The sequence below is a fragment of the Streptomyces sp. OZ13 genome (genome assembly GCF_052068155.1).
Classification (GTDB): Bacteria; Actinomycetota; Actinomycetes; order Streptomycetales; family Streptomycetaceae; genus Streptomyces.
Genome location: NZ_JBQHCZ010000013.1, coordinates 1 through 55,732 on the forward strand (window position 1 = coordinate 1; position 55,732 = coordinate 55,732).

Consider the following 55,732-nt stretch of genomic DNA (forward strand, 5'->3'; position numbering starts at 1 on the left):
CCACCTCAGCCTGCTCCAACTCGCCTGCAGCATCATCTGCTTGAGACGACTCCGAACCTCATTCTGAAACGATCAGTAAGACCCGCCAGGTCTCGCAGTGCATGGGTCAGTCGAGCGCAGAGCGCTTCCCATGTTTCTGCCTCCTCCACCGGTCCTGTGAGGAAGTGGAGCAGTATTGCCCTGATCCGCCCGCCGGCGGTGGCTGGAGACCGTTCCATCCTGTTCAGAGCAGGCAACGGAGTTGCCGCAGCCGGCAGGTACGGGCGGACCATTGCGCGAATGCCGTCCCACAGGTCTATTGCTGCCTCACGGCTTGCCCCCGGTGCCCAGCGAGCACGTGATGCCCACACCAGCTCGACAAGCGAACCATGCGTCCCGGACACCTTCTCGTCGGTGCCGAATCCTGGAACGTAGCAGGCCACGCTCTGCGGAAACCGCTTCGCCTCCCCTGGCCTCTTCCGAGCTCCCAGGACCCTTGGCGGACTGATGGTCAGCAGGTCCTCGGGGACCGTCTCCGCCGCGAGCCGCTCGAAGGCCGGCACGACCTCTGCTACGGACTGCTCGTCGAAGACGATCAGAGCCACCTTGCCATCCCGGCCGGCACCAACGATCGTCTGCCGCCGGTGGACGGTTAGTTCGCTGGCGAGTTCCGCTATTCGGCCGCCGAATCGACGGCTCACCGGCAGTTCACTGGCCATCGCCGCCGGGAACGACGCGGCACCGGCATCGTCCTTCGGATGCCCGGAGAAAATGCGCTGATTCACGTCACCAACCCGCTGCACCACCGTGCCGCCGGCTCCGAAGATCTTGTCGAGAAGGCGCTGCTGGAGTGCGTCGGTGTCCTGCATCTCGTCCAGGAACACGAACGGGAATCGCGACGAAATAGCTCGGGCGAGGTGCGGGGCACGGACCAAATGCCGCTCGGCGATGGCGTACATATCCTCAAACCGGAAGATCCCGGACCACGCCAAACGACGCTTGAGACGCGCGAACTCCTTGCCACTCGCAGATTCCGGTTTGAACGGCAGTCCGCGGTAGGAGACTACGTCCAGTTCACCCGCGTCACAGACGAAGCGGGCATCGGCCAGGAGACGCTCCCCGTCCCTCTGGTGCTTTCAACGTGGTCCGCAGATTCGGGTAGTCCCAGCCCTTCATGAGCGTGCGGTGAGCTGCTGCAGCGTAGGCCGCGTCGTCCACCACGACGATCCGGCCTCCTTGGCCTCTGATCGCGGGGGCGGCAAGGAAGGTATGGGTGAAGGACTGGATGGTGCCGATGAAGTGCGGGTAGCCGAGCAGCCTGCGGCCGGCCGTGGTAGCAGTGATCCGGTACTTGATCTCGTCCTTGGCCGTATTGGTGTGGGAGAGGACGCAGACCCCATGGGTGGTCGACGTCCAGCCTTGCGCGAGCAGCGCCAGCTTGAGGCCGATCAGGCTGGTCTTCCCGGAGCCTGGTGCTGCCTGGAGGTCCATGGTGTGAAGACTCTGAAGGAAGTCCCACTGTTCCGGGTACGGGAGCGTGATCCCCATCCCGGCTGCGACCGTCTCGGTCTTCTCCTTGGACAGCGTGTCCGGCGTCAGAGGCAGCTCCACAACTCACGCCCCACCACAGAGGTGGCTGAACGCATCACGCAGGTACAAGGGGAGGTCCGACCGGGCGAGGGACCCCGGAGTCAGCAGCTGTGCGGCGTACTGTGCCGAAATCGCCTTGCTGGCCTGCTTACCGGGCTTTCGTCGCAGCGGCCTGTAGATACGCATGGCCGCCTCGTCCAGGGAGGTCTCGTCCTTCCGCCACTCCGCGATCTCCTCGGCCGCACGAGCCTGGATGTCGACCAACTCGGGGCCGGTGGGCCATTTGTTCGTCGACGCCCCTGCGGAACATACGGCTTGGTGCATGACGGGGCCACGAAGCCGCTGCCAGGTCGTACTCGAGCGTCCATTGGTCGGACACGAACGTCCTCACCGGCCCGGCGTCCCCGCCCTTCAGTCGCGTTACGTGCGCCTCGACCTGCTGAGAAGTCATGGTTGAGACTGAGGGGAGTTGGCCTCGCATGTCCTCAGGGGTGTCTGGCGGAAGCAAGTCCCGGTCACGTATGCAGGCGACGGACACCGGAATCTGCTGGCCGTCACGCTTGAAGATGTGGCTGTAGCGGAAGAGGCCCGTGTGCCCCACGTTGACGATGCTGACGCCGTTCTCACTGAACGACCAACCCGCGGCAGCCGCAAGGGCCGGCAGGAGCAGCGCCTCGGCGTCTCCCTCCACCAGGGCCACAGACCGGGCGAAGAACAAGTTGGCCTTCGTCGCGTCGAGGAACTTGGGCAGGAAGGCGTAGTCGCTGGGGTCGAGCCCGGTCATGCCCGGTGCGAGGCTGAACGTGCGGCCAGCGGCGACAAGAGTGATCCACTCCACGGGAACGGCGGAGGCAAGGTGCGGGCTGTGTGTGGTGAGGATGACCTGAACCCGTGGGTCGGCGGCGCTCTCCCCACCGGCCGCCCGGTCGAGCAGGAGGTCCATCACCCGTGTCTGCAGCTGTGGGTGAAGGTGCGCTTCCGGCTCCTCGATCAGGAGGAGCGGCGCAACGTCGTTGTTGCCCAGCAACAGGAGCTCAGCAGCCATGAACAGGGCGTTGTTGTATCCCAGCCCCCGACGGGTCCATACCGACTCACCGGTCGAAAGCCTGAGCTCGAGACGTTCCAGGGCGCGGGAAAGGGTGGCGTCACCAGCGACGCCGATCTCACCTCGAAGCGTGTCGCTTCCGATAGAGAATTTCTCCAGGTACCCACTGTTGATGTCATCGAGCACGGCCATGACGGTGCTGTTGGAACGGATGTGATGCTCGGCGCGGCGCATGATGCCGACCAGAGTGATGGCCATCTCGTTGTCGACGTCGAAGTCGTTCGCGCCCTCAGCCTTCATCGTGGGGTAACCGGCGAGGATCTGTGAGAGACGTGAGCCCCGCCCCGCCCGCAGCTCCCCCTCGGCATCGCGCAGCGGCCGAAGGTACGTGGCTTTCAGATGCTCTCGTGCCGCACCGTCCAGAGTGGGTCCCTCACCATTCGGACCGGTCCGTGTCGTGACCGAAACCCGATGCGGGGGCAAGGGTTCCATCAGCTCGGCCTTGAAGGTGATGTACAGGGACGACGTTCCATTCGGTTCGGTGGTCAGATGCTCGAGGAAGATGCCCTGCTCCTCCGTCGAGAGCTCCTTGAAGCGGCACGTGATGGTGAACGTGTCCGCGCGCCCGCCAAGTCCGGCATGAAAGTCGTCCTTGGCAACACGGTAGAAATCCGCAGCTGTCGTCAGGAGGCACAGGCGTATGGCATCGACGACAGCCGTTTTCCCCGCGTCGTTCTCCCCCAACAGGACGGATACCCCAGGCGTCAGTTCTAGTTCGAGCGAATCTCCCGCGTCCTCGGACGACCTCCGAGCACCGAAAACGCGGAAGTTCTCAGCCGTTCAGCGTGGCCAGATACATCGCACCCCCACCGAAGGGCCGACGCCACAGGTGGGCGCAGGCGCATCCCCCCGCGCCACACTCCCCAGTTGTACGCGGCTGTCCGGGAAAGCCTACGACTTGGATCACCGATCTACGGGCGGCTTCCAGACACCACAGGAACAACATCGCCACGCATGCGGATCGCGATCGATGGCAAAGCGCCGGCCTGCCCGAGGGACCGTCCGCGCTACCGCGACTGCGATCATCCAGGAGCAGCCGCGACCCAGCCACGGCCCGCCGGTCCAGAATCCGATCTGCCGCAGATGCCGGACTTCAACGCAGCGTAGTCAGCACCAAGTCAGCACGGGAGCGGTGAGAAGGGGTGATGACGTGGGCTTTTAGTCAGCACGAAACCAGCACGGGAGTCAGCACGGCGCCTTCAAATCATGCCCGAATAGCGCAACTCGGACAGCGTCCTTCGTGGCTTCGTTGAGGCTCCGCCGAACACCCTGGTACCGGCTCCATGGTGGGCGCGCGCACTCCTACACCTGGAACTATGGTGTCCCACCACATACGCCACTGACCTGCGTGTTTCTACGGTGTGGCGACACGCAAACGTCCCCGCCAACTGTCCGGAAGTGGTGTACATGGCCGCCCCAGAAACCGCTCCACCAGCGCCGAGCTCGCTGAAGCGCATCGTCGCCGCCAGTCTCATCGGCACGACCATCGAGTGGTACGACTTCTTCCTCTACGGGTCCGCCGCCGCGCTGGTCTTCAACGAGCTGTTCTTCCCGGATGAGGACCCGCTGGTCGGAACCCTCCTCTCGTTCCTCACCTACGCCGTCGGCTTCGCCGCGCGTCCGCTCGGCGCGCTCGTCTTCGGACACTACGGCGACCGGCTCGGACGTAAGAAGCTGCTGGTGCTCAGCCTGCTCATGATGGGCGGTGCGACCTTCGCGATCGGACTCATGCCGACCCACGCGACGATCGGCTCCGCCGCTCCGATCCTGCTGACCGTGCTGCGGCTCGTGCAGGGTTTCGCGCTCGGCGGCGAGTGGGGCGGCGCGGTGCTGCTGGTGTCCGAGCACGGCGATGCCAAACGGCGCGGATTCTGGGCCTCGTGGCCTCAGACGGGCGCCCCGGCCGGGCAGCTGCTCGCCACCGGTGTGCTGTCAGCGCTCACGGCGCTGCTCTCCGACGCCGCCTTCTCCTCATGGGGCTGGCGCATACCGTTCCTGCTGTCCGGCGTGCTGGTGATCGTCGGCTTGTGGATTCGTCTCTCTGTCGATGAATCGCCGGTCTTCAAGGCCGCGTTGGCCCAGGCCGAGCAGCGCAAGGCGGAGGCCGACCAGGTGGAGAAGATGCCGGTGGTCGCCGTGCTGCGCCACCACTGGCGCGATGTCCTGATCGCCATGGGCGCGCGTATGGCTGAGAACATCAGCTACTACGTGATCACGGCGTTCATCCTCGTCTACGCGACCACCGCCGTGGACATGAGCAAGCAGACCGCGCTCAACGCCGTCCTCATCGGCTCCGCCGTTCACTTCGCGGTGATCCCGCTGTGGGGTGCGCTGTCCGACCGCATCGGGCGCCGGCCGGTGTATCTGATCGGCGCGATCGGCGTCGGAGCCTGGATGTTCCCGTTCTTCGCGCTCATCGACACGGCCGGGTTCGGCGCCCTGCTGCTCGCCGTCACCGTGGGTCTCGTGCTTCACGGTGCGATGTACGCGCCCCAGGCGGCGTTCTTCTCCGAGATGTTCGCGACGCGGATGCGCTACTCGGGTGCCTCGATCGGCGCGCAGTTCTCATCCGTCGCCGCCGGTGCGCCGGCACCGCTGATCGCCACTGCTCTGCTGGCCGACTACGACTCGTCGACGCCCATCGCCCTGTACGTGATCGCCGCGGCCCTGCTCACCGTGGTGGCCATCGCCTGCGCACGGGAGACGAGGGAGCGGGACCTGACCACGCTGGACACTGCCGCGGACGAGGTCGAGGACGCTCCGGCCACAGCCGCGGCGGACGCCCGTACCGCCTGACCCGGTGGGGGCCGGCCGGTCGGCCGGCCCCTCCGTATACGCGAACTGCGCGGACCCGGACGGGGTCCGCGCAGTTCGCGTATACGGAGGCGGTGGGGACCTCGTGGACCTCATGGACGGCGGGGGAACGGTGGTTCCGATCCCCGCGAACGGGACGCGCGGTCGCCTGGACAGGCGACAGGCGGGCAGGTCCTCAGGAGCCGGCCGACGACGACATAGCGTGCAGCCTCAGCGCCAGCTGGATCTCGAGGGACCGCGCCGGCGCCTGCCAGTCGGGGCCGAGCAACCGGCCTATGCGCTCGAGCCGTTGGGCCACGGTGTTCACATGGACGTGCAGGTCGTCCTTGGTGCGGGCCGGGCTCATGCCACTGGCGAAGTAGGCGTCCAGGGTGCGGACCAGGTCGGTACCGCGCCGCCGGTCGTAGTCGATGATCTCCCCGATGGTGCGGTGCACGAAGCCGTCGATGTCACCGGGGTCGGCCAGCAGCAGCCCGAGGAACCCCAGGTCCTGCGCCGCGGCGCCCTCCCCGGAGCGGCCGAGGAGGCGCAAGGCGTCGAGGCAGCGGCGGGCCTGGGCATAGGCCGTGGCCACCGGCGCCGGGTCCTCGGCCGGTGAGTCGACCGGCGAGGAGGCGCCGACGGTCACCGGCTCGCGAAGCGCGCCGCCCAGCTGCCGGGCGGTCTGGCGGGCGAGGTCCGCCGCCGTGTCGCCAGGGCCGAGGGGCAGGAGCAGGACCGTGCCGCCGTCGCGTGCGGCGGCGAGACCGGAACGGGTCGCGGCCAGGTGCGAGGCAGCGGACCAGAGGCGCCGGCGGTCCGCCGTCTCACGTGCGGAGACGGCGGACCCGTCGAGGGAGCCCGCACGGCTCCATGAGCCGCCGCGCGCGCCGGACTTGCGGCCGGCGGCCGGCTCGGCGCGGGTGGCGTCGGCCCTGGTGGCGGTCTCGTCCGCCGTGCCGTCGATCCGGGCGGCGAGCACGACATGGGGGGTGTCGAGGTCGGCCCGCAGCCGGGCGGCCCGCTCCCGCAGCAGTCTGGGGTCGCGGTCCGGGGAGTCGAGCAGGTCGTCGAGCAGTTCGCCCCGCACCCGCTGTTCCGCGTCGTGGGCGGACCGTTCGGCGAGGAGCAGCAGGGAGGTGACCATCGCGGCGCGTTCGAGGGTGCGGCGGCCTGCGGGATCGAGGTCGGGGTGCCCGTGCAGGACCAGGGAGCCGAAGACCTCCCCGCCGGCGGCGACGGCGGCGACCCAGTCGTCGCCGTGCCGTGTCGCATGGCCGCCGGCGCGCGCGGTGTCCGGGCCGCCCGCGGTGAACTCGACCGTCCCGTCGAGGACTTCGGAGAGCGCTGCGGCCACATCGTCGACGCCCCCGCCGCGCAGGACCAGTTCCGTCAGACGGTCGTGGACGTCCGAGGCGCGCTCCAGGACGCCGCTGTGGTCCTGGATGATCGCGTTGGCCCGCTCGAGGTCGGCGAGCGCGGAGCGGGTCTCCGCGAGGAGGTTGGCGGTGTCGATGGCGACGGCCGCGTGGGCTGCGAAGGAGGCGAGCAGCGCGACCTGCTCCCGTTCGAAGACCCTGGCGCGCCGGTCGGCGGCGAACAGGACGCCGATGACCTGGCTGCCCAGCATGAGCGGCACGCCGAGGATGGCGACGAGGCCCTCGTCCTTGACCGCGGCGTCGATGGTCCCTGTGTGCTCGAACCGGGCGTCGTCGAAGTAGCTTTCCGTCACATAGGGCCGCGCGGTCTGGGCGACGAGTCCGCCGAGCCCCTCCCCCATGCCGAGCCGCACCTGCTGGAACCGGGCCGACACCGAACCCTCGGTGACCCGCATGTACGTGTCGCCGGCCGCCGGATCGTTGAGGCTGAGGTAGGCGACCTCGGTGCCCAGCAGCGACCGGGCCCGCTGCACGATCGCCCGGAGCACCGCGTCGAGGTCGCGCAGACCGGCGAGGTCGTGCGCGGTCTCGAAGAGGGCGGACAGTTCCGCCTCGCGGCGGCGCCGCCCCTCCAGCTCCGCCCGCACCCGCAGGGCCAGCTGCTTGGCGTGTTCGAGCGCGGCCAGCTGCTCGGGCCCGGCGCCGTCCGCGCGGGCGAGGAGCAACGGCCTGTCGTACGCGTCGGCGGCCGCGCCGCGTGCGAGGAGCTCCAGGTAGTGGGCTTGATCGTGGGACATGGACACAGGATTCCTGCCGTACGGGCGGTCGCACCAGCCCTGTGGACAACGATGCGGTACCCGGCCCGACGACAGGACCTGGACCCGCTCGTGATCGATACACCTGTCGAGACGCCTGGCGTGACACGCGTCGTGATCGATACGCCTAGTGAGCCGTCCAGCCGCCGTCGAGGGTCAGGGACGTACCGGTGATGAAGGAGGCCTGGGGCGAGCAGAGGTACAGGGCGGCCTCCGCCACCTCCTCCGGCTCGACGAGCCGCTTGATCGCGGAGTCCTTGAGGAGGACCTCGGTGAGCACGCGGTCCTCCGGCAGGTCGTGCGCGGCGGCCTGGTCGGCGATCTGCTTCTCGACGAGGGGTGTGCGCACATATCCGGGGTTGACGCAGACGGAGGTCACGCCGTGCGGTGCGCCCTCGAGGGCGGCCGTCTTGGAGAGTCCTTCGAGACCGTGTTTGGCGGCCACATACGCGGACTTGTAGGCGGAGGCGCGCAGTCCGTGTACGGAGGAGATGTTGACGATCCTGCCCCAGTCCTGTGCGTACATGTGCGGCAGCGCGCCCCTGATCAGCCGGAACGGGGCTTCGAGCATCACCGTGAGCACGGTGTGGAAGACGTCCGGCGGGAAGTCCTCGATGGGCCGTACCAGTTGCAGGCCCGCGTTGTTGACGAGGATGTCCGTGCCGGCGGCCGCCGCTTCCGCGGCGTCCAGGTCGGTGAGGTCGAGCAGGTACGGTTCCACCGCCCCGGCGAGGCCCTCGCTGTGCGCGGCGAGCGCAGCCAGTCCGTCGGCGTCCCGGTCGACGGCTCTGACCTTGGCCCCGGCGGCCGCGAGCCGGAGGGTGCAGGCGCGGCCGATGCCGCCCGCGGCACCGGTGACGAGGGCGGTGCGGCCGCCGAGGTCGACGGACAGGGTGGACGCCGCGGCTGCGGGGACGGGGGTGCCGGGCGGTGTGGTGGGCGCGGTCATGTCCGGCACATTAGGCAGCGATCATCCGTCGACCGATGTGGTCGCAGCCCATACTTCGCTACGCCTTGGTGGGTTCGAACCATGCTGGTCCTTCGGACAGCGCATGTTTGATCCGGAAGGTCGCGAAGTCGTGGAGCTCCGGCAGCGCGTCGACGGGGAACCAGCCCACCTCGAGGGACTCCTCGTCGTTGACACGCGCCTCGGCGGCGCCGCTCACCGCGCGGCAGCGCATGGTGATGTCCATGTACTGGCACACGTCGCCGTTGGGATAGGTGACGGGCCTCGGCAGCGCCTGCACCAGCACGACCCGCTCGGCCACGCAGCGCACGGCGGTCTCCTCGTACACCTCGCGTGCCGCCGTCATGGCGGGCTGTTCGCCGGGCTCCGGGATGCCGCCGATGATCGACCAGTTGCCCGTGTCGGCACGCCTGCCCAGCAGCACCCGCCCCGCGTCGTCGAAGACGACGGCGCTGACACCCGGTAGGAACAGCAGCTGGTGGCCGGCGGTCGCCCGGATGGCGCGGATGAAATCGGGAGTTGCCATGCCCGGACCCTACCGCCGGCCCCGGCCGGACCGTCCGAGCCCCTCCGCGGACCGGCACAGCCCCCTGGCGCTCTCCCGGCCGGCACCGACAGCGCAGCACCCTGGCCGGACGCCTGACGGACTCGGGCCTTGTCCGCCGCCGTGGCCGGAGGCCCGGCGGACTCAGGCCTTGTCGGCCGCCGTGGCCGTCCCGTCCGTCGCACGCCGCCGGGTCCGGACCGCGCCGACGGCGACGGCGGACAGGCCGCCGGCCGCGAGCAGCACGAGGACCAGTTCGGGGGCGCTGCCGAGCCGGGTCGCGGGCGTGAGCGACGAGCGCAGCGGCACCTCGGCGACCAGCGCGTCCGGCGTGAACATCGCCGTCTGTTCGACGATCTCCCCGTCGGGCAGGATGACGGCGCTGACACCGCTGGTGACGGGGACGACGACGGACCGGCTGTGTTCGACGGCCCGCACGCGGGACATCGCCAGCTGCTGGTACGTCATCTCGCTCCGGCCGAAGGTGGCGTTGTTGCTCGGCACGGAGATGAGCTGCGCGCCGTGCGTGACGGTGTCGCGGGCGGCGTCGTCGAAGGCCGCCTCGAAGCAGGTGACCAGGCCGACCTCGGTACCGGCGAGGTCGAAGACCCCCACCTCGTGCCCGGGTCCGAAGTCGCGCTGGACCCGGTCCACGTCGGAGTTGAAGACCCGTACGACGGACCGCATCGGGATGTACTCGCCGAACGGCTGCACATGGCGCTTGTCGTAGGTGTCGACGGGCCCCCGTGCGGGGTCCCACTCGATGAGGGTGTTGCGGAGCTTGCCCGTCTCCGGGGTCAGCACGGCGCCCACGACGGTCGGAACACCGATGGCCTTGACCGCCCGGTCGATGACCTGGCGGGCGTCGGCGTTGCGGTACGGGTCGAGGTCGGAGGAGTTCTCCGGCCACAGGACGAAGTCCGGCCGGGGTTCCTTGCCGGCCGCCACGTCCGCGGCGAGCTGTTCCGTCCGGCGGGCGTGGTTGTCGAGGACGGCCCGGCGCTGGGCGTTGAAGTCGAGACCGAGCCGGGGGACGTTGCCCTGGATCGCGGCGACGGTGGCGGTGCCGTCCTCGGCGGAGTCGTCGACCAGCGGCCGGGAGGCGAGGGCCGCGGCGACGGGCACGAGGAGGGCGAGCAGCGCCGTCACGGCGGCGATGCGCGGAACGGTCCCGCCGCGGCGGTGAGCAAGCGCCTGCCGCGCGCATTCGTAGAGGGCGAATCCGCAGAGCACGACGGCGAAGCTCAGCACAGGGGTGCCGCCGAGCGCCGCGAGCGGCAGGAAGAAGCCGTCGGCCTGACCGAAGGCGATCTTGCCCCACGGGAAGCCGCCGAACGGTACGCGGGCACGCGCGGCCTCGCCCGCGATCCAGACGGCGGCGGCCCACACGGGCCACGCCCGCAGCCGTGAGACGAGGGCGATGCCCATGCAGGCGAACGCCACGAACAGCGCCTCCGCCGCGACCAGCGCCAGCCAGGGCACCGGGCCGACCTCCTCGCCCGTCCAGAACAGCAGGGGGAGCAGGAAGCCGAGGCCCGCCAGGTAGCCGAGCCCGAACGCGGACCGCGGCCGGCGTCCGTGCAGTGTCAGGCCGAGCAGGGCGAACGCCGGAACGGCCAGCCACCACAGCGGACGCGGCGGGAAACTCGCGAAGAGCAGCAGGCCGGAGAGCGCGGCGGCACCTGGGCGCGCGAACCGGCGCAGCAGCGGCCGGCCCTCGGTGGGTGCGGGTCCGGGGGTGTCGACGGGGGTCATGATGGCGCTCACCCGGCGGAGTCTACGGCGGAGGCCTGTGAGCGGCGCAGTCACGTCCACCTCACCCAGCAGCAACGTTTCTCCGCAATCACTCCACACATGTCCGAGGCTCCCGTTAGCGTGTTCGCCGGTCCCGCGCACACCACGAGCCGTTCAGGTCGGTTCCGGCTGTCGCGCATCGGGCGCCCGTCGGCGTCCGGCCCGTTCCGGCCGCGCGGGGCCCGTCACAGTCGGGGGGCGACGGGATGGGTTCAACGGGCGGTCCGCCCACGGGCCGGGAACACCGAAGCGATCCGGAGACGGGCCCGGATCGCGCGAACGGTGCGCACGCGCACCCGGAACGCGGCTCGGACCCGGATCCCAGGGACGGTACGCACACGCATCCGGATCGCGGGCAGGGTGCGCGCACGCACCCGGATCGCGGGCAGCGTGCGCACACGGGTGGCGAAGGCCGTAGCGGTGCGGACGCGGCGGGCGTCGTCGTCCTTGTCGGCTGCGCCGTGTGGTCGCTGGTCAGCGCCGCCGGACGTGAGGGGCGGCCGGAGGGCGTGCTGCTCGCCGTGTTCGCCGTGACCGCGGGATACGCCTGCGGACGGATCGCGGGGTCGCTCCTACCGGTCGGCGGCTTCGTCGTGACCGCGGCGGGGGCCGTCACGGTCGCGGTCGTGGCCCATGACGGGGTGGTCCCGGGAGCCGCCGCCGGTGCCGTCACCCCCTTGGGACAGACGGGCGCCGTCGCCGCACTCCTGGTGCTCGGCACGGGTGCGGCCTGCTGTGCGGCGTCGGCCGCCCGGACGGCGGGAGGCAGGACGGTGTCGCGCCTGTTCGCGACGGCCGTGGCCTGTTCCGCGCTCGTGCTGGCGTCCGTCCCCGCGTTCGCCGCCTGCCTGACCGTGCTGCTCTGTTCGCTCGCCGTGGCCCGGATACGCCGGCGCGCCGCCGTTCTCGTGGCACTCGCGCTGGCGACGGGCCTCGTCGCGGGAACCACGTGGGCCGTCGCGGAGGACGCCCTTCCCTCCGGCCTCGCCACCTCGGTGGAGGCGCCACTCACCGTGCACCGGGTCGCTCTGTGGCGGGACGCCCTCACCCTGGCGGAACGGGAGCCTGTCCGGGGCGTCGGTCCCGCTCGCTTCGGCCGGCTGAGCCTCGCGTCCGTCCAGTCGCCGGCCTCGGGGAACAAACCCCACTCGGCACCGCTCCAGCAGGCGGCGGAGCAGGGAGTGGCCGGCGTCGCGCTGCTCGCGGCGGTCTTCGGCTGGATCCTGTACGGGCTCGGGCGTTCGCCCCGCCCGACGCCCGTGGCACTGAGCGCCGCCGCCGCGCTGACGGCAGTGGCGGTGCTGGCCTGTGTCGGCAACGTGCTGAGTTTCGCCCCCGTCACCACCGGGGCCGCGCTGCTGGCGGGACTGGCCACGGCGCGCACGCCGCGCGAAGGACAGGACCTGTAGGCCGCGGCACGGCGCGTGCAACCGCCAGGAGAACGCGGAGTCGCCGGAGTTGCCGAGGCCGCCCGGGCAGGCACGGGGGCGGTCACGAAAGATGAAGGTGCCGCGGGCGGCTCCGCACGGGCCGGCTCACGCCCCTGGCGCCTGGCTCGCCCCCGTGGCTCCCGGTGCCCCGGTCGCCTTGAGGTGATTGATCCTGGCGCGGAGGACCCGTACCGCCATGGCCGCGTCGTCGACCGTCACCGTGAACCTGCTGCCGTCGCTGAGGGTGACCGCCACGCCTTCGCCGCGCCGGACGACGACCGCGGTGCCCTGTTCGGGACGCCAGCGGCAGCCCCAGCCGCCCCACTGCCGGGGCGTCACCCGGTGGACGAACTCCGCGCTCTCCACATGCGACAGGGGGATGTGCCGGCGCGGTACGCCGATGTGACCGCAGCGCACGTCCAGCGCATGGCTGTCGATCTTCACCGCCACGTGCACGAAGGCGAGCGTCCCGTAAAGGATCATGAGGCCCGCCGCGACGCAGCCGATGACCGCCATCAGCATCGCCGCGATGCCGGTGGTCCACGTGGCCCCGATGGCCAGCTTGATGCCGAGGGCCAGACAGGCCAGCCCCGCCACGGCGAGCAGCCACTGCATGCGGTTGGTCGCCCGGCCGGTCCAGACCTCTGGAAGGGGCTCCGAGCCGCGCCCCTCGTGGCGGAAGTGGTGCCTCATGCCTAGGACCCTACCCAGCATCGGGACAACCAGCACTGATGCGGCGAAACGGCGACAAGGGCGGGAAAGGCACCCATCAGCGCCCCGTGGCCTCGGAAACGCACGCGCGGACGAACCACCCGACCGGCGTGCGGCACCTGCCGTCGTCACAGGTCGCGGGTGGCGGTCGGGGACCAGGGGCGTCCCGGCCGGCAGGCAGCGGTCTACGCCCGTGAAAGGGCCGCGACCCGGTTCAGCGGACCGGGGTCACCGCAGGCAGCAGGCGGCTCTCCGCGTAACCGAGCGCCTCCGCCGGAAGAGTGGCTTCCGTCCCGCTGAGCAGGACCGTGAGCCGGCCGCTCGGCGACGCGTCGGGAGCGGGCTCCGCACCGATCCGGCGCAGGGCCTGCGCGGCGACGGCTCCCGCAGAGCCGTGCAGGACGAGGGGCGGCAGGCCGGGCTGCTGGATCGCCGCCCGGATGCGCTCGGAGACCAGTTCGTAATGAGTGCAGCCGAGGACGACGGCCCGGACGTCACGGGGAGTGAGCGCGGCCGCCGCGGCGACGGCCCGGTCGATCGCGTCCTCGTCCGCCCGCTCCACCGCGTCGGCGAGACCCGGACAGGGAACCTCGGTCACCTCGACCGAGCCGGCGAACTCCTTGATCAGTCCGCGCTGGTAGGGGCTGCCCGTGGTCGCAGGCGTCGCCCAGATCGCGACGGGACCGCCCCCGGCCGCGGCGGGCTTGATCGCGGGGACCGTACCGATGACCGGGATCGACGGCTCGAGCTCGGCCCGGAGGGCGGGCAGGGCGTGCACGGAAGCGGTGTTGCAGGCGACGATGAGCGCGTCGGGCCGGTGCGCGGCGGCCGCCCGCGCCACGGTCAGCGCCCGCCCGGCGACATCGTCCGGTGTACGGGGACCCCACGGCATGCTGCCGGGGTCGGAGGACAGCACCAGGTCGGCGTCGGGGCGCAGCGTACGCACTGCGGCCGCCGCCGCCAGCAGGCCGATACCGGAATCCATGAGCGCGATCTTCACCCGGTCACCATAGTCGACCGCCGTCACGGCGGGCCTTGCGTGGGGCAGACTGCGGCGGATGAGCGCTCTTGCCTGGACCGCTGTCGGATCGCTGGCCGCCTGGGGGTGGCTGCTGCTCGGCCAGGGCTTCTTCTGGCGGACCGACCAGCGGCTGCCGGACCGCGAGGATCCGGCGCACTGGCCGGATGTCGCCGTCGTCGTGCCCGCGCGGGACGAGGCGGACGTACTGCCCGTGAGTCTGCCGACGCTGCTCGCCCAGGACTACCCGGGCCGGGCCGAGATCGTGCTCGTCGACGACAACAGCGGTGACGGTACGGGGGACCTGGCACGGTCCCTGGCGGCGCGGCACGGTGGCCTGCCGCTGCGGCTGGTGACGCCGGGCGAGCCCGGGCACGGCTGGACCGGGAAGCTGTGGGCCCTGCGGCACGGCATCGACGCCGCGGAGGAACGCGACCCGGAGTTCCTGCTGCTCACCGACGCCGACATCGCCCACGGGCCGGACAGCCTCCGGGAGTTGGTCGCCGCGGCGCGGACCGGCGGCCTGGACCTCGTGTCACAGATGGCGCGGCTACGGGTCGCCGGCGGCTGGGAGCGGCTGGTCGTGCCGGCGTTCGTGTACTTCTTCTCGCAGCTCTATCCGTTCCGGTGGATCAACAAGGCGGGGGCGCGGACGTCGGCCGCGGCGGGCGGCTGTGTGCTGCTGCGTACGGAGGCCGCGACGCGGGCCGGTGTCCCCGACTCGATCCGCCAGGAGGTGATCGACGACGTCTCCCTGGCCCGTGCCGTGCGGCGCTCGGGCGGCAGGATCTGGCTCGGTCTGGCCGACCGGGTCGAGAGCGTGCGCCCCTACCCACGGCTGGCGGATCTATGGCGGATGGTGTCGCGCAGCGCCTACGCCCAGCTGCGTCACAGCCCGCCGGTGCTGGCGGGGACGGTCGGGGGGCTGGCGCTGGTGTATCTCGCCCCGCCGGCGGCGCTGGCGGTCGGGCTGCTCGGCGGGGACGCGGTGGCCGCGTGGGCGGGGGCGGCGGCGTGGGCGGTGATGGCGGGCACGTACCTGCCGATGCTGCGCTACTACCGCCAGCCGCCGCTCCTCGCGCTGACCCTGCCGTTCACCGCCGCGCTCTATCTCCTGATGACGGTCGACTCCGCGGTGCAGCACTACCGGGGCCGGGGCGCCGCATGGAAGGGGCGCACCTACGCGCGGCCCGAGGCCGCCGGCGACTCCTGAGCGCGCCGCGGTTACCGGGTTCCGCGTGAAACAGCTCCCGCCCCGCCGGGTGACGCGGGGCGGGAGCAGGCAGGGGCCGCTACTTGCGGCCGGGGGTCCAGTTCATGCCCCAGCCGTAGGCGTGGTCGATCGTGCGCTGCGGGCTCACGCCGCGTTCCGGGACCAGGAAGCGGGCCTCCCGCTGGACGACGAGGTCGGAGCCGGTGTTGGTGATCAGGGCGAGGGCGCAGACCGTGGAGGGAACGGTGCACTCGCCGAGGGAGAAGTCGATCGCCGCTCCGTGCTGCGGCTGCAGCGTCACCGTCGCGTCGAGGTCGGCGAAGCTGCGGGCCCCTTGGTAGACGGTCACGAAGATGACGACGCGGCGGATGTCCTGCCGGCGGTCGAGATTGATGGTGAGGTTCTCGCCCGGGGTCCCGCCTGTGCGGTCGTCCCCGTCGAGGTGGATGAACGGGGGCTGGTTCAGCGCCCCGAAGGCGTTGCCGAGGGCCTGCACGACGCCCTTGCGCCCGTCGGAGAGTTCGTAGAGGGCGCACAGGTCGAGGTCGAGGTCGCCGTGCATGGCGATGGCCCGGCCGAGTTTGGCGCCCCACCCCTGGAACTGCTTGCGGACCTGCCAGCTGAGGTTGACGCGCATCGCGCCGGAGGTGCCGCCCTGCTTGGTCAGGGAGACGCTCGGCGACTCCTTGGTCAGCGTCACCTTCGTGAGGCGTACCGGAGCCGCCGGGGCGGGCGGCGCGGCGGGGGTGGCCGGTGCGGGGGGCGCCGCCGGCGGGGGCGGCGGGGTGGCGACGGGCGGCGTGACCGCCGGCAGGGTGGCCTGGGTGACGGCGGCTTCGGTGACGGTGGCCTGCTGCGGTTCGTCGACGGTGATGCCGAAGTCCGTGGCGAGCCCTTCGAGGCCGGTGCCGTAGCCCTGCCCGACGGCGCGGAACTTCCATGCGCCCTGGCGCCGGTAGAGCTCTCCGAGCACGAAGGCCGTCTCGACCGTGGCGTCCTGGCTGTCGTAGCGGGCGATCTCGGCGCCGGAGCCGGCGTCGAGCACCTTGATGTGGAGGCCGGGCACCTGCCCGAAGGTGCCGCCGTCGGCGGAGGCGGCCAGCACGACGCGTTCGATCGAGCTCTCGACGCGGTCGAGGTCGACGGCGACGGAATCGGTCGTGGCGCCGGTCGTCGACTGCTTGCCCTCGTGCCGTACGGCTCCCGAGGCGTGGGCCGGCTGGTTGTAGAAGACGAAGTCGCTGTCGGAACGGACCTTCCCCGACGACAGGAGGAGGAGTGCCGACGCGTCGACGTCGGGCACCCCCGGTCCGGAGTGCCAGCCCAGCTCGACGCGGACACTCCGCACCGACACCGGAGTATTCGCTCCCTTAAGCATGGACATGCTCTCCCCCATCTCGATTCGTTGCGCCCGGAAGATCGTTCATCGTCAACCTATTCCGCATACATCCCCCACAGGGGGCCGACCCGTCGGTAACCCTCTCCCAGCTTGCCCTTTACACGATCGCGAGACGCCAGGAAGCCCGTTTCCCCCAACTTCGCCCACATTAGTGAACCGTGGTCACTCAGAGCTGATGAAACAACCCTCTTATCGGTCTCCCCAACCAGCACATCGTGGGCTTAACTTATGTGCCATGACCTCCCCCCGCGCCACCTATGGCGGCGGTTACTACTCCGCGCCGGCGTTTCCCGACACCCCGATCTACGACTCCCTGGTCGCGGAGCGGGGCACCCCTCAGATCGCCCCGATCCGAGTGCCTGCCGCATACGACACCGGCAACAGCTACCTGCCGGCGCTCCCCGCGGCCCTGCCCGCCCTCCCGGCGGCACCCTCCCATCCCGCCCCCGCCTACGGTTACCCGCAGCAGACGCAGCAGCCGGTCCCGCTGCAGCATGCGCCCGCCCCGTACATCCCGCAGCAGGCCGGCCCTCCCCGCGGCTATCCGGGACCGCAGTACCAGTCCCAGCCGCAGCGGCCGGTGTCCACCGGCTACGAGGCCATGCGGCCGGCGGCGGCGCGTCCCGCTCCGGCGCCCGCGCCCTACGAGGATCCGTACAACCGCCCGTACCAGGGCCGGGGGTACTGAGCGACGGCGAGGGCGGCCCGTCCGGACAGTGCTCCGGCGCGGAGGCAGGGCGGGCCGCCGCTCCACGAGCAGGGCACACCGGAGATCCGCCCTGGACGCTCATGAGTTCCCTCGCCACGCGCTCATGTGCCCACGTGCGCCACGTACATGAGCCCCTCACCGGCTCGCCCCTCCCTGATCACGCAGAGCGACCGGCCCCGGTCCCTCTGCCCGCGTGACCGACCCTGCCCTGCACCCGCTGCCGACGTCGCCCGCCCGACGGGAACCGATCGCGGTGGCAGGCTCGTTGGACAATGCGCGGCACGGCTCGCGGGGTGACGTTCCTCTCTCTTCGCACCACCCGCGCTTGTGCCGTGCCCTGCCGGGCTATCACGGACAAGGGAAGGGGGTGCGGATCGTGCGGGCAGCCGTCGGCATCTGGCGCTGGCGCCGCAATCCCCTGCGGCGTGCCACCGATCTGTGCGAGGCGTGGCTCGCGCTGGCCGCCGTCCTGCTCATCGTCACGGCCGCCCCGGCGGTCGGCTGGATCACCGGTGCGCTGACCGAGGAGTCGCTGCGCCAGTCGATCCGTGTCCAGCGCCTCCAGCGGCACGCCACGACGGCCACCGTGCTCGGGTCGGCCGAACTCCCGCGGCCCGTGGCCTTCGACCCGGAGACCGCCGCGGCCGACGAGCGCCGCGGGGCGGTCAACGCGAAGTGGACCGCCCCGGACGGCAGTCGGCACACCGGCACTGTCCCCACCACGCTGCCCGCACCCCGCCCGGGTGACACCTTCCCGGTGTGGACGGACGGTTCCGGACGCATGGTGCCCCGCCCGATGAGCGTGGCCGCCGCCGAGGTGCACGCCGCGCTCGCCGGCGTCGGCGCCGCGCTGGCCTGGGGTGTGCTCGTGGAATGCGCCAGGAGGCTGGTCCTCTGGCGGCTGGTGCGCCGCAGACACGCCGCGCTGGACCGGGCCTGGGCAGCGGTGGGGCCCGACTGGGGGCGCACCGGCGCAGGAAGCTGACCTGCCACATCCCGTCAACTCCCGCGGGCCGCGCGCGCTACGGTGGTGCGACGCCCTTCGGGGTTCGGGAGGCGTTCCCCTCAGAGACGCGGCGTTGTACGGAACACGAGGTGGGGGCAGAGCAGCACGATGGCACAGGGCACGGTCCAGGTGACGCACACCGGCACCTCGCGGTGGCGGCGCCGCACAGGCGAGTACCCCTCCCTCGCCGCTGCCCTGGAGGCCGCCGGTGACGGGGACATCCTCACCGTCGCCCCCGGCACCTACCGCGAGAATCTCGTCGTCCGTCGCGCGGTCACGCTGCGCGGCCCTGAGGGCGCTGCCGGGTCGGTGCGCATCGCCCCGGCCGACGGTGTGCCGCTGACCGTCCGGGCCTCCGCCACCGTGCGGGACCTGCATGTGGAAGGCCAGGACTCCGCCGCCCCCGCCCTGCTGGTCGAGGACGGCACGCCAGAGCTGACGGACCTGCGGATCGTCACCAGGTCCGCCGTCGGTCTCGAGGTGCGCGGCGCCGCACGGCCCACGGTGCGCCGCTGCACCGTCGACAACCCCGCGGGCGTCGGGATCGGCGTACTGGACGGCGCGGGCGGCGTTTTCGAGGAGTGCGAGGTGGTGGCGGCGGGCCAGTCGGGCGTGTCGGTGCACGGCGGGGCGCATCCACGCCTCGAGCGCTGCCGGGTGCACCACACCTCCGGCGCGGGCCTGAGCGTCTCCGGCGAGGGCAGCGGTCTGGAGGCGATCGGCTGCGAGGTCTACGAGATCAAGGGCACCGGCGTACAGATCGCGTCCCGCGCCGGCGCCCACCTCACCGACTCCTCCGTGCACCGCACATCGGCCGACGGCGTCACCCTCGACACGGACGCGGTCCTCACCCTCTCCGACTGCGACATCCACGACATCCCGGAGAACGCGATCGATCTGCGCTCCCGGTCCGTGCTGACGCTCACCCGCTCCACGGTGCGCCGCTTCGGCCGCAACGGCCTGTCCGTGTGGGACCCGGGGACACGCGTGGACGCCAACCAGTGCGAGATCCACGACAGTACGGGCGACTACCCGGCGGTCTGGGTCAGTGACGGCGCGACGGCGGTGCTCGACTCCTGCCGCGTCCACGACGTGCCCGACGCGCTGTTCGTCCTCGACCGCGGCTCCCGCGTCGACGTCGTCGACAGCGACCTCTCGCAGGTCCGCAACACGGCGGTCTCGGTGAGCGACGGCGCGACGGCACAGCTCGACGACTGCCGTATCCGCGAGGTCTCGACCGGCGCCTGGTTCCGCGACCACGGCAGCGGCGGCACCCTGAACGGCTGCACCATCGACGCCGCCCAGACGGGCGTGATCGTCACCAAGGGCGCGGACCCGGTGATCGAGCGCTGCACCGTCACCTCCCCGGCCGAGGCCGGCTTCTACGTGTCCGCGGAGGGCCGCGGCACCTTCCGCGCCTGCCGGGTGACCGGCAGCGGGGGCTACGGCTTCCATGTGATGGACGGCTGCCGTACGACGCTGAACCGCTGCCGCACGGAGCGCTGTGCGCGCGGCGGTTACGAGTTCGGCGAGGACTCCGGCCCGGTCGTCGAGGACTGCACCAGCGACGAGAGCGGGATCGCCCGCCCCGGCGCGGAGCCTGCGACGGCCACCCTGACGGCGACCAGGACGCCCGGTCTGCTGTCCGCCGTACCCTCACAGAGCACGCAGTCCGTCCCGGCTCCCGCCCCGTCGGAGGAGCCGGTGCGCAGTTCCGTCGCGGTCCTCGGCGAACTGGACGCCCTGGTGGGCCTGCACAGCGTCAAGCGCGAGGTCCGTACGCTCACCAACATGATCGAAGTGGGCCGCCGCCGTCAGGAGGCCGGTCTCAAGGCGGCCTCCGTACGGCGCCACTTGGTCTTCACCGGCTCACCGGGCACGGGCAAGACGACCGTCGCCCGGCTGTACGGGGAGATCCTCGCCTCCCTCGGGGTCCTGGAGCGCGGCCATCTCGTCGAGGTGTCCCGGGTGGACCTGGTGGGCGAGCACATCGGCTCCACCGCGATCCGCACCCAGGAGGCGTTCGACCGGGCGCGCGGCGGTGTGCTGTTCATCGACGAGGCGTACGCGCTGTCTCCCGAGGACTCCGGCCGGGACTTCGGCAAGGAGGCCATCGACACCCTGGTGAAGCTGATGGAGGACCACCGGGACGCCGTCGTGGTCATCGTCGCCGGCTACACGGCGGAGATGGAGCGCTTCCTCGCGGTCAACCCCGGTGTCGCCTCCCGCTTCTCACGGACCATCACCTTCAGCGACTACGACCCTGAGGAACTGCTGCGGATCGTCGAGCAGCAGGCGGAGGAGCACGAGTACCGGCTGGCCGAGGGCACGTCGGAGGCGCTGCTGAAGTACTTCACGGCGCTGCCCAAGGGGCCGGCCTTCGGCAACGGCCGTACCGCGCGCCAGACGTTCGAGTCGATGGTGGAGCGGCACGCGGGGCGGGTCGCCGAGCTCGCGGAGACGAACACCGACGACCTCACCCTGCTCTACGCGGAGGATCTGCCCGAACTGCCCTGAGCCTGCCGGGGCACGGCCGGCGTGAGCCGGTCGAGCAGGGCCGCCCGCTCCTTGGCGAAGTCCGGGTGGGCCTGGTAGTCGGAGTGCCCGAGGATCGGCTCCGGCAGCGGATGGCGTTCCGAACGGCCGTAGACCACCGGGTCCTTGAGCGCCTGACGGTCGACGTCTGTCGGGTCGTCGCAGCCGTCACCGGGGGGATCCGTCTCCGCGGCGATCAGCATCGGCCCGCCGATGGGGTCGGTGCGCCGCCACAGGTTGCGCCAGCAGTCGACCTCGCTGCTGAGCTCCAGCAGCGCCTTGGGCCCGAAGTAGGCGGGGAACCAGCGCCCGTACAGGCGCTCCAGCGGCGATCCGTACGTCAGGAGCGCCACCCGTTTGCGGGTGGCGGCGGGCAGCTGCCACACGGCGGCCGCGGCGAGCACGCTGCCCTGGGAGTGCCCCGAGATCACCAGCCGGCCGCCGGTCCGCCCGGTCCAGGTGCACATGCGCCAGGTCAGGTCGGGGACGGCCCGCTCGGCGTAGCACGGCGGCGCGAAGGGGTGCGCGGCGCGCGGCCAGAAGGTGCCCACGTCCCACAGGATGCCGATGGTGCGCCGGGCGGAGGCGTCGCGGTAGGCGCGGCGGCCCATGGTGACGAACAGTATGAAGCCGAAGCCGACGAGCCAGGAGCCGAGCGCCTGCGCGGTCTCGGCCGCCGACTCCGCGGGCCCGTCGCCGAAGGAGCGGCCGGGCACCTCGCCACTGAGCCACGCGCCGCCGACGGCCGCGGAGCCGAGCAGCAGGGTCGCGCCGGAGACGACGCCGACGATCAGCGGGGCGACGTCGGTGAGTGCCGCCCGGGCGCGGGTGCCCGCTATCCGGCGGGTGCGGACACGGTCGCGGCGGCCTTCGCCGGGGTCGCCGTCGAAGTACTCGGCCTCGATCTGCGGCACGAGACGGCGTGCGGCGAGCCATGTCCGTACGGCGAGCAGCACGGCCGGTACGAGCAGCACCGCCAGGAGGACGGGGATGACGGACGCCTGCCAGCTCAGCAGCACCGGCGGGCCCGGGATGGTGCCCTCCCCGTCCATGCCGGGGGTGCCCGGTCCGTCGAGCCAGTCGGCGACGCGCTGGGCGACGCCGCCGGTCATCACGCCGCCGAGCGCGCAGGCCAGCATGGCGACGGCGGGCCCGCCGAGCCCGTGCAGCACGGTGCGGGGGTGCCGGGCGCGGCGGTGCAGCCGCCGGGCGGCGACGGCCAGGGCGACGACGAGGGCGCCCTGGGCGAGGACGATCACCCGGAAGGTGACGTCACCGGGCAGGGTGCCGGCGGAGGTCCATCCGGGGCGTGACCAGGAGGCGTAGAGCAGCGACAGGGCGAGCAGGGCCAGGGCGGCGCCCGGCAGGCAGCGCACGGCGGCCCGGTCGATGCCGGCGTCGACGCGCCGCTCGCTGCGTCCCCGGCGGGCCACCACCCAGAGCACGGCGGCCGCGCCGGCGACGAGCGCGCCTTCCAGGAGGATGCCGCAAATCTTCAACAGGGCGTCCTCGCCGCCCCGGTCGTGCCGGGCGGCGGCTCCGGCGACCGCGGCGGCGACGCTGAGTAATCCGGCGGCGGTGTGGGCGGCACGCAGCCGGGCGACGAGCCGCCGGCCGTACCAGAAGCCGGGCCTTCCCAGCGCGGGCCGGACGAGCGGCTTCCGCTGTTCCGCGGCCTCACCGGCGCCGCGGCCGTCGTGGTCTCCGTCCGCCCCGCGGCCGTTGTGATCGCCGTCGGCCTCCGGAGCGTCCTCGTCGTCCTCGTCGTCCCCGGCGGGCGCGTCACCGACGCCGGTCGGCGGGCGCTGCGACTCGTAGGCGCTCCAGGTCCGGTTGGACAGGTACCAGAGCAGCGCGACCAGCGCGGCCGGCACCACCGCGGCGAGGGCCAGGCGCCGCCCCGGCTGGGACCACCAGCCTTCCCTGGCGGCGGACATGAAGCCGAGCCATGACCTCTCGTCGCTGCACTTGTCCGACCCGGCGCACTGCCAGGCCAGCAGGTCGAGCGCGACCTCACAGGCCGCCGCGGTCAGCAGCACGGTGAGGCTGAGGGCGACCAGGCGCACCAGCGCGCCGTAGAGGCGGGTGGTCCTGCGTCTTCCCTTGGCTCTGGGCCGCATCCAGTGCGCGAGGTTGACGACCATGAACGGGAGCAGCAGCAGCCACAGGGCGCGAGCGCCGTTGCCGGACGTGAGGTTGGACCAGCAGTACGCCTCGGGGATGGGCCGGTCCTGGTACTCGCCGGGGCGGTTCTCCGCCTCCGCGTCGTCGGTGCGGCGGTACACGGCGGCCTTCTCGTCGCCGGTTATCCGTACGGTACGGGGGTCGCCGAGCATGTCCTGCGGGGTCGCTCCGCCGACACCGTGGACGAGAAGCTCGAGTGCGGGACCGCCGCTTCGCGGTGCCTGGGTGGCAGGGGACACTGCGGTGACTCCCTCATCTCGGGACGAGCCGGAACACAACAGGACGGAACGGGGTGGAACCCGATGGCCCGGTACGGTGCGGCCCGACCCGGTGTGCCCCCCGCGGCAACGATGGCGACAGAATCGCGGATCACGACAGCCCGCCGCACCGCTCTCACGGAATCTCCCCGAGCCCGACGGGCAATACGCGTGCGAGGATGAGAAGCCTTGGCCACGGCCTCGTGGGAGGGCGTGGACGGCGTACGGCGACCAGGAAGGACCGGCCCCGGCGGTGAGCGACAACCAGAACCTCCTCGCGGAGCAGCGGCGTGCTCTGATCCTCGACGAGGTGCGCAGGCGCGGCGGGGTCCGGGTCAACGAACTGACCCGCAGGCTCAATGTGTCCGACATGACCGTGCGGCGCGATCTGGACGCCCTGGCTCGGCAGGGCGTCGTGGAGAAGGTGCACGGCGGCGCCGTCCCGGTGGTCGAGGCGAGCACGCACGAGCCCGGGTTCGAGGCGAAGTCGGCGCTTGAGCTGAGGGCGAAGGAGGACATCGCGCGGGCCGCGGCGGGCCTGGTGGCGGCCGGCAGCGCGATCGCCCTGTCCGGCGGGACGACGACGTACGCGCTGGCGCACCATCTGCTGGACGTGCCGGACCTGACGGTCGTCACCAATTCGGTGCGGGTGGCCGACGTCTTCCATACGGCACAGCGGTCGGGCGGCGCGGGCGGCCAGCGGCCGGGCGCCGCGACGGTGGTGCTCACCGGAGGGGTGCGCACGCCGTCGGACTCGCTGGTCGGGCCGGTGGCCGACCAGGCGATCCGCTCGCTGCACTTCGATGTGCTGTTCCTCGGCGTGCACGGCATCTCGGCGGAGGCCGGTCTGTCGACGCCGAATCTGGCGGAGGCGGAGACCAACCGCCACCTCGTGCAGGCGGCGCGCCGCGTGGTGGTGGTCGCGGACCACACCAAGTGGGGGACAGTGGGCCTCAGTTCGTTCGCCGGGCTCGACGACGTGGACACCCTGGTCACCGACGCGGGGCTGTCGGCGGCGGTCCGCGAGGAGATCGCAGAGCATCTGCCGTCGCTCGTCGTCGCGGGCGAACAGGCCGACGCGCAGGACGGCTGAGCGGTGTGAGCACCTTCCGTATCGGACGGGTCACGGGTCTGCCGGCCACCGAGTGCTGGCTGAAGGTCACGGACTGGCCGGCGCACGGGGCGGCGGTGCCGCTGACCGCCGTCACGGCGTCGGGCCCCGGGCCCGCAGGCGTGGGCACCACGGTCGTCGCGCGCAGTGGTACGGGCCGGTTCTGCTTCGACGATCCGATGGAGATCGTCGAGTGGGAGCCGCCGTCGGCGGGCCGGCGGGGCCGCTGCCGACTGGAGAAGCGCGGCCGGGTCGTGACCGGCTGGGCCGAGATCGAGGTCCATGGCACGGACTCCGGTTCGGTGGTCCTGTGGGTGGAGGAGTTGCGCCTCGCCCGGCTGCCGCGGCTGCTGGACCGGCTCGTGACCCGGGTGGGAAGACTGGTGTTCGCTCGCGCGCTCGACGAAATCCTGAACGGCCGGGCGGGGCACTGAGGGCGGACATCGGACCGGGCTGCGGCTATGGTGTGCGGTCCCGTCGTCCGCCGCTGGAGATAGGACTCCCATGGCACGTCAACTCCGCCCCGTAGACCTGGAGTTCGTGGAGAGCGCACCGCTGCGTCTGGTCTTCACCGCGCATCTCACGGCGTCGCCGCAGGCGTTGTACGCGGCACTCGCCGACGATGTCGCCGGCTGGCCCGAATGGTTCACCGCGGTGACCGCGGCCCGGCCCGTGGACGACGGCGCGGGCCGCGAGATCAGGCTCAAGGGCGGCACGGTGTTCACGGAGACGGTCCTCGCGCGGGAGCCCGACACCCGCTACGCCTATCGCGTCGACCAGACCAACGCCCCTGGGCTGCGGGCCCTGTTGGAGGAGTGGCGGATCGCCCCGACGCCGACCGGCTCCCGGGTGCAGTGGACGTTCGCGGCCGACGGCCCCGCGCCGCTGCGGATCGTGCTGCGCCTGGGCCGTCCCGGGCTGGGGCGCGCTATCAAGGACGCGATGCGCAATCTGGACCGCCGGCTGGGCCGCTCCACCGGCTGACCCTCGATTCCGGCCGGTCAGCAGGGCCAGACGCCGCCGGCGAGGAACTCCTCGATGGCGACCGTGTACGGGTGGATGTCCAGCCCCTGTTCGGCGAGCCAGCCGTCCGAGTAGTACTTGTCGAGATAGCGGTCGCCCGGATCGCAGATGAGGGTGACGACGCTGCCCTTCTCGCCCGCGGCCACCATCTCCGAAACGATCTTGAACGCGCTCCACAGCCCGGTACCGGTCGAGCCGCCCGCCTTGCGCCCGATGGCTTGTTCCAGGGCCCGTACGGCGGCGACGCTGGCCGCGTCCGGCACCTTCATCATCCGGTCGATGGCTCCCGGCACGAAACTGGGCTCCATGCGGGGCCGGCCGATGCCTTCGATCCGCGAGCCGCAGTCGCTGCTGGCCCGGGGGTCGCCGTGGGTCCAGCCGTCGAAGAAGCAGGAGTTCTCCGGATCGGGGACGCAGATGCGGGTGTCGTGCTGCATGTAGTGCACGTAGCGGGCGATGGTCGCCGAGGTGCCTCCGGTCCCGGCGGTCGCGACGATCCAGGCCGGTTCCGGATAGCGCTCGAGGCGCAGCTGCTGGTAGATCGACTCGGCGATGTTGTTGTTGCCGCGCCAGTCCGTGGCCCGTTCGGCATAGGTGAACTGGTCCATGTAGTGGCCGCCGGTGCGCTCGGCGAGCGCGGCGGACTCCTCGTACATCCGGCGCGGATCGTCGACGAAGTGGCACTGCCCGCCGTGGAACTGGATGAGGCGGATCTTCTCGGCACTCGTGGTGCGTGGCATGACGGCGACGAAGGGCACGCCGATCAGCTTGGCGAAGTACGCCTCGGAGACGGCGGTCGAGCCGCTGGACGCCTCGATGACGGGCTTGCCGGGTCTGATCCAACCGTTGCAGAGCCCGTACAGGAACAGCGAGCGGGCCAGCCGGTGCTTGAGGCTGCCGGTGGGGTGGGTGGACTCGTCCTTGAGGTAGAGGTCGATCCCCCACTGTTCGGGCAGCGGGAAGCGCAGCAGGTGCGTGTCGGCGGACCGGTTGGCGTCGGCCTGGACCTTGCGTACGGCCTCTTTGAGCCAAGCCCGGTAGTGGGGATCGCTGCGGTCGACGTCGACGGTCACGGCCGGCGCACCCGGTGCCTGCTGCTGCCCGGTGCTGTTCATAACGTCGCCCTCCGTCTGCGGTCCTCGGTGCCGTCATCCGGCCACACCGGCAACAGTAAGCCCGCCACCTGCGTAAACGTTCGCTTTGGGTATCCATAGGCGCTGCTTGTGGCGTGACTGCGCCGGGCGTACTGGTGTGCACGGCGCGAGTTGTGCACACTTCCAGGAGAGTCGCTGCAAAGGGGGCGGACGCAATGGCCATGGCAGAGCCGGAATTCAGCGCCACGGGGGTGCGTATCGAGCGCTGGCCACGCTCGCTCACCCGGGCCGGACAGGTGCTGATCAAGGACGGCAGGCTGGCGCTGATGACCAGTTACGGCCGGGTGATCGAGAGCGCACCCGTGCGTGCGGTCACCGCGGGACGGCCGTGGTTCGCGGGGGACGACAGCACGGTGGCGACGCTCAACGGCAAGCGGTACCGGCTGACCATGGGGCAGCGCAGCCGACGGCCCGATGCCCGCGCCCTGGCCGGGCGTTTCCTCGAAGCGGTGCGCGGAGCAGGCGGTTCCGAGCGCTGAGACGCGCGGAAGTCCCGTAAGTTGCGGGCCCCTCAGCGATGGTCCACGCTGGTTCCACATCACTCAGGGTGCACCGGCGGTTACGCTGCGATCCAGCCCCGCCGGTCTGATCAGCAGGTCGGCCGACTGCTGGATCGCTTTTCTCGTCTTCTTCCGGACTATTTCGGGGAGTCGCAGCCGTGATCAGCCAGCCAAGCAGGCACTGCACGGTGGAGCTCCAGGCCCTGCCGTCGCGGATCGGTCAGGTCCGCAGAATCATCTCGGCGCAACTGCGCTACTGGCATCTCGATCCTTTGATCGACCAGGCGGCGCTGGGCGTCACCGAGCTGCTGACCAATGTCCACCGGCATGCTCAGCCGGACAAGATGTGCACCGTGGACGTCGAGCTGCTGCTCGACCGGCTCACGGTGTCCGTCCACGACCACGATCCGCGGATGCCGACCGTCCGAAGGCCAGGGGCGTCCGCCACATCGGGACGGGGCCTCGCGCTGGTGGCCGCCATGAGCGAGAGCTGGGGCGTGCGACCACAGGGCGACAGCGGCAAGGTCGTCTGGTTCACGCTTCCGGCCTCCTGCCCCGCCGTAGCCATGCCGCCCCGGGCGGCGGTCTACGGGGCGACGACCATCGGCCCGTTCACCGGTGCACCAGAGGCCGAGATCCTTCCGGTCGTACCGGAGACGGAGACGGCTGCCGCCCGGTCGGCCGTAGCCGGCTGACCGGACGGACAGGGGGTCGCGCGCACCTCGGCGCGCCTTCATGAGTGCGGCGGCGATCGGCCGCGGGCCGTGTCCGGCCCGGTGGTGACGGTGCCGGTCATGCACCGTCCTTGGGCGCGCGGCCGAACTGCTCCTCCAGGACCGACAGGCGCCGCCAGTACTCCTCCTCGTCGATCTCGCCTGCCGCGAAACGGCGGCCCAGGGCGGCAATGGGCGAACTCTCGGCGATCGGCGGGCGGGTGCCCTGCCACCGCGCGGGACGGCCGCGCCAGACGCCCGTGCGGCGCAGGACCGTGACGGCTCCGACGACGACGGCCGCCCAGATCAGCGGGAAGAACAGGATCCACGGGCCGGGTCCGTCGTAGGCGAGCGCGTTCATCTCGATCACTCCTCGGGGGCGATGGGGCGTTTCCTTGTTCGCTTCGAGGCTCCCGCCGACAGGGGGTACGAGTCGTCGTACGGCCGGCGGCAGTGTGCCTACCACCCGCGGAGTACGCGGCGTCCGCGCGGCTTCTTCCATCGACGTTCCCTTCTGTACCTACTGGTATGTACAGTGGCCTCATGAGTACTTCCGAGCGGCTGATCGAGGCCACTCGCGAGTTGCTGTGGGAACGCGGTTACGTGGGCACCAGTCCCAAGGCGATCCAGCAGCTCGCGGGTGCCGGCCAGGGCAGCATGTACCACCACTTCGCGGGCAAGCCGGACCTCGCGCTGGCCGCCGTGCGGCGCACCGCCGACGAGATGAGGGCGGCCGCGGCGGCCTCACTCGACGGACCGGGCACCGCGTACGAGCGCATCGTCGGCTACCTGCTGCGCGAGCGGGACGTGCTGCGCGGGTGTCCCGTCGGCCGGCTGACCATGGACCCGGACGTCATCGCGGACGACCGGCTGCGGGCACCGGTCGACGAGACGCTCGACTGGCTGCGCGGGCGGCTGGCGTCGATCGTCGAGGAGGGCGGGGAACGTGGCGAGCTGAACCCGGCCCTCGTCCCGGCCGACATCGCCGCGACGATCGTCGCCACCGTCCAGGGCGGCTACGTACTGGCCCGCGCTTCCGGCTCTCCTGCCGCCTTCGACGCCGGAGTGAGGGGACTGCTCAGCCTGCTGAAGTCCTCCGCCGCGGACAGGAGGTGAGTGCGGCGTGCACATGATGCAGTACGAGATCACACTTCCCGCCGACTACGACATGGGCGTCATCCGCGAACGGGTCGCGACACGAGGACATCTGCTCGACGACTTCCCCGGCCTGGGGCTCAAGGCCTACCTGGTGCGGGAACGCGTCGCGGACTCGCCGGTGAACCAGTACGCGCCGCTGTACCTCTGGGCGGCGCCGGAGGGGATGAACCGATTCCTGTGGGGCCCCGGGTTCCAGGGCATCGTCGACGACTTCGGACGGCCCGAGGTGCGGCACTTCACCGGACTCGCCTACTACGAGGGCCCCGCCGCAGGGCGCCGCCCGCGCACCGCCGTCCGGCGGCGCCTCGCACTGGCCCCGGGCGCCGCACCCGCCCCGCTGGTGGGCGAGGCCGTGCGGGAGACGGAGCGGCTCGCCGCGCTGGACGGCGTCGTCTGCGCCGCGCTCGCCGTCGACCCGCACCACTGGGAGCTCCTCCACGTCACGCTTTGGGCCGACGACCGGCCGGGAGCCGACGGCGACCGCTACGAGGTGCTGCACCTCTCGCAGCCGCAGCGCGCGGCGCTGCGGCGCGGCAGACACTGGTGATCACCGATGCGGCGGGCCCTGCCGCCCGTGCGGCCCCCCGCGCCTGCGCGCCAGATGCCGCCTCGTCCACATCTCGTGGCCGATGCGCCCCGCGATCGCGCCGCCGTAGACGACCACCCCGACCCCTACGAGCCAGGACTGGACCACGAGAACCGTGCCGAACGGGCCGTAGGTCACCGCGTTCGACGCGATCAGCGGGGAGAAGACAAGCTGGGAGAAGACCCGCAGCCCGAGCAGGGCGATGGCGGTCGCGACGGCCCCCGGCAGGAGGGCCCGCCAGCGGACCCGTCCGCAGAGCAGGACCCGCTGGGACGCCCAGAAGAACAGCACCGTGCCCGCGAGGTCACCGATGGCCCCGATCGCCGCCGAAAGCAGCGACTCGCCCGGCAGTGGGGTGCTCACGAAGATCATCAGGTAGATGATCAGCATCCCCAGCCACACGACATGCCGCCACATCGTGTGCCAGCGGGCGGCGGGCAGGTCCCAGACCTTCTCGTACGTGGTCTGCACGGCGGAGCCGAACGTGAGCCCGAAGACGGCGAGCGCGGCGAGACCGAAGGCCGTGGTCCGCTGCAGCGCCTGGCGTGGCAGGCCGAACAGCCGCTCCACCTCGTCCTGCGAGGACTCCGCGAGCCCCAGCGCCTGGCTCATCCACCGGGCGAAGCCCTGGCCGCTCGCCGGGTCGGTGGCCGCGACGACGATCAGCAGCGGCACGAGCGTCAGGAAGCCGAGTGCGGCGAAGCCCATGGCACGGTGCATCAGTTCGAGCCCGCGGCCACGGCTCCAGCCGACCCCGAGCGGCGACTCGGCCAGCTTGCGCCACAGGCGCATCAGACGGTGCGGGTGGGCGGGGTCGTAGCTCACATGTCGTGGCCTACCCGAAACCGCCGCCGAACCGGCCGGTGTGCCTCCGGACGGGTGGCCCGGCCCGCGGCCGCCCGATGCTCCTGGCGTACCGGACCCGCGGACCGGCTTCCGCCGGCCGGGGACGCAGCCGGACCGGAACGGCGGACGCGCGTGCCGCACGGACCGGCGGACGCGCACGTGCGTGACGGAAGCGGCGGACGCCTTCGGACCGCGCCGTCGGGCGAGCGCGCCAGGAGGTGGTCGAGGACAGGCGGACGGGCGCGTGCCGCACGGACCGGCGACGGCCTTCGGACCGTGCCGTCGGGCAGGCGCGCCCGACAGACTTCCGCCCGCCTGCCCGGCGGAAGCGGCGGACGCCTTCGCGCCGTGCCCTCAGGCGAGCGCGCCCAAGGGGTCGTCGAGGACCGGCTGCCAGGCCAGTTCCGCCGCGCCGACGAGGCTGTTGTGGTCGAGGGTGCAGGCCAGGATGGGGACGCCGCCGCTCCTGCCCCACAGGCTGCGGTCGGCGACCACGGCCCGCAGCCGGTCGGGGTCGGCGTCGAGCAGTTCCCGGTGCAGGCCGCCCAGGATGATGCGGTCCGGGTTGAGGATGTTGACGAGGCCCGCCAGCCCCAGCCCCAGACGGTCGATGAGCTCCTCCGCCGCGGCGCGCACGGAGGGGTCGTCGTACTCCTCGCGGAGCAGGTCCCTGGCCCGTTGCAGCAGGGAGACCTCCGGGCCGGGGTTGCGGCCCGCCGCGGTCAGGAAGGCGAGCGGGTCCGTCTCGACGTCCAGGCAGCCGCGGCTGCCGCAGTGGCAGGGGCGGCCCTCCGGGTTCACCGTGAGGTGCCCGACCTCGAGCGCCAGCCCGGAACTGCCGCTGTGCAGGCGTCCGTCGAGCACGAGCGCGCCGCCGACGCCGCGGTGGCCGGTGGCGACGCACAGCAGGTGCTGTGCGCCCCGGCCGGCGCCGTGCCGGTGCTCGGCGAGGGCCGCGAGGTTGACGTCGTTGCCGGTGAAGGCAGGTCCCGTGATGCCCGCCGTACTCACCCGCTCGGCGAAGATCTCCCGTACCGGAGCACCGGCCGGCCAGGCCAGGTGCAGCGGGTTCAGCGCGGTGCCCTCGGGTTCCGCGACGGCGGACGGCACGGCGAGTCCGGCGCCGACGCAGCGCCGGCCGCTGCGGCGCAGCAGTTCGGCGCCCGCGTCGACGACCTCGCCGAGTACCTGGGCGGGGTCGGCCTGGACGGTGACGCAGCCGGGTGCGGTGGCGACGATCCGGCCGCCGAGTCCGACGAGTGCGGCACGGAATCCGTCGGCGTGCACCTGTGCGGCGAGGACGACCGGGCCGGTGTCGTCGATGGACAGCCGGTGGGAGGGGCGGCCCTGCGAGCCGGCGGCCGCGCCTGGCCGGGAGTCGACGCGGATCAGGCCGAGCGCTTCCAGTTCCGCCGCGACGGCCCCGGCGGTGGCGCGGGTGACGCCGAGTTCGGCCGTGAGCACGGCACGCGTCGGCGCACGTCCGGTGTGAACCAGCTCCAGGGCAGGGCCGAGTGCGCTGCGGCCCCTCTCGAGTCTCGTCCGGGTGGTCGTCGCCTTGCCGTTCATGGAGGCGAGTCTCCCATGATCCCGGAGGTGCGAGCGCTGCCGCGCGGGGAATGCGGCCGCCTTGAAAGGACCGGCCGCACCCCCTATCCTCACTTTGTGCCGCTACTAAACAAACTCCGGACAGTCGTACCGGGCGGACCCGGCGGAGACCCCGCCCCCGTCTCCCTGTCCCGCCTCCGCGTCGCCCTCACCGTCTTCTTCGCCCTCGACGGCTTCCTCTTCGCCGGCTGGGTCGTCCGCATCCCGGCGATCAAGCAGCAGACCGGCTCGTCCGCGAGCGACCTCGGCCTCGCCCTGCTCGGGGTCTCGGCCGGCGCCGTCGTCACGATGACCCTCACCGGACGGCTCTGCCGCCGCTTCGGCAGCCACTCCGTCACCGTCGCCGCCGCCGTACTGCTGTCCCTGAGCATGGCCCTGCCGCCGCTCACGCACTCCGCGCTCGCGCTCGGCCTGGTGCTGCTGGTCTTCGGTGCCGCCTACGGCGGGATCAACGTCGCCATGAACAGCGCCGCGGTCGACCTCGTCAGGACGATGCGACGGCCCGTCATGCCCGGCTTCCACGCGGCGTTCAGCCTCGGCGGCATGCTCGGCGCAGGCCTCGGCGGCCTCGTCGCGGGTGGGCTGTCCCCCACCGTCCACCTGCTCGCCCTCACCGGCATCGGGCTCCTGGTCACCGCCGTCGCCGGGCCGGTACTGCTCCGCCACCCCGCACCCACGGCCGGGACACCGACGGCGTCCCCCGCGCCACGCCGCCTCGAGGGCCGCACCCGCCGGCTCGTGGTGCTCTTCGGCGTCATCGCGCTGTGCACCGCGTACGGAGAGGGTGCGATGGCCGACTGGAGCGCGCTGCACCTCGAGCAGGACCTGAACGCCCATCCGGGTCTCGCCGCCGCGGGCTACTCCCTGTTCGCGCTGACCATGACCGTCGGGCGGCTCAGCGGCACGGCGATGCTCGAACGGTTCGGCCAGACCCGAACGCTCGTCCTCGGCGGGGCGACCGCCGCCGCCGGCATGCTGATCGGCGCCCTCGGGAGCTCGGTGTGGGTGGCACTGGCCGGTTTCGCCGTCGCGGGGCTGGGCCTGGCGAACATCTTCCCCGTGGCCGTCGGACGGGCCGGTGAGCTCGCCGGTCCCGGCGGTGTCGCCGCCGCGTCGACCCTCGGATACGGCGGCATGCTGCTCGGCCCGCCCGCGATCGGTTTCCTCGCCGACTGGTTCTCGCTGCCCGTGGCGCTGACGACGGTGGCCGTACTGGCTGCCTGCGCGGCGGCGATCGCGTACGGCGCCCGCGGCGCCGCGGCAACGGGCGCCACCCGCCCGCACGATGTCTGACGGCGCCCTCTCGAGAGCCGGGCGGTCCGCTGGCACAATCGGCGTCATGGAGACCTCTGCCCTGATCAAGTCGCTCGTCCAGGAGGGCCAGTTGCTGGCCCTCGCCGCCGAGGAGGCGGGGCCGGACGCCGCTGTGCCCACCTGCCCGGCGTGGCAGGTGCGCCACCTGCTGCGGCACACGGGAATGGTGCACCGCTGGGCGACGGTGTTCGTGGCGGAGGGCTGCACCGAGTACCGCCCGGACGGCGGTGAACCGGACCTCGACGGCGACGAGCTGCTCGAATGGTTCCGCGAGGGCCACGGGCTGCTGGTGGGCGCGCTCAGCGAGGCGCCGCCGGACGTGAGCTGCTGGTCGTTCCTGCCCGCGCCGTCGCCGCTCCACTTCTGGGCACGTCGGCAGGCCCATGAGACGGCCGTCCATCGCGCGGACGCCCAGTCCGCGGCCGGCGGCGACCCGGGGGACGTCGCGCCGGAGTTCGCCGTGGACGGCGTCGACGAACTGCTGTCGGCGTTCCACGCCCGCGGCAAGAGCCGTGTGCGTACCGAGACGCCCAGGGTGCTGCGGGTCAGGGCCACGGACACGGGCGACGTGTGGACCGTACGGCTCTCCCCGGAGCCGCCGCGTACCGGACGCACGGAGGAAGGACCCGCCGACTGCGAGGTCAGCGGCACCGCGGAGCGCCTGTATCTGACGCTCTGGAACCGGCTTCCCCTCGACGCCGTGTCCGTCACCGGTGACGCCGGGCTGGCGCGGCTGTGGCGGGAGCAGTCGGGCATCACCTGGTCGTAGTCCCGGCGCTCGCTCCGGGGCGGTCGCGGTCAGCGATGGCTGCCGCCCCGGCGGCCCTTGTCAGGGACGAGGGCCGGGACGAGGGGTGCGGGCGGCCGGGATGCCGCGGCGGCGCATTGCATGGGCGGTGAGTCTGTGGACGAACCGGATCGCGAGCGCGGCGGCGATGATGTCGATGACCTCGGCGGCGACGAGCAGCTCGGTGGCGGACACGATGTCGTGCGGCGCCTCGGCAGCCCGTTCCGACGAACGCCACTACGGCGTGACCGGAGCCGCCCCTACTCGGGCGCGGCCGTGTCCAGTCCCGAGCTCACGGCGTCCCGGTCGTTGACACCGAGGTGCCGGAGGTACGCCCAGCGGTCGAGGTGCTTGCACGCCCATACGGGGTCGTACGCCGCCGTGGGCAGTTGAGGGATACGTTTGCGGCCCGTCTCGTCGAGTCGGTACGGCACCTCGAAGGCCGTCTTCCAACGGTCGACGTCCGTGGCGAAGCGCTCTTCCGCTTCCTCGGCCCCGATGCCCAGGTACGACGCGATCTCGCCCCACGAACTGCCGCGCTCGCGCTCGTAGATCACGGCCGAGGCGAGCGCGCGTTCCGCGAGCTCGACGAGCTGGGCCGCCTGGCTCACCCGGCCGCCCGGGCCGGTGTCCGGGTCATGGCCCGTGGGAACCAGGCCCTCGGCGCTCTTGGAAACGTCCACGGCGTGGTCGCAGAGGACCAGGCGGGCCAGGGCGGAGCGGGAGAACCTGGCGCGGTCGGCGTCGTAGGGGGTCGTCTCGGTCACGGGCTCAGCGTCGCAGGTCACTGCCGCTCCAGGTACCGGATTTCGCCGCGGAGGGGTCTTCTCCGGGCGGTGCGGGAGGTGGGCCCCTGCCGCGCGGCGCGCGGTTCGTCAGCCGAGCCAGCCGGGGCGTACCAGGCCCGACTCGTAGGCGAGGACGACCAGTTGGGCCCGGTCGCGGGCACCGAGCTTCACCATGGTGCGGCTGACGTGCGTCTTGGCGGTGAGTGGACTGACGACCAGGCGGCGGGCGATCTCCTCGTTGGACAGGCCGATGCCGACCAGGGCCATGACCTCCCGTTCCCGTTCCGTGAGTTCGCCGAGCCCCTGAGCCTCTGCGGGCCCTTTGGAGCGGGCGGCGAACTCGGCGATCAGACGGCGCGTCACACCGGGAGACAGCAGCGCGTCTCCCTCCACCACTGCCCTTACCGCGCGAAGCAGTTCCTCCGGTTCGGTGTCCTTCACCAGGAAGCCGGAGGCACCCGAGCGGATGGCCTCGAAGACGTACTCGTCGAGTTCGAAGGTGGTGAGCATGACCACCTTCACGTCCGCCAGGCGCTCGTCTCCGGTGATCCGGCGGGTGGCGGCCAGGCCGTCCATGAGCGGCATCCGGATGTCCATCAGCACCACGTCCGGGCGCAGTTCGCCCACCAGGCGCACCGCTTCCTCACCGTCGGACGCCTCGCCCGCGACCTCGATGTCGGGCTGGGCGTCCAGCAACGCCCGGAAACCGGCCCTGACCAGCAGCTGATCGTCGGCGAGCACTACACGGATCACGGCGTCTCCTTGGCCTGCACGGGAAGGTCGGCGACGACCCGGAAACCGCCGTCCGGCCGCGGACCCGCCTCGATGGTGCCACCGAGCGCACCGGCCCGCTCCCGCATACCGATCAGGCCGTTACCGCTGCCGCCGGCGTCGGACCCGGTCGCGGGCCCCTCGTCGTCGACCTGGAGGGTGAGCCTGCCGGGCGAGTACGCCATCCGTACGCGGGCGGTGCGTGAACCGGAGTGCCGCACGACGTTGGTCAGTGCCTCCTGGACGATGCGGAAGGCCGCCAGGTCGGTGCCGGGCGCGAGTGCGGCCGGTTCCCCGACCCGCTCGACGTCGACTGTGAGGCCGGCGCCGGCGGCCTGCTCGACCAGTTCCGGCAGACGGTCGAGGCCGGGCGCGGGGGCGCGGGGAGCGTCGCCGGGGGTGCGGAGCGTGTCGAGGACCTGGCGTACCTCTCCCAGGGCTTCCTTGCTCGCCGCCTTAATGGTGGTCAGGGCGCTGCGGGCCTGCTCCGGGTCGGAGTCGAGCAGCGCGAGGCCGACCCCCGCCTGCACGTTGATGACGGAGATCGAGTGCGCGAGCACGTCGTGGAGTTCGCGGGCGATGCGCAGCCGTTCCTCGTCGGCCCGGCGTCGTTCCGCGGCGGCGCGCTCGGCCCGCTCCCGGGCCCAGACCTCGCGCCGTACCCGCACCAGTTCGGACGCGGCGACGATCGCGGCCACCCAGGCGGTAATGAACACCTCTTGGCCCCAGGGCGCGGCGTCGTCACCCGCCGGGGGCAGGTACCGGTACAGCCAGTGCGCGATCAGCAGGTGCCCGGCCCAGAGCAGGCCGATGGCCCACCAGGCGGCGCGCCGGTGCCCCGCGACGATGGCGGCGAAGCACGCGACGACGATGGTGAGGAAGACCGGCCCGTACGGATAGCCGGCGGCGAAGTAGACGAGCCCGACGGCGCAGACGCCGAAGACGGTGGCGACGGGGTACCGCTTGCGCAGCAGAAGCAGCGCCGTGCCGGCGAGGAGGAGGACCCGCGCGAACACGTCGAGCGGCTCGCGGGTGTCCTGCTGCCCCTCGGCGGCAAAGCCCGTGCCGACCATGACGAAGACGGCGAGGGCGAGGGTCGACAGCCATGGGATGCGTGCGCTGTCGTGCCGGTCCTCGAAGGCCCGCGTCCACGGCGGGCCGCCCCGGGACCACGGCGGTCCGCCGCGTGACCAGGGCGGACCTCCGTGGTTGCGCTGCTGTTCCATACGGCCACGCTAGACCGGCGCGGTCCACAAGGGCGTCAGCCGGGCGTGGCGGTCACGTGTACTCCCTGGGGAGTACGTACCGGTGGGGCGGCGGCCTCCGGGAGCCGGCCTCGGCGTGCGGGCGGCGCACGGGGGCGCGACGTGCGGGAGGCGCGACGTGCGGGGAGGCGCGACGTGCGGTCTGCGCATGCGGGCGTTGCCACCGCCCGTTCGCGCGGCCGGCGCCGGATCCCGCCGGTTCGTGTGGCCGGCGGGATCCGGCGCCGGTCCTGGAGCCGGCCGGATCCGTGGGCGCGGGTCGCGCTCCGGCGCTGCGTGCCCGCGCGGGCGGGGACCGCGTCAGGCCCCGGCGCTGCTGACCGACGACGGGCCGCCGGCCTCCGCGCGCAGTCCCACCTCGTGGGCGATCTGGGTGACGGTGTGCTCGAAGAAGGCCTCCCGGTCCACGACCACGTTGTTGAAGTGGCCGAAGAGCTCGAAGGAGATCGTCCCGAAGACGTGCGACCAGGCGGCGACCATCGCGGTGACGACGGGCGGCGGCAGGTCGGGGGCGATGTCCGCGGCCATGCGCTCCGCTTCCGCGCGCAGCCCGGCCGGCAGCGGCGGCAGCGCGAGACCATGCGTGCGGTGTGCGTCGCGGACCACGGAGACGAGCGCGAGCGGGACGCGGGAGGCCGCGGCGATGGTGTCCTCGGGTGCGCTGTAGCCGGGGACGGGTGAGCCGTAGACAAGGGCGTACTCGTGCGGGTGCTCGAGGGCCCAGGCACGTACGGCGGCACAGGCCGCGGTCCAGCGGGCGAAGTGGCCGGCCGAGGGAGGGGCAGCGGCGAGGGCCGACTCCGCCGCGGCACCGGCGGAGTCGTAGGCGTCGACGATCAGGGCGGTGAGCAGGTCGTCACGGCTGGGGAAGTAGCGGTAGAGGGCGGAGGAGGCCATGCCGAGTTCGCGGGCGACGGCGCGGAGGGAGAGCTTGGCAGCGCCTTCTGCGGCGAGTTGCGCGCGGGCCTCGTCCTTGATGGCGGCGGTGATCTCGGTACGGGCCCGTTCCCTGGCCCCTCGGATGGTGCTCATGGCGGACACTCTGTCACGTTCCAGAGCAGCGGCCAACAACGAGAGCACTGCTCTTGCTTTGCTGGCACCAGGCGTACACACTGATCTCAAGCGAGAGCACTGCTCTCGAAGGGAAGCATTGGTCACGACTCGGGACACCGGACGAACCGGTCCAGCACAGGGGAGAACGCCATGCCGCAGGCGCACTACTTCAAGCCCAACCGGTTCGACACGATCGTGAACAACACCGTCGGCTGGCTCGCCCGCCGGGGCATCAGCCTCATGGGCACGGCGGAGCTCTCCGTACGCGGCCGGACCAGCGGGGAGTGGCGCGCGATCCCCGTCAACCCGCTGCCCTACGACGGCGGCCCGTACCTGATCTCCGCCCGTGGCCACTCCCAATGGGTCCGCAACCTCCGCGCCGCGGGCGGCGGGCAGCTCAAGGTCGGCCGGAAGACGCAGCAGTTCACGGCGGTGGAGCTGCCCGACGAGCAGAAGCCGGAGCTGCTGCGTACCTACCTCGAGCGCTGGGGCTGGGAGGTCGGCCGCTTCTTCGACGGTGTCGACGCCCGGTCCACGGACGAGGAGCTCCTCGCGGCGGCCCACCGGCATCCCGTCTTCCGGATCACCGTCACCGGCTGACAGCGCGGACACGTGCCGCACCCGGCGCCGGAGGCGCGCCCGGACGGACCGGGGCGACACACCGGACCGGCGACGCACCGGACCGGCGACGCACCGAGCCTCACAGTGGGGCCGGGGCAACTCTCAGGGCCTGGCCGGGGCCGCATGCCGCGGCCGGAGCGTGCGCAGACCGGGCCACCTGGCGCACCCGGACCGCCCTCCGGGGCGGACGCCCTCCGGGGCCGGACCGCCCGCGGGGACTGAACCCCTCCGGGCCACGGGGCCCGGCCGGGAGTGTTCACGGTGTGAGTTGCGACGCCGCCCGCTTGTCCAGGACGTCCAGCGCACGCCGTGCCAGCGGGTGCGTGCGCACCAGGCCGGCCAGCGTCGTGGACCCTCGGGTGATGTCCGCGAACGCCTTCCATGCGGGCCGGAAGCCGGTCAGGACCGCGTGCAGCAGTCCCGGCCGCCGTTCGAAGACGGACAGCATCCGCCGCCCGACCGCCATCTCGACGCCGAGCCCGGACTTGACGGCGAACGCGTAGTTCAGCGCCTGCCTGCGCGCGTCGACGGCGTCGTGGGCCTCCGCGATCCGCACGGCCCACTCCCCCGCGAGCCGTCCCGAGCGCAGCGCGAACGAGATGCCTTCCCTCGTCCACGGCTCGAGGAGCCCGGCCGCGTCGCCGCAGACCAGGACCCGGCCGCGGGAGAGCGGCGAGTCGTCGCTGCGGCAGCGCGTCAGGTGGCCGGAGGAGATCGCGGGCTCGAAGCCGGCGAGCCCGAGGCGGGCGATGAAGTCCTCCAGATATCGCTTGGTGGCGGCCCCTTCGCCACGGGCCGAGATCACACCGACCGTCAGTGTCTGCCCCTTGGGGAACACCCAGCCGTAACTGCCGGGCATCGGACCCCAGTCGATGAGGACCCGGCCCTCCCAGTCCTCCGCGACCGTCGCCGGGACGGGGATCTCCGCCTCGAGCCCGAGATCGACCTGGTCGAGCTTCACACCGACATGTGCGCCTATCCGGCCGGCACTGCCGTCGGCGCCGACGACCGCGCGCGTCAGGACGGTCTCCCCGTCGGACAGCACCACGGCGACCGTGCGCCGGTCCGGCACGGCGGGTCCGTGCTGTTCGACGCGGGACACCGTCGCGCCGGTGCGCAGCACCGCTCCGGCCTTCTGTGCCTGCTCGACGAGACCGGCGTCGAACTCCGGGCGGTTGATGAGCCCGAAGAGCATCCGCTTGGAGCGGCGGGTGCGGGCCAGCCTGCCGTTGAGCGAGAAGGTCACCGCGTGCACCCGGTCACGCAGTGGCAGTTCGAAGCCGGGCGGCAGGCTGTCGCGGGACGGTCCGATGATCCCCCCGCCGCACGTCTTGTAGCGGGGCAGTTCGGCCTTCTCCAGCAGAAGCACCCTGCGGCCGGTCACCGCCGCCGCGTAGGCCGCCGACGCCCCCGCGGGCCCTCCGCCGACCACGACGACGTCCCACACGGGGTCGCCAAGCTCATTTGCCGCCTCTGCTCCGGTGGCATCGTTCTCGCTGCTCACGATGTACTTCTGCTCCCGATCCGACCTGTGGCCCAAGCTCTCGACGGCATCCTACGGCGCGGTCGCCTCCCATCCCTTGTGGGAGGATCGACCACACATTCGCCGTACACACATCGCACAACGTCGTGCCCTCGAGGAGCGTGCCCATGACCGCCGTACCGATCGCAGAAACCGTCGCGTCGCTGCTTCCCCGCGCCAAGGCGGAGCTCGCGGAGCTGGTGGCGTTCCAGTCGGTCGCGGACCCGGCGCAGTTCCCGAAAAGCGAGTGCGAGGCAGCGGCCGCATGGGTGGCGGGCGCCCTGACTGCGGAGGGGTTCACGGACGTGGCTCTCCTGGACACGCCGGACGGCACGCAGTCCGTCTACGGCTTCCTGCGCGGCCCGGCCGACGCCCCGACCGTGCTGCTGTACGCGCACTACGACGTGCAGCCGCCGCTGGACGAGGCGGCGTGGATCTCGCCCCCGTTCGAGCTGACCGAGCGGGACGGCCGCTGGTACGGACGGGGTGCCGCGGACTGCAAGGGCGGCTTCATCATGCACCTGCTCGCGCTGCGCGCCCTCAAGGCGAACGGCGGCGTGCCGGTGAACGTCAAGGTGATCGTGGAAGGCTCGGAGGAGCAGGGCACGGGCGGTCTGGAGCAGTACGCCGAGGCCCACCCCGAGTTGCTGGCCGCGGACGCCGTCGTCATCGGCGACACGGGCAACTTCCGTGTCGGCCTGCCCACGGTCACGGCGAGTCTGCGCGGCATGACGCTGCTGCGGGTGCGGATCGACACCCTCGGAGGCAATCTGCACTCCGGACAGTTCGGCGGCGCCGCCCCGGACGCGCTGGCCGCACTCATCCGGGTACTGGACTCGCTGCGGGACGAGGACGGCTCGACGACCGTGGACGGGCTCGCGGCGGACGCGACGTGGGACGGGCTCGCCTACCCGGAGGAGGACTTCCGCAGGGACGCCAAGGTGCTCGACGGGGTGGGTCTGATCGGCGAGGGCACGATCGCCGACCGGATCTGGGCCCGGCCCGCGGTGACCGTGCTGGGCATCGACTGCCCGCCCGTGGTCGGCGCGACGCCGTCGGTCCAGGCTTCCGCGCGGGCGCTGATCAGCCTGCGGGTTCCGCCGGGCCAGGACGCGGCCGAGGCGAACAAGCTGCTGACCGCGCACCTGGAGGCGCACACGCCGTGGGGCGCGCGGGTGGCGGTCGAGCAGATCGGCCAGGGGCAGGCGTTCCGTGCGGATGTGACGAGCCCCGCGTACGCGTCGATGGCCGAGGCGATGAAGGTGGCGTACCCGGGTGAGGAGATGCAGGCCTCGGGCATGGGCGGCTCGATCCCGCTGTGCAACACGCTGGCCGCTCTGTACCCGGAGGCGGAGATCCTGCTGATCGGCCTGAGCGAGCCGGAGGCGCAGATCCACGCCGTCAACGAGAGCGTGTCGCCCTCGGAGCTCGAGCGGATGTCGGTCACGGAGGCGCTGTTCCTCGGCAACTACGCCCGGTCGAAGCGGAGCTGACCTCCACAGATCTGCCGAGAGCAGAGATGCGTGCGGCGGGCCGGTGCGCCTGCGTAGGTTCGCCGCATGGACTTCATCCAGGTGTCGCCCCGGCTGCACATGTTCCGCTTCCCGATCGGCCAGGCGTACGTGTGGCGCGACGGCGACGATCTCACGCTGGTCGACGCGGGGCAGGCGGGCTGCGCCCCCCTGATCGAGGAGGCGCTGCGCGGCGCCGGGCTGGACCCGGCGCGTGTCCGGCGGATCGTCCTGACGCACTGCCACCGCGACCATGTGGGCGCGGCCGGGGAGTTGGCGGAGCGGTACGGCGCCGAGGTGCTCGCGCACCGGCTGGACGCCCCGGTGGTGCGGGGCGAGCGGCCGGTGCCGGAACCGGTCCTGCTGGACTGGGAGCTTCCGTTGTACGAGCACGGGCTGACCGTGCCGCCGGCGCCGCCCACCCGGGTGGACCGCGAACTGGAGGACGGCGACGTGCTGGACTTCGGTGACGGTGCCCGGGTGGTGCACTCCCCCGGGCACACCGACGGCTCGATCGGCCTCCATCTACCGGCCCACGGGGTGCTGTTCACGGGTGACTGCGTCGCCGGTGTCGGCGAGGTGATGCTGGGGGTGTTCAACGTGGACCGGGCGGCGGCGGTGGCGTCGATGCGCCGCCTCGCCTCGCTCGCGCCCTCCACGGTCTGCTTCGGGCACGGGGAGCCGCTCACCGAGGACTCGGCGGCGGTGCTGCTGGCCGCGGCGGAGGCGGCCACCGTCTGAGGGCCGCCGGCCGGCGGCACGATGGTCGTGCGACGCGCCGGCCGAGGTCGCCTCACGCCGGTCCTCCCGGCCGCGGGGCCCCGACGAGCACACCGGCACCATCACGGGCGGTGAACCACGGGCGTCCACCGTCAGGGGACGTGGACCGTCAGGAGCCGCCGACCGGGACGCCCGCCTCCAGGTTGAGGACCGTTCTCCGCTCGCGGGCGCGCAGCGCCCAGCGAAGCCGCTCGTAACGGTTGGGCGGCAGCATGGCGGCCGCTTCCTGTTCGGTGGCGAACTTCCAGCCGCGCAGTTCGGAACCGGGGAGCAGTACGCGTCCGGCGTCGCCCTCGGGGAGCCGGCCGCCGTCGAACAGCAGCCGCAGTCCGCCGTAGCCGGGCGGCTTGGGCGGCTCCCAGTCGACGACGAGCAGCCTGGGCACGTCGGCCAGTTCGATGCCGAGTTCCTCCGCGACCTCCCGCATGCCCGCGCGGGCGGGTGCCTCGCCGCTCTCCACGACGCCGCCGGGGAACTCCCAGCCTGGCTTGTACGTCGGGTCGACGAGGAGCACGCGGTCGTGTGCGTCGAAGAGCAGCACACCGGCGGCGAGGGTCTCGGCCGCAGGTTCGGGCGTCTGGACGATGTCGCTGACCGCTGCCGCGCCCGTGCGTACGGCTTCGGCGACGGCTGCGGCGACCGCCCGGGCGCCGACACGGCTGTTGTCTATCACGTGCGCGTCGCCCACGAGCCAGCCGAGCGCGGCCTGATACCGCTCGATGTTCCCGACGGCCCACCGGCGGACGCGTTCGCTCTCCTCCGCGTCGCCCGGGAACGCTTCACGGGCGGCTATCCGCTCGCGCAAAATCGTTTCAGCAGGTGCCAGCAGCACATGCCGCACCGCTATCCGGCGAGCGGCGAGGCCACCGAAGATCTCGTCACGGTAGTCCTGGCGCAGCAGGGCCATGGGCGCCACCAGCACACCGCCCAGCTCGGCCAGCAGGGCGGCCGCCGTGTCCACCACGAGCCGCCGCCAGATGGGCAGGTCCTGGTAGTCGCCCACCTCGGCCAGCCGCTTGGCCGGCAGCAGATGGCGCATGCCCGCGCCGATCAGTTCGGGGTCGAACAGTGTGCTGTTCGGGATCAGGTCGATCAGTTCGCGTGCGGTACTGCTCTTGCCCGCTCCGAACGCACCGTTGATCCAGACGATCACGGGTCCCCCTCTTCCGTAGCCCACAGTGGATTGCCCGCAACACCCTGCCACGCAAACCCGGTACCGGAACCGGTTGGCCGGTCAGGCACTCCAACTGTGGCCGGGCCGTGACACCTGCCGGGGACCGTCGTTGGAGCGGGAGAGACGAGGGAGTGCGTCATGCGCCGCACAGTGTTGGAGAAGTTCCCGGCGGGTGATCCGCGGGGCAGTCGGCAGGCGGAGGAGTACGCCCGCCACCGCAGGAACGAGGGTCTGGCCGCGGAGGTCGTGATGGACCTGGACTCGGACGCGTTCCTGGTCGTGGTGCCGCAGCAGCAGAACTCGGAGCGGGACTGGTGACGGCCGTCGGGGCTCAGCCTTTGGTGGAGCCCAGCGTGAGCCCGGCGATGAAGTGGCGCTGGAGCAGCAGGAAGACGACGAGCGTGGGGAGCGCCACGATCACGGATCCCGCCGCCAGCAGGTTGTAGTCCGTGAAGAACTGGCCGCGCAGGTTGTTCAGCGCCGAGGTGATGGGCAGCTTGTCGCCGTCGGAGATGAAGACCAGCGCCCACAGGAAGTCGTTGTACATCCAGGTGAACTGCAGCGTGCCCAGCGCCGCGAGCGCGGGCCGGCACAGCGGCAGCGTGACCCGCCAGTACTGGGTCCACACCCCCGCGCCGTCCACGATCGCCGCCTCGAGGATCTCCTGCGGCAGGGTGCGCATGAAGTTGGCGAGAACGAAGACGCAGAACCCGGTCTGGAAGCCGGTCTGCACGAGCACCACGGCCCAGTACGAGTCGAACATCGTCATCGAGTCGGACATCCAGTAGGGCAGCGGGATGCGATTGAACAGTACGTACAGCGGGGTGACGATGACCTGCTGGGGCAGCAGGTTGCCCGCGGTGAAGAGCATGAGCAGCACGATGGATCCACGCAGCCGCAGCCGGGCGACGGCGAAGGCGACGAACGAGGCGAAGAAGAGCGCCAGCACCACCCCGGGGACGGCGATGATCAGGGTGTTGACGAAGTATTTCGTCATCCCCGAGTCGGTGAAGGCCTGTTGGTAGTAGTCCAGGGACAGGTTGTCCGGCCAGGAGAAGTATCCGTGCTCCGAGGTCTCCTCGTACGGTCTCAGGGAGGCGTACACCGCGAGGATCAGCGGGGCCAGGAAGGCCAGCGACACGGCCATCAGGAAGACGTGCACCCCGAACCGGCCGGGACCGCGACGGCTCCGTACGGGCGTCACCGGCCGGGTGCGGCTGGGCGGCGGAGCGGTGTCGAGGGTCATCGGTTCTTCTCCCCACGCATCTCCTGGACCAGGAACGTCACGACGAACCCCATGGACACGAGCAGCAGAACCACGGCGATGGCCGAGCCGAACCCGATCCGGCTCGCCTCTCCGATGATGTTGTCGGTGACGAGGACGGAGAGCAGTTCCAGGCCGTTGCGGCCCTTGTTGACGGCGTAGACGATGTCGAACGCGCGCAGGGCCTCGATGACCGTGATGACGCCGACGATGATGTTGACGGGGCGCAGGGTCGGCAGGACGACGCGGAAGAAGGTCTGCGTCCCGCTCGCGCCGTCGATGGCTGCGGCTTCCTTGAGGGATGGATCGACGGCCTTCAGCCCGGCGAGGTAGAGGATCATCACATATCCGGTGTGGCGCCAGGCCGCTGCCAGCAGGATCATCCAGATGTTCAGGTCGGGGTCGCCGAGCCAGTCGGTGGGATTGCCGCCGCCCCCGAGGACGGCGTTGAGGGCGCCCTGGTCGCGCGAGAAGACGAGCTGGGCGATGAATCCGACGACGGCGAGGGACAGGACGACCGGCATGTACAGGGCCGACTGGTAGAAGCGGCTGAACCGCACGCCCCGGTCGACGAGTACGGCGAGCAGCAGTCCGAACGGCGTCGACACCAGCCCGAGGAAGGCCAGCCAGAGCACGTTGTGGCGGACGGCCGGCCAGAAGGCCGGATAGTTGGTGAAGAGGTTCTCGTAATTGTCCGTACCGACCCAGGAGATGTCCCCGATGCCGTCCCAGCTGGTGAAGGACAGCACCACGGACGCGAGTGTCGGGCCCCAGACGACGAAGACGTCCAGCAGGACCGGTATGCCGAGCAGCACTCCGATGACCGCGGCGTCGCGGCGGGTGAACCGTCGCCGTCGCTTGACGGTGTTCGTCGGCACGGGCGGTGCCTCCCGTTCCCTCACGGTGGGCATCAGTCGGCGGCGAAGATCGTCTTCTTCTGCCGCTCGATGCCGTTGACCAGCCCGTCCACGTCCTTCGGGTCGTTGATGAAGCTCTGGATGGCGGGGATCATCACCACCGAGGAGAAGTCCGGCCGGGTGTCACGGTCCAGGAACTGCGAGATCTGTTTGGCGCCGGAGACCAGTTCCACGGCCTTCTTCTGGATCGCGGTGTACTTCGAGGTGTCGGCCCGGTCGCTGACGGCGATGTTGTTCGGGTCGCCCGCGAGATAGATGTCCTCCGCCTCGCCCGTGGCCAGCCACGCGAGCAGGTCCTTGGCGCTCTCCATCACCTTGTCCTGCTTCAGGGACTTGGACTTCTTCGCCAGCAGGAAGCCGTCGATGGGCGCCTCCACGGCGTCCTGGCCGTGCTCCGGGTTGATCACCGGGAACGGGAAGAAGTCGATGTCGCCCTGTTCCTCCGCGGGGAACTGCTGGCCGGGGTGCGGGAGTCCGAAGACGGCCATCCCCGTCTCCCTCTTCTGCAGGCTGGTGGCGGCCTCCTGCCAGGTACGTCCGTTGGCCGCGGGCTGGCAGTACGGAAGCAGGCTGCGCCAGATGTCGAAGACCTCCCGGACCGCCTTGCCGGTCCACGCCTCCTCACCGGCCATCAGCCGCCGGTGGAACTCGTATCCGTTGGTCCTCATGTTGATGTAGTCGAACGTGCCCATCGCGGGCCAGCCGTCCTTGTCGCAGAACGCGATGGGGACGAGCTTGTCCTTCCGCATCTGCCTGGCCAGCGCGATGTATTCGTCGAGGGTCCGAGGCGCCTCGTAGCCGCGCTCCTCGAAGACGCTCCGCCGGTGGAACACCGCCCACGGGTAGTAGTAGTACGGCGTGAGGTACTGCTTGCCGTCCTCGCCCGTCGACTGCGCCTCGAGCGCCGGCGAGAAGCCCTCGAACGAGCCCCAGATGTCACTGATGTCGTGCAGCAGTCCCTTCTTGGCGAAGAACTGCATGCGGTAGCCGGCGAACCACATGAAGACGTCGTCGGGCTTGCCCTGGAGATAGCGGTTGATGTTCTCCTGGAAGGTGTTGTGGTCGACGGTGTTGACCTTGACCTTCCGCCCTTCCTTCGACTGCTTCTCGTAGGCGGCGAAGGCGGCGGCGAACGCCTTCTTCGGTACCGGGTCCGAGGAGTTGGACCCCAGGCGAATGGTTCTGCCGTCGCCTCCGGGGCCGCCTCCGCACGCCGCGAGCACCGCGGGCAACGCGACGGCGCCGGCGCCGGCCGCCGCGCCCCTCAGCAGACTCCGCCGGGACATCGATAACTGCGCCATGTTGCCTCCGCGGGCTGCAACCCAACATCAAGGGTTTGAACCAGACTTCCCCAACAGACTCAAACAAGCCCTACCGCAAACACCCGCCCGACGGGCGCGCCGCGCCCGCCGACCGGACCGGCCGACGCCGGGTCGTAGCCACCGGCGTCGTCCGCGTCCAAGCGGGTCCGCTCCAGCGACCCGGCCCTGGTGCCGCGCGGGTCGAGGACGAGACATGAGAACGGGCCGAACCGCCTTCGCGAGGGGCACCCGGCCCTCCTCGACAGCCCGGAGCGCAGGCACGGCGAGCACGAGCCGTGCCGACGGCTACGGCGTATGTAGTCCCTCCCCGGGCGGAGCCCACCTACAAGTGCCCCACCAACGGCCGGTACGGCCCGAAAGAGCCCGTCCGGCGGGAGGGGGGCGGAGGAGGGGGTGTCCGGAAATAAAGCGTCGCAACTCGCGCGCAGCGCGGTGAGGACAGCCATTCCGAGCACCCCCTCCGGAGGCCCCGCCCCCCGGCACCCACCACCGGCGCAGCCCCGCCCCGCAGGGGCGCAACGTCGCAACCGGACCGGGCCGGGCGCGCCCCAGGACCGCCACGCTCACGAGAGGCCCCGGCCGGTACCCGCCGCAGGGGCGCAACGCACCCGCACCCCGGGCCACGCCCGCGCGGACGACCCGCCACCGGACCGGGGCCACGCAAGGGTGACACGCCCCCGCAGGGACGTCACCCCCTACCGGGCCACGCCCATTCAGCCACGCCCCGCCGGCACCGCCGTCTCCCCCCGCCCCAGCATCGCCGCGGCCGCCGCGCCCACCAGCCCGGCGTCCGTGCCGGTCACCGCGGGCGCGACGGTCAGCCGCTGGACGAACGAGAGCGCGGCGTAATCGCGCAGCGCACGCCGCAGCGGGCCGAAGAGGACGTCGCCCGCCCCGGCCACTCCCCCTCCGACCACGGCGATCTCGATCTCGACGAGCGTGGCGGTGGCGGCGATGCCCGCGGCGAGCGCCTGGGCGGCGCGTTCGTACGAGGCGGTGGCGACGGGGTCGCCGGCGCGCGCCGCCTCCGCGACGGCCGCGGCGGACGTGTCTCCGCCGGGCCGGGGCCGCCAGCCGTTCTCGAGCGCCCGGCGGGCGATGTTGGGTCCGCTGGCGATGCGTTCGACGCAGCCGCGCCCGCCGCAGGGGCACAGGTCGCCGTCGAGGTCGACGCTGATGTGGCCGATGTGCCCGGCGTTGCCCGTCGGTCCGGCGTGCGGTTTGCCGCCGAGCACCAGGCCGCCGCCGACGCCGGTGGAGACGACCAGGCACAGCGCGTTGTCGTAGCCGCGTGCGGCGCCCTGCCAGTGTTCGGCGGCGGTCATGGCGACGCCGTCGCCGACGAGGGTGATGGGCAGGTGGCGGCCGACGGCGTGCGACACCCGCTCGACGAGGGGGAATTCGCGCCATCCGGGCACGTTGACGGGGCTGACCGTACCGGCGGAGGCGTCGACCGGGCCGGCGCTGCCGATGCCGAGCGCCGTGGCCCGGGCCCACAGCGGTGAGGCCGTCAGCTCGGCCAGGACGCTCTCGACCGCGTGCATCACCGTCTCGCCGTCGTCGTGGGCGGGGGTGGGGCGCTGGGCGCGGTGGAGAATCGCGCCGTTGCCGTCCACCAGCGCGCCGGCGATCTTGGTGCCGCCGATGTCGAGAGCGGCGACGAGGCTGTTATGCATCGGTACGGGATCCCCCGGGAGCTGTCGGACCTGCGGTTTCCATAACAGTCTCCATTCCCCTGACAACGTTGTCCAGGGCCTATGCTCGACGCCACACGCTACAAATACGAAGAACACGACCGCCCAGACCCAGAAGGACAGCGCACTGTGGCCGATTCGACCCGTCCCCCGACGCCTCCGGGCAGCCCTCGCGGCCCCGAGCCCCGCTACGGGAACCGGCCCACGATGAAGGACGTGGCGGCACGGGCCGGTGTCGGGCTGAAGACGGTGTCGCGGGTGGTCAACGGCGAGCCGGGTGTCACGCCGGACACGGAGCGCCGGGTGCAGGAGGCGATCGAGTCCCTCGGGTTCCGCCGCAACGACAGCGCGCGTGTGCTGCGCAAGGGCCGCACCGCCTCCATCGGCCTCGTGCTCGAGGATCTCGCCGACCCGTTCTACGGTCCGCTGAGCCGCGCGGTCGAGGAGGTCGCGCGGGCCCACGGCGCGCTGCTCATCAACGGCTCCAGCGCCGAGGACCCGGAGCGGGAGCAGGAGCTGGCGCTGGCGCTGTGCGCCCGCCGGGTGGACGGCCTGATCGTGATTCCGGCCGGCGACGACCACCGCTATCTGGAGCCGGAGATGAAGGCGGGCGTGGCCACCGTGTTCGTCGACCGCCCGCCGGGCCGGATCGACGCGGACGTGGTGCTCTCCGACAGTTTCGGCGGCGCGCGGGCCGGCGTGGCGCATCTGATCGCGCACGGCCACCGCCGTATCGCCTTCATCGGCGACCAGCCGCGTATCCACACCGCCGTGGAGCGGCTGCGCGGCTACCGGTCCGCCATGGAGGACGCCGGCCTGGTGATCGACGATTCGTGGGTCGCTCTCGGCTCGACGGCCCCCGAGCGGGTGCAGGACGCCGTGAAGTCGGTGCTGGCGGGCCCCGAGCCGGTCACCGCGATCTTCGCCGGCAACAACCGGGTGACGGTGACCGCGGTACGGGTTCTCGCGGGCCATGACCGGCGCGTCGCTCTCGTCGGGTTCGACGACATCGAGCTCGCGGATCTGCTCGGCATCACGGTCATAGCCCAGGACGCCGCGGCGCTGGGGCGCACCGCGGCGGAGCGGCTGTTCCGCAGGCTCGACGGCGTGAACGACGAGCCGACCCAGGTGGCGCTGGAGACGGTGCTCGTGCCGCGCGGCTCCGGCGAGATCCCGCCGCCGTCCTGACCGGGCGGGCCCGGCGGACGGCAGGGGGTCAGCAGACGGGGAGGCCCGGTACCGGCTCGTCGTCGGCGCCGCCCTGGACGTAGACGTCGCTGACCCAGACGTTGCGGTTGCCGCTGTCGTCGTCCGTCTTGGCCCACCAGACGTTGGTCCACTCGCCGGAGGTCTCGCGGCGGCCGAGGTTCGCCTGGCAGTAGAAGTAGTGCACTGCCTGGGGAACCGGGTGCCGGCGGCCCGTACGCCGCCTCGGAACCGGGCATCGCACCGCCCGCGACAGGCCCGGACTCCGCGGGGCCGAAGCCCTGCGGCTGGTACGGCGCCGCGTTGAGCACGGTCGGGACCCTGGGCGGCGCCTGTTCCCGCGGTCCGTCCGCCGGGGGCACGAGCGGCGCCGTGTGTCCGGCGGGATCCTCACCGGCTGCGACGGCCGACAGCATCCGCGCTGCCGCTTCGGCGTCGGGCCGCTGCGCCGGATCCTTGTGCATCAGCTGCCGCAGTACCGGCCCGAGCGGACCGGCGCGCCGGGCCTCCGGCAGCGGCTCGACGACGATCGCGGTGAGCGTCGACCAGGTCGAGGTGCGGCGGAACGGCGACGAACCCTCGACCGCCGCGTACAGGGTGGCGCCGAGCGCCCACACGTCGGAGGCCGGGCCCGGATCGTTGCCCTGGGCACGCTCGGGTGCCAGGTAGTCGAGGGAGCCGACGATCTCGCCGCTGCGGGCAAGCTGGGACGTCGAGCCGTCGCCGGGATCGTCCATGGCCGCGATGCCGAAGTCGGTGAGCACGACACGGCCGGAGCGGTCCAGCAGGACGTTGCCGGGCTTGACGTCCCGGTGCAGCACGCCGGCGCGGTGCGCGGCGGCGAGCGCCTCGAGGACCCTCGCGCCGATGCCGGCGGCCTCTCTCGGATCCATCACACCGCGAGTGTTCAGCACGTCGTCGAGCGAGGGGCCGTCGACGAGTTCCATCACGATGACCGGCCGGCCCTCGTGCTCCGCGACGTCGTGGACGGCGACGACCCCGGTATGCCGGACGCGGGCGGCGGCCCGTGCCTCGCGCCGCATCCGCAGGGTCAGGTCGGCCAGTTCGGGCGCCGACGAGTCGGTGTACGTGCGCAGTTCCTTGACGGCGACCTCGCGCCCGAGCACCTCGTCGACCGCCCGCCAGACGACGCCCATGCCGCCGCGGCCCAGTTGCTCGACCAGCCGGTAACGCCCGGCCAGCCGCTCGTTCTCCCCCGTTGACACCGCTGCCCCGCTCCTCGCTCCGAAAGTGACGGATCGCAGACTAGAGGGGGCAGCGCGGTGCCGAGGCCGGGTGTTACCCGGCTGTGGCGGTCAGGTCGCCGCGCCGCGGCCGGGCGAAGCTGTCGAGCCCGGCACGGTCGAGGCCGGTCAGTCGGGCGACCTCCGCCTCGTCGAGGGCTCCGCAGTCGATGCCGCGCAGCAGGTAGGAGCTGAGCGCCTTGGCGGTGGCGGGTTCGTCCATGACGTCGCCGCCGACGTGGCCGGCGTAGGCGGCGAGGCGTGCCGCTGCCTGCTCGAAGCCCTCGCGGTAGAACGCGAACACGGCGGCGTACCGAGTGGGAAGGTGACCGGGGTGCATGTCCCAGCCCTGGTAGTAGGCGCGGCCGAGAGCGCGGCGGGTGAGGCCGTAGTGGAGCCGCCAGGCGTCGTGGACCTTCTCGATCGTTCCGACGGGCAGCACGTTGGTGGACCCGTCGCACACACGTACTCCGGTGCCGGCGGCGGCCACCTGCATGACGGCCTTGGCGTGGTCGGCGGCGGGGTGGTCGCTGGACTGGTAGGCCGCGCTGACGCCGAGGCAGGCGCTGTAGTCGAAGGTGCCGTAGTGGAGTCCGGTGGCCCGTCCCTCGGCCGCGTCGATCATGCGGGCGACGGTGGCGGTGCCGTCGGCGGCGAGGATCGACTGGCTCGTCTCGATCTGTATCTCGAAGCCGATGCGGCCGGGTTCCAGGCCGCGCGCCTTCTCGAACTCCTCGACGAGCCGCACCATGGCGGTGACCTGCTCGGTGTAGGTGACCTTGGGGAGGGTCAGGACGAGCCCGTCGGGCAGTCCTCCGCGTTCCATCAGGCCGGTGAGGAAGATGTCGAGGGTGCGGATGCCGCGGTCGCGTACGGCGGCCTCCATGCACTTCATCCGGATGCCCATGTACGGGGCGGCGGTGCCCTGTTCGTACGCCTCGGAGATCAGCCGCGCGGCGCGGGCGGCGTCCGCGTCTTCGTCGGCCCCCGTGTAGCCGTCCTCGAAGTCGACGCGCAGGTCCTCGATCGGCTCGCGCTCCAGTTTGGCGCGAACCCGGGTGTACACGGGCTCCGCGAGCTCGTCCGTGAGGCCGAGGACGCGCGCGAAGGTGCGGGCGTCGGGCGCGTGCTCGTCGAGTGCGGCGAGTGCCTGGTCGCCCCATGCGCGGATCGTGCCGGCGGCGAAGTCGTTGCCCGGGACGTAGACGGTGTGGACGGGCTGGCGGGTGCCCGGATCTCCGGGGTAGCGGCGGGCGAGTTCCGCGTCCACCGTCGCCAGGGAGGCGCTGATGCCCTCGCTGACCGCGCCCGCGAGGCTCGTCGCCACCTTCTCCTGCTGACCCATTCCCACACCCTTCGCACACTTCGGGATCCGTGGTTTCCGCATCACGGATTCAACATTCTGTTGAATGAAGTTAACGGGCGGCCGTGATCTGCGTCAATGGTCCCCCGGAACGGACCGGGGCCGCGCGGTGGCGAACACCGCGCGGCCCCGGGCCGGAAGACAACCTGCGGATCAGCCCTTGCGGGTCTTGACCTCTTCGGTCAGCTGCGGGACGACCTCGAAGAGGTCGCCGACCACGCCGTAGTCGACCAGGTCGAAGATCGGGGCCTCGGCGTCCTTGTTGATGGCCACGATGGTCTTCGAGGTCTGCATGCCGGCGCGGTGCTGGATCGCGCCGGAGATGCCGGAGGCGATGTACAGCTGCGGCGACACGGACTTGCCGGTCTGGCCGACCTGGTTGGTGTGCGGGTACCAGCCGGCGTCGACGGCGGCACGCGAGGCGCCCACGGCGGCGCCGAGGGAGTCGGCGAGCGCCTCGATGATCGCGAAGTTCTCGGCGCCGTTGACGCCACGGCCGCCGGAGACGACGATCGCGGCCTCGGTCAGCTCCGGGCGGCCGGTCGACTCACGCGGGGTGCGGGAGACGACCTTGGTGCCCGTGGCCTTCTCGGAGAACGACACGGACAGCGCCTCGACGGCGCCGGCGGCCGGGGCGGCCTCGACGGCGGCCGAGTTCGGCTTGACCGTGATGACCGGGGTGCCCTTGGTGATGCGGGACTTGGTGGTGAAGGACGCGGCGAACGCGGACTGCGTCGCGACCGGGCCCTCGTCGCCGGCCTCGAGGTCGACGGCGTCGGTGATGATGCCGGAGCCGATACGGACCGCGAGGCGGGCCGCGATCTCCTTGCCCTCGGCGGAGGACGGGACGAGCACGGCGGCCGGGGAGACGGCGTCGTACGCGGCCTGCAGCGCGTCCACCTTCGGGACGACCAGGTACTCGGCGAACTCGGGGGCGTCGGCCGTGAGGACCTTCACCGCGCCGTGCTCGGCGAGCGCGGCGGCGGTGTTCTCGGCACCGGAGCCGAGAGCGACGGCGACGGGCTCACCGATGCGGCGGGCCAGCGTCAGCAGCTCCAGGGTGGGCTTGCGGACGGCGCCGTCCACGTGGTCGACGTAGACGAGAACTTCAGCCATGGGACTTCTTCTCTCCTGCTTGCGAAGTATGAAGGGGGCGGTAGAGGGCCGAAGCCTCTAGATGAACTTCTGGCTCGCGAGGAACTCCGCGAGCTGCTTGCCGCCCTCGCCCTCGTCCTTGACGATCGTGCCGGCGGTGCGGGCCGGGCGCTCCGCGGCCGAGTCGACCTTGGTCCAGGCGCCCTCGAGGCCGACCTCTTCCGCGTCGATCTCGAGGTCCTCGAGGTCCAGGGACTCCACCGGCTTCTTCTTGGCGGCCATGATGCCCTTGAAGGACGGGTAGCGGGCCTCGCCCGACTGGTCCGTCACGGACACGACGGCCGGCAGGGACGCCTCGAGCTGCTCGCTGGCGGTGTCGCCGTCACGGCGGCCCTTCACGGTGCCGTCCTCGACGGAGACCTCGGAGAGCAGGGTGACCTGCGGGACACCCAGACGCTCGGCGAGGATCGCCGGCAGCACGCCCATGGTGCCGTCGGTGGAGGCCATGCCGCAGATGACCAGGTCGTAACCGGTCTTCTCGATCGCCTTCGCGAGCACCAGCGAGGTGCCCATGACGTCGGAGCCGTGCAGGTCGTCGTCCTCGACGTGGACGGCCTTGTCGGCACCCATGGACAGCGCCTTGCGCAGCGCGTCCTTCGCGTCCTCGGGGCCGACGGTCAGCACGGTGACCTCGGCATCGTCCGCCTCGTCCGCGATCTGCAGCGCCTGCTCGACCGCGTACTCATCCAGCTCCGACAGCAGGCCGTCGACGTCGTCGCGGTCGACGGTCAGGTCATCGGCGAAGTGCCGGTCGCCGGTGGCGTCGGGCACGTACTTCACACAGACAACGATCCTCAGGCTCACGCCGGCTCTCCTACTGCATCGTCTCTACTGGACTGCCTTGTGAACGCAGCATAGGCGTCCGATGGGGCGGATCCCGGTCGGGGCGGGCCGCGCTCCGAACGAAATATTACTCGTCAGTACACCCAGTGTGTTCCCGCTAAGCAAGCGCTTTGCACTGTGACCTTGACAACGGAGTGTCCGCCGCCTCCGCACAGTTCACTCCCGCAGAGCGGTGAAGCGTCCCTGGTGGTACAGCAGCGGCCGGCCGCCGCCCGCCGGATCCCCGACGACCGCCTCGGCGATCACGATGCGATGGTCACCCGCGGGCACCCGGGCCACGACACGGCACACCATCCAGGCAAGCACACCGTCCAGCACGGGGACACCTTCCGGCCCGGCGCGCCAGCTCGTCGGCGGCGCGAAGCGGTCGGCGCCGCTGCGGGCGAAGGTGGCGGCCAGCTCGCGCTGGTGCTCGCCGAGTATGTGCACGCCGACATGTCCGGCCTCCGCGACGACGGGCCAGCTGGAGGAGCCGGTGCCCACACCGAACGAGATCAGCGGCGGCTCGGCCGCGACGGAGGTGAGCGAGGTCGCGGTGAATCCGACCGGACGCGGGCCCGCAGCGGTGATCACCGCGACACCTGCGGCGTGCTGCCGGAAGACCGAGCGCAGGAGGTCGGGAGAGGCGAGCTGAGCGGCGCCGAGATCGGGCGAGGCCGTCATCGAGTGTTCCTTCTTGGGGAGCGGACTATGCGACTGCGGCTGCACGGGCAGCCTGACAGCGCGCGCTCGCGTCACGGGAGAGATCGGCATGAACCCGCCCGTCGAGAAGGAGTTCTGGATGCACGGAAGCCAGCCTGGCGATACATGGCGTACACAGTCAAGTGCGCACCGGAAGGTGCGACCAGGGTCACGGGCGTCATATCGCCCGCCCCAGCGCGGCGATGACATCGGCCTTACGGGGCGTACCGGAAGCCCTGGTGACGATCCGTCCGCCGGCGTCGAGGACCAGCACGGTCGGCGTGCTCTCGATTCCGAGTTCGCGCACAAGGGCGAGTTGGTCCTCTGCGT

51 protein-coding genes and 2 pseudogenes (1 of these 53 cut by a window edge) are annotated in these 55,732 nt (G+C 71.8%); 20 read left to right on the plus strand and 33 right to left on the minus strand.

The annotated features are described in order from the left end of the window. Window positions 1–32: 32 nt before the first annotated feature. The 4 genes and pseudogenes from ACTMTU_RS25560 to ACTMTU_RS25575 all read right to left on the minus strand — a co-directional run. Entirely contained in the window at window positions 33–1,088 is a 1,056-nt protein-coding gene (locus ACTMTU_RS25560; RefSeq protein ID WP_441265990.1) for a UvrD-helicase domain-containing protein, read from the minus strand. Then, complete coding sequence (locus tag ACTMTU_RS25565) at window positions 1,063–1,590, minus strand: UvrD-helicase domain-containing protein (protein WP_441265791.1); 528 nt, start codon at window positions 1,588–1,590, stop codon at window positions 1,063–1,065. Before ACTMTU_RS25565 ends, ACTMTU_RS25560 begins: the two co-directional genes overlap by 26 nt. A gap of 127 nt (window positions 1,591–1,717) precedes the next feature. Beyond that, window positions 1,718–3,106 (minus strand): ATP-dependent nuclease, encoded by a 1,389-nt coding sequence (locus ACTMTU_RS25570; RefSeq protein WP_441265991.1) that lies wholly within the window; start codon window positions 3,104–3,106, stop codon window positions 1,718–1,720. Window positions 3,107–3,217: 111 nt separating this feature from the next. Beyond that, window positions 3,218–3,436, minus strand: a pseudogene (locus ACTMTU_RS25575) (AAA family ATPase); the annotation flags it as partial. 645 nt (window positions 3,437–4,081) lie between these two features. Between ACTMTU_RS25575 and ACTMTU_RS25580 the strand changes: the two are divergent. Next, entirely contained in the window at window positions 4,082–5,470 is a 1,389-nt protein-coding gene (locus ACTMTU_RS25580; protein ID WP_441265792.1) for an MFS transporter, read from the plus strand. Between the two features lie 193 nt (window positions 5,471–5,663). On the opposite strand, the gene ACTMTU_RS25585 is transcribed toward ACTMTU_RS25580, so the two are convergent. The 4 genes from ACTMTU_RS25585 to lnt form a co-directional block, all read right to left on the minus strand. After that, on the minus strand, window positions 5,664–7,643 hold the full coding sequence (locus ACTMTU_RS25585) for a helix-turn-helix domain-containing protein (RefSeq protein ID WP_441265793.1): 1,980 nt from the start codon (window positions 7,641–7,643) through the stop codon (window positions 5,664–5,666). Between the two features lie 145 nt (window positions 7,644–7,788). Next, window positions 7,789–8,610, minus strand: coding sequence for a 3-hydroxybutyrate dehydrogenase (locus ACTMTU_RS25590; protein ID WP_441265794.1), 822 nt, complete (start codon window positions 8,608–8,610; stop codon window positions 7,789–7,791). A 58-nt stretch (window positions 8,611–8,668) separates the two neighbouring features. Then, entirely contained in the window at window positions 8,669–9,154 is a 486-nt protein-coding gene (locus ACTMTU_RS25595; RefSeq protein ID WP_441265795.1) for an NUDIX hydrolase, read from the minus strand. A 162-nt stretch (window positions 9,155–9,316) separates the two neighbouring features. Next, the gene (gene lnt / locus ACTMTU_RS25600; RefSeq protein ID WP_441265796.1) at window positions 9,317–10,939 is read right to left on the minus strand and encodes an apolipoprotein N-acyltransferase; all 1,623 of its coding nucleotides are present in this window, start codon (window positions 10,937–10,939) and stop codon (window positions 9,317–9,319) included. 536 nt (window positions 10,940–11,475) lie between these two features. Here lnt and ACTMTU_RS25605 point away from each other — a divergent pair. Next, on the plus strand, window positions 11,476–12,375 hold the full coding sequence (locus tag ACTMTU_RS25605) for an O-antigen ligase family protein (protein ID WP_441265797.1): 900 nt from the start codon (window positions 11,476–11,478) through the stop codon (window positions 12,373–12,375). 126 nt (window positions 12,376–12,501) lie between these two features. On the opposite strand, the gene ACTMTU_RS25610 is transcribed toward ACTMTU_RS25605, so the two are convergent. Together ACTMTU_RS25610 and ACTMTU_RS25615 are read right to left on the minus strand one after the other, a co-directional pair. Continuing rightward, window positions 12,502–13,089, minus strand: coding sequence for a hypothetical protein (locus ACTMTU_RS25610; protein WP_441265798.1), 588 nt, complete (start codon window positions 13,087–13,089; stop codon window positions 12,502–12,504). Between the two features lie 232 nt (window positions 13,090–13,321). Further along, on the minus strand, window positions 13,322–14,107 hold the full coding sequence (locus tag ACTMTU_RS25615) for a glutamate racemase (protein WP_441265799.1): 786 nt from the start codon (window positions 14,105–14,107) through the stop codon (window positions 13,322–13,324). 58 nt (window positions 14,108–14,165) lie between these two features. Here ACTMTU_RS25615 and ACTMTU_RS25620 point away from each other — a divergent pair, with 58 nt between their 5' ends. Further along, the gene (locus ACTMTU_RS25620; protein ID WP_441265800.1) at window positions 14,166–15,338 is read left to right on the plus strand and encodes a glycosyltransferase; all 1,173 of its coding nucleotides are present in this window, start codon (window positions 14,166–14,168) and stop codon (window positions 15,336–15,338) included. A gap of 79 nt (window positions 15,339–15,417) precedes the next feature. Here ACTMTU_RS25620 and ACTMTU_RS25625 read toward each other — a convergent pair whose 3' ends face one another. Then, window positions 15,418–16,722: a TerD family protein gene (locus ACTMTU_RS25625; RefSeq protein WP_441265801.1), complete on the minus strand. Its 1,305-nt coding sequence runs from the start codon at window positions 16,720–16,722 to the stop codon at window positions 15,418–15,420. Between the two features lie 250 nt (window positions 16,723–16,972). Between ACTMTU_RS25625 and ACTMTU_RS25630 the strand changes: the two genes are divergently transcribed. The 3 genes from ACTMTU_RS25630 to ACTMTU_RS25640 all read left to right on the plus strand — a co-directional run bounded on the left by ACTMTU_RS25630 (window position 16,973) and on the right by ACTMTU_RS25640 (window position 20,969). Next, on the plus strand, window positions 16,973–17,425 hold the full coding sequence (locus ACTMTU_RS25630; protein ID WP_441265802.1) for a DUF6643 family protein: 453 nt from the start codon (window positions 16,973–16,975) through the stop codon (window positions 17,423–17,425). Between the two features lie 397 nt (window positions 17,426–17,822). After that, the gene (locus tag ACTMTU_RS25635; protein ID WP_441265803.1) at window positions 17,823–18,431 is read left to right on the plus strand and encodes an Rv1733c family protein; all 609 of its coding nucleotides are present in this window, start codon (window positions 17,823–17,825) and stop codon (window positions 18,429–18,431) included. Between the two features lie 129 nt (window positions 18,432–18,560). Beyond that, complete coding sequence (locus ACTMTU_RS25640; protein WP_441265804.1) at window positions 18,561–20,969, plus strand: right-handed parallel beta-helix repeat-containing protein; 2,409 nt, start codon at window positions 18,561–18,563, stop codon at window positions 20,967–20,969. On the opposite strand, the gene ACTMTU_RS25645 is transcribed toward ACTMTU_RS25640, so the two are convergent. After that, window positions 20,939–23,410 (minus strand): hypothetical protein, encoded by a 2,472-nt coding sequence (locus ACTMTU_RS25645; protein WP_441265805.1) that lies wholly within the window; start codon window positions 23,408–23,410, stop codon window positions 20,939–20,941. The two genes, ACTMTU_RS25640 and ACTMTU_RS25645, sit on opposite strands and share 31 nt — an antisense overlap. A gap of 271 nt (window positions 23,411–23,681) precedes the next feature. On the opposite strand from ACTMTU_RS25645, the gene ACTMTU_RS25650 reads away from it, so the two are divergent. From ACTMTU_RS25650 to ACTMTU_RS25660, 3 genes are all read left to right on the plus strand, one after another. Beyond that, complete coding sequence (locus tag ACTMTU_RS25650; protein ID WP_441265806.1) at window positions 23,682–24,521, plus strand: DeoR/GlpR family DNA-binding transcription regulator; 840 nt, start codon at window positions 23,682–23,684, stop codon at window positions 24,519–24,521. A gap of 5 nt (window positions 24,522–24,526) precedes the next feature. Continuing rightward, a complete protein-coding gene (locus tag ACTMTU_RS25655) occupies window positions 24,527–24,973 on the plus strand; it encodes an SRPBCC family protein (protein ID WP_441265807.1) in 447 nt (148 codons plus the stop codon). A gap of 70 nt (window positions 24,974–25,043) precedes the next feature. Continuing rightward, window positions 25,044–25,523, plus strand: coding sequence for an SRPBCC family protein (locus ACTMTU_RS25660; RefSeq protein WP_441265808.1), 480 nt, complete (start codon window positions 25,044–25,046; stop codon window positions 25,521–25,523). A gap of 17 nt (window positions 25,524–25,540) precedes the next feature. Here ACTMTU_RS25660 and ACTMTU_RS25665 read toward each other — a convergent pair whose 3' ends face one another. Next, window positions 25,541–26,677, minus strand: a complete 1,137-nt coding sequence (locus tag ACTMTU_RS25665; protein ID WP_441265809.1) for a PLP-dependent cysteine synthase family protein — start codon at window positions 26,675–26,677, stop codon at window positions 25,541–25,543. Window positions 26,678–26,871: 194 nt separating this feature from the next. On the opposite strand from ACTMTU_RS25665, the gene ACTMTU_RS25670 reads away from it, so the two are divergent. Both ACTMTU_RS25670 and ACTMTU_RS25675 read left to right on the plus strand, forming a co-directional pair. Beyond that, window positions 26,872–27,195: a hypothetical protein gene (locus tag ACTMTU_RS25670; RefSeq protein WP_005320591.1), complete on the plus strand. Its 324-nt coding sequence runs from the start codon at window positions 26,872–26,874 to the stop codon at window positions 27,193–27,195. A gap of 179 nt (window positions 27,196–27,374) precedes the next feature. Next, window positions 27,375–27,911 (plus strand): ATP-binding protein, encoded by a 537-nt coding sequence (locus ACTMTU_RS25675; RefSeq protein WP_441265810.1) that lies wholly within the window; start codon window positions 27,375–27,377, stop codon window positions 27,909–27,911. 97 nt (window positions 27,912–28,008) lie between these two features. Here ACTMTU_RS25675 and ACTMTU_RS25680 read toward each other — a convergent pair whose 3' ends face one another. Next, window positions 28,009–28,290, minus strand: coding sequence for an SHOCT domain-containing protein (locus ACTMTU_RS25680; protein WP_441265811.1), 282 nt, complete (start codon window positions 28,288–28,290; stop codon window positions 28,009–28,011). Window positions 28,291–28,457: 167 nt separating this feature from the next. Here ACTMTU_RS25680 and ACTMTU_RS25685 point away from each other — a divergent pair, with 167 nt between their 5' ends. Both ACTMTU_RS25685 and ACTMTU_RS25690 read left to right on the plus strand, forming a co-directional pair. Further along, on the plus strand, window positions 28,458–29,045 hold the full coding sequence (locus ACTMTU_RS25685) for a TetR/AcrR family transcriptional regulator (protein ID WP_441265812.1): 588 nt from the start codon (window positions 28,458–28,460) through the stop codon (window positions 29,043–29,045). A gap of 7 nt (window positions 29,046–29,052) precedes the next feature. Then, window positions 29,053–29,634 (plus strand): DUF4865 family protein, encoded by a 582-nt coding sequence (locus ACTMTU_RS25690; RefSeq protein ID WP_441265813.1) that lies wholly within the window; start codon window positions 29,053–29,055, stop codon window positions 29,632–29,634. On the opposite strand, the gene ACTMTU_RS25695 is transcribed toward ACTMTU_RS25690, so the two are convergent. Both ACTMTU_RS25695 and ACTMTU_RS25700 read right to left on the minus strand, forming a co-directional pair. Next, entirely contained in the window at window positions 29,635–30,465 is an 831-nt protein-coding gene (locus ACTMTU_RS25695; protein WP_441265992.1) for a YhjD/YihY/BrkB family envelope integrity protein, read from the minus strand. 408 nt (window positions 30,466–30,873) lie between these two features. Further along, window positions 30,874–32,088 carry an ROK family protein gene (locus ACTMTU_RS25700; RefSeq protein ID WP_441265814.1) on the minus strand — a complete coding sequence of 405 codons (1,215 nt, stop codon included), beginning with the start codon at window positions 32,086–32,088 and terminating at the stop codon, window positions 30,874–30,876. A 96-nt stretch (window positions 32,089–32,184) separates the two neighbouring features. On the opposite strand from ACTMTU_RS25700, the gene ACTMTU_RS25705 reads away from it, so the two are divergent. Together ACTMTU_RS25705 and ACTMTU_RS25710 are read left to right on the plus strand one after the other, a co-directional pair. After that, window positions 32,185–33,420 (plus strand): MFS transporter, encoded by a 1,236-nt coding sequence (locus ACTMTU_RS25705; protein WP_441265815.1) that lies wholly within the window; start codon window positions 32,185–32,187, stop codon window positions 33,418–33,420. 46 nt (window positions 33,421–33,466) lie between these two features. Continuing rightward, a complete protein-coding gene (locus ACTMTU_RS25710; protein ID WP_441265816.1) occupies window positions 33,467–34,210 on the plus strand; it encodes a maleylpyruvate isomerase family mycothiol-dependent enzyme in 744 nt (247 codons plus the stop codon). A gap of 60 nt (window positions 34,211–34,270) precedes the next feature. Here the strand turns inward: ACTMTU_RS25710 and ACTMTU_RS25715 are convergent, their stop codons facing one another. From ACTMTU_RS25715 to ACTMTU_RS25735, 5 genes are all read right to left on the minus strand, one after another. Beyond that, a complete protein-coding gene (locus tag ACTMTU_RS25715; protein ID WP_441265817.1) occupies window positions 34,271–34,423 on the minus strand; it encodes a hypothetical protein in 153 nt (50 codons plus the stop codon). Window positions 34,424–34,488: 65 nt separating this feature from the next. After that, complete coding sequence (locus tag ACTMTU_RS25720; protein ID WP_441265818.1) at window positions 34,489–34,995, minus strand: hypothetical protein; 507 nt, start codon at window positions 34,993–34,995, stop codon at window positions 34,489–34,491. 108 nt (window positions 34,996–35,103) lie between these two features. Beyond that, window positions 35,104–35,769, minus strand: a complete 666-nt coding sequence (locus ACTMTU_RS25725) for a response regulator (protein WP_441265819.1) — start codon at window positions 35,767–35,769, stop codon at window positions 35,104–35,106. Further along, entirely contained in the window at window positions 35,766–37,013 is a 1,248-nt protein-coding gene (locus ACTMTU_RS25730; RefSeq protein WP_441265820.1) for a histidine kinase, read from the minus strand. The genes ACTMTU_RS25725 and ACTMTU_RS25730 overlap by 4 nt, the downstream gene beginning before the upstream one ends. Before the next feature lie 339 nt (window positions 37,014–37,352). Continuing rightward, window positions 37,353–38,084 (minus strand): TetR/AcrR family transcriptional regulator, encoded by a 732-nt coding sequence (locus tag ACTMTU_RS25735; RefSeq protein WP_441265821.1) that lies wholly within the window; start codon window positions 38,082–38,084, stop codon window positions 37,353–37,355. Window positions 38,085–38,255: 171 nt separating this feature from the next. Between ACTMTU_RS25735 and ACTMTU_RS25740 the strand changes: the two genes are divergently transcribed. Next, window positions 38,256–38,705, plus strand: a complete 450-nt coding sequence (locus ACTMTU_RS25740) for a nitroreductase family deazaflavin-dependent oxidoreductase (RefSeq protein ID WP_441265822.1) — start codon at window positions 38,256–38,258, stop codon at window positions 38,703–38,705. Window positions 38,706–38,982: 277 nt separating this feature from the next. Here ACTMTU_RS25740 and ACTMTU_RS25745 read toward each other — a convergent pair whose 3' ends face one another. Continuing rightward, window positions 38,983–40,230 carry a geranylgeranyl reductase family protein gene (locus tag ACTMTU_RS25745; protein ID WP_441265823.1) on the minus strand — a complete coding sequence of 416 codons (1,248 nt, stop codon included), beginning with the start codon at window positions 40,228–40,230 and terminating at the stop codon, window positions 38,983–38,985. A 146-nt stretch (window positions 40,231–40,376) separates the two neighbouring features. Between ACTMTU_RS25745 and ACTMTU_RS25750 the strand changes: the two genes are divergently transcribed. Next, window positions 40,377–41,741, plus strand: a complete 1,365-nt coding sequence (locus ACTMTU_RS25750; RefSeq protein WP_441265824.1) for a dipeptidase — start codon at window positions 40,377–40,379, stop codon at window positions 41,739–41,741. A 66-nt stretch (window positions 41,742–41,807) separates the two neighbouring features. Continuing rightward, on the plus strand, window positions 41,808–42,500 hold the full coding sequence (locus ACTMTU_RS25755) for an MBL fold metallo-hydrolase (RefSeq protein ID WP_441265825.1): 693 nt from the start codon (window positions 41,808–41,810) through the stop codon (window positions 42,498–42,500). 148 nt (window positions 42,501–42,648) lie between these two features. Here the strand turns inward: ACTMTU_RS25755 and ACTMTU_RS25760 are convergent, their stop codons facing one another. After that, window positions 42,649–43,692: an NUDIX domain-containing protein gene (locus ACTMTU_RS25760; protein ID WP_441265826.1), complete on the minus strand. Its 1,044-nt coding sequence runs from the start codon at window positions 43,690–43,692 to the stop codon at window positions 42,649–42,651. Between the two features lie 159 nt (window positions 43,693–43,851). Between ACTMTU_RS25760 and ACTMTU_RS25765 the strand changes: the two genes are divergently transcribed. Further along, entirely contained in the window at window positions 43,852–44,031 is a 180-nt protein-coding gene (locus ACTMTU_RS25765) for a hypothetical protein (protein ID WP_441265827.1), read from the plus strand. Window positions 44,032–44,044: 13 nt separating this feature from the next. On the opposite strand, the gene ACTMTU_RS25770 is transcribed toward ACTMTU_RS25765, so the two are convergent. The 4 genes from ACTMTU_RS25770 to ACTMTU_RS25785 all read right to left on the minus strand — a co-directional run bounded on the left by ACTMTU_RS25770 (window position 44,045) and on the right by ACTMTU_RS25785 (window position 48,892). Then, complete coding sequence (locus ACTMTU_RS25770; protein WP_441265828.1) at window positions 44,045–44,959, minus strand: carbohydrate ABC transporter permease; 915 nt, start codon at window positions 44,957–44,959, stop codon at window positions 44,045–44,047. Then, window positions 44,956–45,888, minus strand: a complete 933-nt coding sequence (locus ACTMTU_RS25775; RefSeq protein ID WP_441265829.1) for a carbohydrate ABC transporter permease — start codon at window positions 45,886–45,888, stop codon at window positions 44,956–44,958. The genes ACTMTU_RS25770 and ACTMTU_RS25775 overlap by 4 nt, the downstream gene beginning before the upstream one ends. Next, window positions 45,888–47,180 (minus strand): ABC transporter substrate-binding protein, encoded by a 1,293-nt coding sequence (locus ACTMTU_RS25780; RefSeq protein WP_441265993.1) that lies wholly within the window; start codon window positions 47,178–47,180, stop codon window positions 45,888–45,890. The genes ACTMTU_RS25775 and ACTMTU_RS25780 overlap by 1 nt, the downstream gene beginning before the upstream one ends. A gap of 749 nt (window positions 47,181–47,929) precedes the next feature. Continuing rightward, entirely contained in the window at window positions 47,930–48,892 is a 963-nt protein-coding gene (locus tag ACTMTU_RS25785) for an ROK family protein (RefSeq protein WP_441265830.1), read from the minus strand. A gap of 225 nt (window positions 48,893–49,117) precedes the next feature. Between ACTMTU_RS25785 and ACTMTU_RS25790 the strand changes: the two genes are divergently transcribed. Then, window positions 49,118–50,098, plus strand: coding sequence for a LacI family DNA-binding transcriptional regulator (locus tag ACTMTU_RS25790; protein ID WP_441265994.1), 981 nt, complete (start codon window positions 49,118–49,120; stop codon window positions 50,096–50,098). 28 nt (window positions 50,099–50,126) lie between these two features. Here the strand turns inward: ACTMTU_RS25790 and ACTMTU_RS25795 are convergent. From ACTMTU_RS25795 to ACTMTU_RS25820, 6 genes and pseudogenes are all read right to left on the minus strand, one after another. Beyond that, a pseudogene (locus ACTMTU_RS25795) lies at window positions 50,127–51,342 on the minus strand (protein kinase domain-containing protein). A gap of 73 nt (window positions 51,343–51,415) precedes the next feature. Next, window positions 51,416–52,705, minus strand: a complete 1,290-nt coding sequence (locus ACTMTU_RS25800; protein WP_441265831.1) for a DUF6986 family protein — start codon at window positions 52,703–52,705, stop codon at window positions 51,416–51,418. A gap of 171 nt (window positions 52,706–52,876) precedes the next feature. Then, entirely contained in the window at window positions 52,877–53,839 is a 963-nt protein-coding gene (locus ACTMTU_RS25805) for an electron transfer flavoprotein subunit alpha/FixB family protein (RefSeq protein ID WP_441265832.1), read from the minus strand. Window positions 53,840–53,896: 57 nt separating this feature from the next. Further along, window positions 53,897–54,682 (minus strand): electron transfer flavoprotein subunit beta/FixA family protein, encoded by a 786-nt coding sequence (locus ACTMTU_RS25810; RefSeq protein ID WP_441265833.1) that lies wholly within the window; start codon window positions 54,680–54,682, stop codon window positions 53,897–53,899. 195 nt (window positions 54,683–54,877) lie between these two features. Then, window positions 54,878–55,384, minus strand: a complete 507-nt coding sequence (locus tag ACTMTU_RS25815) for a flavin reductase family protein (protein ID WP_441265834.1) — start codon at window positions 55,382–55,384, stop codon at window positions 54,878–54,880. A gap of 196 nt (window positions 55,385–55,580) precedes the next feature. Next, window positions 55,581–55,732, minus strand: the final stretch of a protein-coding gene (locus tag ACTMTU_RS25820) for a TlpA family protein disulfide reductase (protein ID WP_441265835.1). It continues 175 nt past the right edge of the window; only the last 152 of its 327 coding nucleotides appear in the window; its start codon lies off the right edge, out of view — the gene reads right to left on this strand; it ends in the stop codon at window positions 55,581–55,583.

Coding starts and splice junctions, on each gene's coding strand:
- ACTMTU_RS25570 (WP_441265991.1), bottom strand. CDS start 3,106: ATGGAACCCTTGCCCCCGCATCGGGTTTCGGTCACGACACGGACCGGT.
- ACTMTU_RS25580 (WP_441265792.1), top strand. CDS start 4,082: ATGGCCGCCCCAGAAACCGCTCCACCAGCGCCGAGCTCGCTGAAGCGC.
- ACTMTU_RS25585 (WP_441265793.1), bottom strand. CDS start 7,643: ATGTCCCACGATCAAGCCCACTACCTGGAGCTCCTCGCACGCGGCGCG.
- ACTMTU_RS25590 (WP_441265794.1), bottom strand. CDS start 8,610: ATGACCGCGCCCACCACACCGCCCGGCACCCCCGTCCCCGCAGCCGCG.
- ACTMTU_RS25595 (WP_441265795.1), bottom strand. CDS start 9,154: ATGGCAACTCCCGATTTCATCCGCGCCATCCGGGCGACCGCCGGCCAC.
- ACTMTU_RS25610 (WP_441265798.1), bottom strand. CDS start 13,089: ATGAGGCACCACTTCCGCCACGAGGGGCGCGGCTCGGAGCCCCTTCCA.
- ACTMTU_RS25620 (WP_441265800.1), top strand. CDS start 14,166: ATGAGCGCTCTTGCCTGGACCGCTGTCGGATCGCTGGCCGCCTGGGGG.
- ACTMTU_RS25625 (WP_441265801.1), bottom strand. CDS start 16,722: ATGTCCATGCTTAAGGGAGCGAATACTCCGGTGTCGGTGCGGAGTGTC.
- ACTMTU_RS25630 (WP_441265802.1), top strand. CDS start 16,973: ATGACCTCCCCCCGCGCCACCTATGGCGGCGGTTACTACTCCGCGCCG.
- ACTMTU_RS25640 (WP_441265804.1), top strand. CDS start 18,561: ATGGCACAGGGCACGGTCCAGGTGACGCACACCGGCACCTCGCGGTGG.
- ACTMTU_RS25660 (WP_441265808.1), top strand. CDS start 25,044: ATGGCACGTCAACTCCGCCCCGTAGACCTGGAGTTCGTGGAGAGCGCA.
- ACTMTU_RS25665 (WP_441265809.1), bottom strand. CDS start 26,677: ATGAACAGCACCGGGCAGCAGCAGGCACCGGGTGCGCCGGCCGTGACC.
- ACTMTU_RS25670 (WP_005320591.1), top strand. CDS start 26,872: ATGGCCATGGCAGAGCCGGAATTCAGCGCCACGGGGGTGCGTATCGAG.
- ACTMTU_RS25680 (WP_441265811.1), bottom strand. CDS start 28,290: ATGAACGCGCTCGCCTACGACGGACCCGGCCCGTGGATCCTGTTCTTC.
- ACTMTU_RS25685 (WP_441265812.1), top strand. CDS start 28,458: ATGTACAGTGGCCTCATGAGTACTTCCGAGCGGCTGATCGAGGCCACT.
- ACTMTU_RS25695 (WP_441265992.1), bottom strand. CDS start 30,465: ATGCGCCTGTGGCGCAAGCTGGCCGAGTCGCCGCTCGGGGTCGGCTGG.
- ACTMTU_RS25700 (WP_441265814.1), bottom strand. CDS start 32,088: ATGAACGGCAAGGCGACGACCACCCGGACGAGACTCGAGAGGGGCCGC.
- ACTMTU_RS25710 (WP_441265816.1), top strand. CDS start 33,467: ATGGAGACCTCTGCCCTGATCAAGTCGCTCGTCCAGGAGGGCCAGTTG.
- ACTMTU_RS25730 (WP_441265820.1), bottom strand. CDS start 37,013: ATGGAACAGCAGCGCAACCACGGAGGTCCGCCCTGGTCACGCGGCGGA.
- ACTMTU_RS25735 (WP_441265821.1), bottom strand. CDS start 38,084: ATGAGCACCATCCGAGGGGCCAGGGAACGGGCCCGTACCGAGATCACC.
- ACTMTU_RS25740 (WP_441265822.1), top strand. CDS start 38,256: ATGCCGCAGGCGCACTACTTCAAGCCCAACCGGTTCGACACGATCGTG.
- ACTMTU_RS25750 (WP_441265824.1), top strand. CDS start 40,377: ATGACCGCCGTACCGATCGCAGAAACCGTCGCGTCGCTGCTTCCCCGC.
- ACTMTU_RS25755 (WP_441265825.1), top strand. CDS start 41,808: ATGGACTTCATCCAGGTGTCGCCCCGGCTGCACATGTTCCGCTTCCCG.
- ACTMTU_RS25765 (WP_441265827.1), top strand. CDS start 43,852: ATGCGCCGCACAGTGTTGGAGAAGTTCCCGGCGGGTGATCCGCGGGGC.
- ACTMTU_RS25770 (WP_441265828.1), bottom strand. CDS start 44,959: ATGACCCTCGACACCGCTCCGCCGCCCAGCCGCACCCGGCCGGTGACG.
- ACTMTU_RS25775 (WP_441265829.1), bottom strand. CDS start 45,888: ATGCCCACCGTGAGGGAACGGGAGGCACCGCCCGTGCCGACGAACACC.
- ACTMTU_RS25780 (WP_441265993.1), bottom strand. CDS start 47,180: ATGTCCCGGCGGAGTCTGCTGAGGGGCGCGGCGGCCGGCGCCGGCGCC.
- ACTMTU_RS25785 (WP_441265830.1), bottom strand. CDS start 48,892: ATGCATAACAGCCTCGTCGCCGCTCTCGACATCGGCGGCACCAAGATC.
- ACTMTU_RS25790 (WP_441265994.1), top strand. CDS start 49,118: ATGAAGGACGTGGCGGCACGGGCCGGTGTCGGGCTGAAGACGGTGTCG.
- ACTMTU_RS25800 (WP_441265831.1), bottom strand. CDS start 52,705: ATGGGTCAGCAGGAGAAGGTGGCGACGAGCCTCGCGGGCGCGGTCAGC.
- ACTMTU_RS25805 (WP_441265832.1), bottom strand. CDS start 53,839: ATGGCTGAAGTTCTCGTCTACGTCGACCACGTGGACGGCGCCGTCCGC.
- ACTMTU_RS25815 (WP_441265834.1), bottom strand. CDS start 55,384: ATGACGGCCTCGCCCGATCTCGGCGCCGCTCAGCTCGCCTCTCCCGAC.